Origin of the sequence: Rossellomorea oryzaecorticis (assembly GCF_045897515.1) — a bacterium.
GTDB classification, from domain to species: Bacteria; Bacillota; Bacilli; order Bacillales; family Bacillaceae_B; genus Rossellomorea; species Rossellomorea enclensis.
Genome location: NZ_JBJOSA010000004.1, coordinates 230687 through 273103 on the forward strand (window position 1 = coordinate 230687; position 42417 = coordinate 273103).

At 45.1% G+C, this 42417-nt stretch carries 40 protein-coding genes and 13 tRNA genes (1 of these 53 running past the window's edge); 8 read left to right on the top strand and 45 right to left on the bottom strand.

Going from position 1 to position 42417, the window contains the following annotated elements; genetic code table 11:
• Positions 1-867, top strand: partial view of an RluA family pseudouridine synthase gene (locus ACKA06_RS07190; protein ID WP_411159349.1) — the 3' portion only. 24 nt of this gene lie to the left of the window's left edge; the window shows 867 of its 891 coding nt (coding positions 25-891); its start codon lies beyond the left edge, outside the window; its stop codon occupies positions 865-867.
• 66 nt (positions 868-933) lie between these two features.
• Here ACKA06_RS07190 and wrbA read toward each other — a convergent pair whose 3' ends face one another.
• The 6 genes from wrbA to ACKA06_RS07220 form a co-directional block, all read right to left on the bottom strand.
• The gene (gene wrbA / locus ACKA06_RS07195) at positions 934-1548 is read right to left on the bottom strand and encodes an NAD(P)H:quinone oxidoreductase (RefSeq protein WP_058298127.1); all 615 of its coding nucleotides are present in this window, start codon (positions 1546-1548) and stop codon (positions 934-936) included.
• 285 nt (positions 1549-1833) lie between these two features.
• A complete protein-coding gene (locus ACKA06_RS07200) occupies positions 1834-2664 on the bottom strand; it encodes an aldo/keto reductase (RefSeq protein ID WP_411159350.1) in 831 nt (276 codons plus the stop codon).
• Between the two features lie 144 nt (positions 2665-2808).
• Positions 2809-5079, bottom strand: coding sequence for an RNA polymerase recycling motor HelD (gene helD / locus ACKA06_RS07205; RefSeq protein WP_411159351.1), 2271 nt, complete (start codon positions 5077-5079; stop codon positions 2809-2811).
• A gap of 548 nt (positions 5080-5627) precedes the next feature.
• Positions 5628-6560 carry an ATP-grasp domain-containing protein gene (locus ACKA06_RS07210; protein WP_058298124.1) on the bottom strand — a complete coding sequence of 311 codons (933 nt, stop codon included), beginning with the start codon at positions 6558-6560 and terminating at the stop codon, positions 5628-5630.
• An 81-nt stretch (positions 6561-6641) separates the two neighbouring features.
• Positions 6642-7103, bottom strand: coding sequence for a large conductance mechanosensitive channel protein MscL (mscL, locus tag ACKA06_RS07215; protein ID WP_052011668.1), 462 nt, complete (start codon positions 7101-7103; stop codon positions 6642-6644).
• Between the two features lie 304 nt (positions 7104-7407).
• Positions 7408-8367 (bottom strand): LacI family DNA-binding transcriptional regulator, encoded by a 960-nt coding sequence (locus tag ACKA06_RS07220; RefSeq protein WP_064564894.1) that lies wholly within the window; start codon positions 8365-8367, stop codon positions 7408-7410.
• Positions 8368-8493: 126 nt separating this feature from the next.
• Between ACKA06_RS07220 and ACKA06_RS07225 the strand changes: the two genes are divergently transcribed.
• Both ACKA06_RS07225 and ACKA06_RS07230 read left to right on the top strand, forming a co-directional pair.
• The gene (locus ACKA06_RS07225) at positions 8494-8622 is read left to right on the top strand and encodes a hypothetical protein (RefSeq protein ID WP_269751521.1); all 129 of its coding nucleotides are present in this window, start codon (positions 8494-8496) and stop codon (positions 8620-8622) included.
• A gap of 192 nt (positions 8623-8814) precedes the next feature.
• Entirely contained in the window at positions 8815-9432 is a 618-nt protein-coding gene (locus tag ACKA06_RS07230) for a nitroreductase family protein (RefSeq protein ID WP_032089347.1), read from the top strand.
• Between the two features lie 41 nt (positions 9433-9473).
• On the opposite strand, the gene ACKA06_RS07235 is transcribed toward ACKA06_RS07230, so the two are convergent.
• Positions 9474-11114 carry a M20/M25/M40 family metallo-hydrolase gene (locus ACKA06_RS07235; protein WP_214874185.1) on the bottom strand — a complete coding sequence of 547 codons (1641 nt, stop codon included), beginning with the start codon at positions 11112-11114 and terminating at the stop codon, positions 9474-9476.
• Positions 11115-11311: 197 nt separating this feature from the next.
• Between ACKA06_RS07235 and ACKA06_RS07240 the strand changes: the two genes are divergently transcribed.
• Entirely contained in the window at positions 11312-12613 is a 1302-nt protein-coding gene (locus ACKA06_RS07240) for an NCS2 family permease (protein WP_197670582.1), read from the top strand.
• A gap of 183 nt (positions 12614-12796) precedes the next feature.
• Here ACKA06_RS07240 and ACKA06_RS07245 read toward each other — a convergent pair whose 3' ends face one another.
• The 3 genes from ACKA06_RS07245 to ACKA06_RS07255 all read right to left on the bottom strand — a co-directional run bounded on the left by ACKA06_RS07245 (position 12797) and on the right by ACKA06_RS07255 (position 14683).
• A complete protein-coding gene (locus tag ACKA06_RS07245; protein ID WP_032089349.1) occupies positions 12797-13351 on the bottom strand; it encodes a histidine phosphatase family protein in 555 nt (184 codons plus the stop codon).
• 16 nt (positions 13352-13367) lie between these two features.
• Positions 13368-13571 (bottom strand): DUF2614 family zinc ribbon-containing protein, encoded by a 204-nt coding sequence (locus tag ACKA06_RS07250; RefSeq protein ID WP_411159352.1) that lies wholly within the window; start codon positions 13569-13571, stop codon positions 13368-13370.
• A 62-nt stretch (positions 13572-13633) separates the two neighbouring features.
• Positions 13634-14683, bottom strand: a complete 1050-nt coding sequence (locus tag ACKA06_RS07255) for a tetratricopeptide repeat protein (RefSeq protein ID WP_411159353.1) — start codon at positions 14681-14683, stop codon at positions 13634-13636.
• 241 nt (positions 14684-14924) lie between these two features.
• Here ACKA06_RS07255 and ACKA06_RS07260 point away from each other — a divergent pair, with 241 nt between their 5' ends.
• From ACKA06_RS07260 to ACKA06_RS07270, 3 genes are all read left to right on the top strand, one after another.
• A complete protein-coding gene (locus tag ACKA06_RS07260; protein WP_411159354.1) occupies positions 14925-15872 on the top strand; it encodes an L-lactate dehydrogenase in 948 nt (315 codons plus the stop codon).
• Positions 15873-15963: 91 nt separating this feature from the next.
• Positions 15964-16359, top strand: a complete 396-nt coding sequence (locus ACKA06_RS07265; protein WP_411159355.1) for a collagen-like protein — start codon at positions 15964-15966, stop codon at positions 16357-16359.
• Positions 16360-16362: 3 nt separating this feature from the next.
• Positions 16363-17031, top strand: coding sequence for an SIMPL domain-containing protein (locus tag ACKA06_RS07270; RefSeq protein ID WP_198258373.1), 669 nt, complete (start codon positions 16363-16365; stop codon positions 17029-17031).
• 51 nt (positions 17032-17082) lie between these two features.
• Here ACKA06_RS07270 and proC read toward each other — a convergent pair whose 3' ends face one another.
• From proC to queG, 13 genes are all read right to left on the bottom strand, one after another.
• The gene (gene proC, locus ACKA06_RS07275; RefSeq protein ID WP_214873782.1) at positions 17083-17889 is read right to left on the bottom strand and encodes a pyrroline-5-carboxylate reductase; all 807 of its coding nucleotides are present in this window, start codon (positions 17887-17889) and stop codon (positions 17083-17085) included.
• 111 nt (positions 17890-18000) lie between these two features.
• The gene (locus tag ACKA06_RS07280; RefSeq protein WP_032089353.1) at positions 18001-18204 is read right to left on the bottom strand and encodes a hypothetical protein; all 204 of its coding nucleotides are present in this window, start codon (positions 18202-18204) and stop codon (positions 18001-18003) included.
• A 4-nt stretch (positions 18205-18208) separates the two neighbouring features.
• Complete coding sequence (locus ACKA06_RS07285; protein WP_411159356.1) at positions 18209-19225, bottom strand: phosphotransferase enzyme family protein; 1017 nt, start codon at positions 19223-19225, stop codon at positions 18209-18211.
• Positions 19226-19246: 21 nt separating this feature from the next.
• A complete protein-coding gene (locus tag ACKA06_RS07290) occupies positions 19247-19546 on the bottom strand; it encodes a YciI family protein (RefSeq protein WP_032089355.1) in 300 nt (99 codons plus the stop codon).
• A 134-nt stretch (positions 19547-19680) separates the two neighbouring features.
• On the bottom strand, positions 19681-20172 hold the full coding sequence (locus ACKA06_RS07295) for an STAS domain-containing protein (protein WP_032089356.1): 492 nt from the start codon (positions 20170-20172) through the stop codon (positions 19681-19683).
• Between the two features lie 191 nt (positions 20173-20363).
• The gene (gene yhbH / locus ACKA06_RS07300) at positions 20364-21524 is read right to left on the bottom strand and encodes a sporulation protein YhbH (RefSeq protein WP_411159365.1); all 1161 of its coding nucleotides are present in this window, start codon (positions 21522-21524) and stop codon (positions 20364-20366) included.
• Positions 21525-21899: 375 nt separating this feature from the next.
• Complete coding sequence (locus ACKA06_RS07305) at positions 21900-22070, bottom strand: multidrug ABC transporter ATPase (protein WP_411159357.1); 171 nt, start codon at positions 22068-22070, stop codon at positions 21900-21902.
• Positions 22071-22157: 87 nt separating this feature from the next.
• On the bottom strand, positions 22158-22352 hold the full coding sequence (locus ACKA06_RS07310) for a hypothetical protein (protein ID WP_032089358.1): 195 nt from the start codon (positions 22350-22352) through the stop codon (positions 22158-22160).
• A gap of 331 nt (positions 22353-22683) precedes the next feature.
• Positions 22684-24579, bottom strand: coding sequence for a PrkA family serine protein kinase (locus ACKA06_RS07315; RefSeq protein ID WP_032089359.1), 1896 nt, complete (start codon positions 24577-24579; stop codon positions 22684-22686).
• Positions 24580-25105: 526 nt separating this feature from the next.
• Complete coding sequence (gene nfsA, locus ACKA06_RS07320; protein WP_214873776.1) at positions 25106-25855, bottom strand: oxygen-insensitive NADPH nitroreductase; 750 nt, start codon at positions 25853-25855, stop codon at positions 25106-25108.
• An 85-nt stretch (positions 25856-25940) separates the two neighbouring features.
• Positions 25941-26429 (bottom strand): tRNA (uridine(34)/cytosine(34)/5-carboxymethylaminomethyluridine(34)-2'-O)-methyltransferase TrmL, encoded by a 489-nt coding sequence (trmL, locus tag ACKA06_RS07325; RefSeq protein WP_032089361.1) that lies wholly within the window; start codon positions 26427-26429, stop codon positions 25941-25943.
• Positions 26430-26493: 64 nt separating this feature from the next.
• Positions 26494-27369: an amidase domain-containing protein gene (locus tag ACKA06_RS07330; RefSeq protein WP_318293702.1), complete on the bottom strand. Its 876-nt coding sequence runs from the start codon at positions 27367-27369 to the stop codon at positions 26494-26496.
• Between the two features lie 84 nt (positions 27370-27453).
• Positions 27454-28602, bottom strand: a complete 1149-nt coding sequence (gene queG / locus ACKA06_RS07335) for a tRNA epoxyqueuosine(34) reductase QueG (RefSeq protein ID WP_411159358.1) — start codon at positions 28600-28602, stop codon at positions 27454-27456.
• Between the two features lie 104 nt (positions 28603-28706).
• On the opposite strand from queG, the gene ACKA06_RS07340 reads away from it, so the two are divergent.
• Positions 28707-29378, top strand: a complete 672-nt coding sequence (locus ACKA06_RS07340) for a B3/B4 domain-containing protein (protein WP_198258377.1) — start codon at positions 28707-28709, stop codon at positions 29376-29378.
• A 580-nt stretch (positions 29379-29958) separates the two neighbouring features.
• On the opposite strand, the gene ACKA06_RS07345 is transcribed toward ACKA06_RS07340, so the two are convergent.
• The 22 genes from ACKA06_RS07345 to ACKA06_RS07450 all read right to left on the bottom strand — a co-directional run bounded on the left by ACKA06_RS07345 (position 29959) and on the right by ACKA06_RS07450 (position 42417).
• Complete coding sequence (locus tag ACKA06_RS07345) at positions 29959-30927, bottom strand: sugar phosphate isomerase/epimerase family protein (protein ID WP_197670573.1); 969 nt, start codon at positions 30925-30927, stop codon at positions 29959-29961.
• Positions 30928-30939: 12 nt separating this feature from the next.
• Positions 30940-31980, bottom strand: a complete 1041-nt coding sequence (locus ACKA06_RS07350) for a Gfo/Idh/MocA family protein (protein WP_197670572.1) — start codon at positions 31978-31980, stop codon at positions 30940-30942.
• Between the two features lie 20 nt (positions 31981-32000).
• Positions 32001-33026 carry a Gfo/Idh/MocA family protein gene (locus ACKA06_RS07355; protein ID WP_411159359.1) on the bottom strand — a complete coding sequence of 342 codons (1026 nt, stop codon included), beginning with the start codon at positions 33024-33026 and terminating at the stop codon, positions 32001-32003.
• 15 nt (positions 33027-33041) lie between these two features.
• A complete protein-coding gene (locus tag ACKA06_RS07360; protein WP_411159360.1) occupies positions 33042-33767 on the bottom strand; it encodes a ThuA domain-containing protein in 726 nt (241 codons plus the stop codon).
• Positions 33768-33780: 13 nt separating this feature from the next.
• Positions 33781-35355: a response regulator transcription factor gene (locus tag ACKA06_RS07365; protein ID WP_197670570.1), complete on the bottom strand. Its 1575-nt coding sequence runs from the start codon at positions 35353-35355 to the stop codon at positions 33781-33783.
• Positions 35356-35357: 2 nt separating this feature from the next.
• The gene (locus ACKA06_RS07370; protein WP_411159361.1) at positions 35358-37148 is read right to left on the bottom strand and encodes a cache domain-containing sensor histidine kinase; all 1791 of its coding nucleotides are present in this window, start codon (positions 37146-37148) and stop codon (positions 35358-35360) included.
• A gap of 183 nt (positions 37149-37331) precedes the next feature.
• Positions 37332-38609 (bottom strand): ABC transporter substrate-binding protein, encoded by a 1278-nt coding sequence (locus ACKA06_RS07375; protein ID WP_411159362.1) that lies wholly within the window; start codon positions 38607-38609, stop codon positions 37332-37334.
• Positions 38610-38678: 69 nt separating this feature from the next.
• Entirely contained in the window at positions 38679-39506 is an 828-nt protein-coding gene (locus ACKA06_RS07380; protein WP_032089388.1) for a carbohydrate ABC transporter permease, read from the bottom strand.
• Positions 39506-40402 (bottom strand): carbohydrate ABC transporter permease, encoded by an 897-nt coding sequence (locus ACKA06_RS07385; RefSeq protein ID WP_411159366.1) that lies wholly within the window; start codon positions 40400-40402, stop codon positions 39506-39508. Before ACKA06_RS07385 ends, ACKA06_RS07380 begins: the two co-directional genes overlap by 1 nt.
• A gap of 705 nt (positions 40403-41107) precedes the next feature.
• Positions 41108-41181: transfer RNA gene (locus tag ACKA06_RS07390), tRNA-Gly, on the bottom strand.
• A 3-nt stretch (positions 41182-41184) separates the two neighbouring features.
• Positions 41185-41269, bottom strand: a tRNA-Leu gene (locus ACKA06_RS07395).
• A 9-nt stretch (positions 41270-41278) separates the two neighbouring features.
• Positions 41279-41352 (bottom strand) — tRNA-Cys (locus ACKA06_RS07400).
• Between the two features lie 7 nt (positions 41353-41359).
• Positions 41360-41434 (bottom strand) — tRNA-Gly (locus ACKA06_RS07405).
• Positions 41435-41439: 5 nt separating this feature from the next.
• A tRNA-Gln gene (locus tag ACKA06_RS07410) sits at positions 41440-41511 on the bottom strand.
• 38 nt (positions 41512-41549) lie between these two features.
• Positions 41550-41625 (bottom strand) — tRNA-His (locus tag ACKA06_RS07415).
• Positions 41626-41634: 9 nt separating this feature from the next.
• A tRNA-Trp gene (locus tag ACKA06_RS07420) sits at positions 41635-41708 on the bottom strand.
• Positions 41709-41712: 4 nt separating this feature from the next.
• Positions 41713-41796: transfer RNA gene (locus ACKA06_RS07425), tRNA-Tyr, on the bottom strand.
• Between the two features lie 14 nt (positions 41797-41810).
• A tRNA-Thr gene (locus tag ACKA06_RS07430) sits at positions 41811-41886 on the bottom strand.
• Between the two features lie 34 nt (positions 41887-41920).
• Positions 41921-41996: transfer RNA gene (locus tag ACKA06_RS07435), tRNA-Phe, on the bottom strand.
• 35 nt (positions 41997-42031) lie between these two features.
• A tRNA-Asp gene (locus ACKA06_RS07440) sits at positions 42032-42108 on the bottom strand.
• 130 nt (positions 42109-42238) lie between these two features.
• Positions 42239-42312 (bottom strand) — tRNA-Met (locus tag ACKA06_RS07445).
• A 29-nt stretch (positions 42313-42341) separates the two neighbouring features.
• Positions 42342-42417 (bottom strand) — tRNA-Val (locus tag ACKA06_RS07450).

Sequence of the window (42417 nt, forward strand, 5' to 3'; positions counted from 1 at the left end):
CTCTTCCAACTGGTGATACCCTCCAATTGGAAAAATGTAACGATAGAGCACATCCTAAAGGAGGAGTGGCAGGCACCCAAAAAGCTAATACATTCCATGAGGATGAATAAGGATATCAAGGTAAATGGCGACTATTTTCCATGGGATAAACCATTAACCCCTGGCGACACTTTAGAGATGGAGCTGTTTAAAAAGACGGATTATGATGTCCCTCCCGCTTATGGTGATTTGCAAGTCTTATATGAAGACGACCACCTCATTGCCGTCAATAAACCCGCGGGAATGGATACACATCCAAACGGTCCCCAGGACACAGAAACACTTGCGAATCTCATCGCTTTCCATTTCCAGGCAAAGGGGGAAAGCTGCCGGGTCATGCATATACACCGGCTCGACCGTGATACGTCAGGAGCCGTCATCTTTGCCAAACATCCCCTTGCCAAAGCGATACTAGACAGGCTTTTGATTGAGCGCCAAGTGAAAAGAACCTACCTTGCACTGGTACACGGCAGGCTTAAACAAAAGAAAGGCACCATATCTGAACCAATTGGGCGCGACCGTCATCATAATACGAGAAAGAGGGTCTCCCCTTCCGGCCAAAAAGCCATCACTCATTATAAAGTATTAGAATTCCGCGAAAATATGACTCTTGTTGAGGTTGTGCTCGATACAGGAAGGACCCACCAGATACGGGTTCATATGAGTCACGTCGGTCACCCTTTGGCCGGGGATACTCTATACGGGGGCAAGCCTGTCTTTAAGCGCCAGGCACTGCATGCTGCACGGATCACATTCCCCCACCCTTTGACAGGTGAATGGATAGAGTGTGAGGCAGAGTGTTTAGATGATATCGGAATGAATAGTTGAATGGTATCAGTTCCACAAAAAAAGCACCCTGACTGTTTTTTAGCAGCCGGGTGCTCTTTTTATTCCTTACTTCAATCCGTTCTTGATCGCTTCCGCTACTTGAATTGTGCGGCGCGTCTGGTGTTTCACGGCAGGTTCGACGCTTTCCACCATGTTGCCTTCCTGATCAACCGTTACACTTGTTCCGTAAGGATTGCCTCCTGTAGCAAATGATGACTCATCTGTATAACCCGGTGCTGCGATGATTGCACCCCAGTGCATCATTGTCGTATAAAGGGCTAGAACCGTCTGCTCCTGGCCGCCGTGCGAGTTGCTTGCGGAAGATGTCGCACTGACGACTTTGTTTGCGAGCTTCCCTTGGAACCAAAGTCCGCCTGTTGTATCTAGGAAAGATTTCACCTGGGACGGAACATTACCAAATCGGGTCGGTACATTGAACAAAAAGGCATCTGCCCATTCCAGATCGTCAAGGGTTACTGTCGGTACGCTGTCTTTCGTTTCATTATAATGCTTTTCCCATGCTGGATTCGAAGCGATCGCCGCCTCAGGTGCTGTCTCTTCAAAGCGAAGCAATTTTACTTCTGCTCCCGCTTCCTTCGCAGCTTCTTCAGCCCATTTGGCCATTTGATAGTTCGTCCCTGTGGAACTGTAGTACATGACTGCTAATTTTACATTTGACATACTCGAAATCTCTCCTTTTTAAAAAAATATTTGTTCAGTTCATACTAAAAATTTCCTATTTACTGTCTTCCCAATGAAATCATAAATAAAACGTTTTAAATTACTTCAAAATAATAAATCTTTAATTTGAGATATCATACAAAAAATATATGACGAAATATCTCAGTGGTATTTATTTGGATTTCGAGATAATTGTATATCACTTTGATCTCACCTGTCAACATAAAAAAGGAAATAGTCAGAAAAAACGGCCCGTCCCCTCATAATGGGAGACGGGCCAACTTATTAGAAATCGAAATTGTCCGGGTCCGGACCGAATCGTTCATTTTGATTCAAGTCATTGATTTTGTTCATTTCATCTGATGAAAGTTCAAAATTGAATAAATCAGCGTTTTCCTTAATGCGGTTTGCATGTACCGATTTAGGGATGATCACAACATCGTTTTGCAGATGCCAGCGCAGGATGACCTGTGCGGAAGACTTTCCGTGCTTTTCAGCGATTTGTTTCAAAGCCGGCTCATCAAGTACTCTGCCTTGAGCAATCGGAGACCATGCTTCTACCGCGATATTCTCTTCCTGACAGAAGGCTTTGAGTTTTTCCTGACTCAAACGAGGATGGCATTCAATCTGATTGATCACAGGTTTCTCATTGCTGCTGCTCATCAGATCTTCAAGATGATGCTGATGGAAGTTACTCACTCCGATTGATTTTACAAGTCCTTCGCTGTATAACCTTTCAAGTGCTTTCCACGTATCCTTGTACTTCCCTTCAACCGGCCAGTGGATCAAATACAAATCCATATAGTCCATATCAAGTTTCTTCAGGCTCGTTTCGAATGCTTTCAATGTTGTATCGTACCCTTGATCACTGTTCCAAACCTTTGAAGTGATGAATAGATCTTTACGGTTGGCGCCGCTTTCTTTTACACCTTGACCGACACTCTCTTCATTCCCGTAAACAGCCGCCGTATCGACAGAAAGATACCCTGTTTCAATGGCGGACTTGACCGCCTGGACAGTTTCAATGGGATCTTTCATTTGATAAACGCCAAGTCCAACGTATGGAATTTCGATTCCATTATGTAACGTTTTTTTACTTTGCAGATTTTTCAACATAGTGCATCCCTCCTTTCTATATTTTACAAAATCCGCCGGGGAGAACGCGAATATTATGATTGTCGTTTTCGTTTTCGGTTAATCCTCCTATATAAAAAAGCCTTTCCCCAGTGCAGAATACCCCGGAGAAAAGCCTGACAACCCTTATCGATTGATAAATTGACCCATGGATTTTCCTATGAAAGAAAGTCTGTGCAGCGGACGCGTCATAGCGACGTATTGAAGCTTGATATCCAGTTCGTTCCCGCTGCTGAATACTTCATCGATGACCGTGATCATCACGACATCGAATTCCAGACCCTTTGATAAATAAGAAGGAACCACGACGATCCTGTCTTTTGGAATCGACTCCTGCTCTTCCAACAGCTTTATTTTCCCCGGCATTTTCTCATTGAGGATTTTGTAGATCTGCCTGCAGTCCTTCATGCTCTTCCCGATGACTGCAAACGTTTGGAATCCTTCTTCCTTCCCCTTTGAAACAATGCCGCCAATGATTTCAGCCAGCTCACCTGCTTCTTCATACATGATTGAACAGGGGGCATCCCCGTGCCTGACAACCGGATTCACCTTTGGAAACTCATTCGGAAGCAGGCTCAACAGCTTATTCGCTTCTTCCATTATTTCGATTGTGGTCCGGTAGCTTTTTTGAAGTTCCGTATAAGTGGCTCTCGGAAACACTTCCTTGTAGACCGGCTCCCATGCCTGCAGTCCCCTGTAGGAATGGATTCCCTGTGCAAGATCCCCCACAAGGGTGAACATATCGGTCTCAAGCGCCCTTTTAAGCGTGTACAGCTGCATATAACTATAATCCTGTGCTTCGTCGATCACAATGTTCTTCGCCTTATAGAACTTATCGATCCCGAACAAGTGGGTCTGCAAGTATAGAAGGGGTGCCAGATCTTCCACTTCGTATTTTTTCTTCATTAAAAGACTCATCGTATAGAAGCACAAATCCTCCGCCTGGTGCAGGTCCAGCTCTCCCCGGGAGTATTCAACCAGCCGGTCAGGGTCTGAAAACAGCTCGGAATAGTACTGCTCCAGATTCTTTTTTTCAAATTGTTTCATGTATTGTGTAACACTTGTTCTTACAGCCTTCTTCACTTCTTCAAGCCGCTCAGCCTTTTTATCCAGTGCCTTTGATATATATTCCTTGCGGTTTCCGGCACCGGCCCGCTGATAAAGTGCTTTCTCGATCTTCTCGTCGAAAAAAGTCTCGACCTTCTCGATCATTTGTTTTTTATTTGATCGCACATACCCCTGCAGCAGGGATTTGAGCTTTTCAATCCGCCGGTAAACCGGCATATAGGTGTACTCTTCTTTAAAAAGATGGGTGAACTTCTTAGCGGAGTATAGTTTATATTTATCTACATAGAAATCCTGGGACGGATAAAATCTTTTCTCGATTTCTTCAATATAGTGATCCAGGATCCTCCTGAACGTCTTTGATCCCTTGAATCCTGAGATCCACGAAGCCTTTTTGACCTCAATTTCATGATTCCTCTCAATCAGCCTGATCAACTTGTCATCTTCGACGAGCTTCAACTTCTTTTCAAGGCAGGTCATCACATAATCGGAAAAGGTCGTCTGCCTCACCTTTTCCACCCCTAGCTCCGGCAGGGCTTCCGATATGTAATCGATGAACAAATTACTCGGTGCAAGGATCATCAGCTGCCTCGGGTCGAAATGCTGCTTGTAGTTATAGATAAAGTATGAGATCCGGTGAAGGGCAATCGTCGTTTTCCCGCTGCCTGCCGCGCCCTGAACAATGATCGGCCTGTTCAGATCGGCCCGGATGATCCGATTCTGTTCTTCCTGGATGGTGGAAATGATTTCGGTCAGACGGTTGCTTGAGCTCTTAGCCAATGAATCTTGCAGAAGTTCGTCGGTTGTAGTCAGGTCGATGTCCCTGATTTCTTCAAGCCGGCCTTCTTCAATCATATATTGGCGTTTTAAGGAGAGGTCACCCTCGTACGTTTCACCCTCGGCCTCATATGAGACATCGCCGATTCTTCCCTCGTAGTAGAGATTCGCAATCGGGGAACGCCAATCAACAATGATTTGTTCCTGGTTTTCACGCTGATACAGGGAAGTCTTTCCGATATAATGCTTTTCCGTCCTGTCCGATCCCTGGGTTTTAAAATCGATCCGGGCAAAGTACGGCTTGTTCTTCGCCTTAAGGAGGGATTCCAATTCTTCTTTGGACATTTCAAAAAAGCTCGAGTTGGTGAGAATGTCGATATAGGCCGCACTGGATTCCCCCCAGTCGACATCCCCGAAGGCTTTCTCCATATTCTCTTTGTACTTCTCTTTGCTTGACTGTGATGTTTCAATCACCACGTCAATATACCTTTTTGTAAATTCAAGTCGTTCTGATTCATTGGGAAAATCGGGGTGCAGTGCTGATTCCTTCGTCATAACTTTCTCCTTTCAAAAGTGGTTTTGCGCAATGGAGAAAAAAACGTCTTAATCAAACCGCCGGGGTAACGACTCCCGTGCGTGCGGTCTAACACGTTCAATGAGACACATCGAAATCTGTAAAAATTATGTAGGCGTTTGGGAGCAGAAATATATATTATCAGATAATTGGTAAAGTTTCAATACGAAATGCGGAAGGGCTTTGGTCAGAGGCGTGTGGCATAAGACGAACCGGGCATGAAGGCGTTCTTTGCCTTCCTGACGGGTTTAGTGGGGTGGAAAACCAGAATCTTCGAATTATAGGGCTGAATTCTTTTAAGTTTGAAAAGTAATCTTTTAATATCAACCATATTAATCTTCGAATTCCATCCTATAATCTTTTAATTTTCAAGATAATTCCGTCACTTGGAAAATAAGACTAAATACGCACACCACCTCTCCCGCATCCGCACTCCCCTTAAAAGGAAATCAACACCTCCAGCATGCCCCCTCATCACCACATAAAAAAAACCCCTCCACCAAGAGGGGCCACATCACATCACATCAAATCAAATCCTATCCAATTCGCGGCCAAGGTACTTCGCCAGCTCCAGCATCCCGTACTGACCAGCCGCCGCTTCTGCATCTTTGTTATAATTCGTGTTGGTATTGACATCATATGTGTAAATCACACCTTCAGAATCCTTTATGAATTCAATTCCGGCAACGTCAATCTTGTTATCACGGAGGAATGCTTGATACTCTGCAATAATTCCATCATCGAACCCGTCGATCACCTGAAACTTCGGACTCTCCTCTTGCTCTCCAACAGGGCAGAAAAGGTCGTCGATCTGGCAGGTATCCGCCGGGCACAGTTCGAAGCCTTCGGAGGTGTCCACCCGGACAGCGTATAGATACTCCCCTCCAATGAATTCGCAACGTGTGATGGAGTGATCGGGTGATTGGATATATTCCTGAATCAAGGTTGTTCCGTCCAATGGTTCTTCAAATGAGTCACTGTAGACGTATTCCTTCAACGCATCAATGGAATGAAACAACTGTACTCCCAAACCTTTTCCTGCCCGGTTATGTTTTGTGATGAAAGATGGTTTGTCCAATTTTTTTGCTGCCTGGATGATCTGGTCCTTCCCTACTGCCGCAATTGTTTTCGGCGTCCTGATTCCTGACGCATTCAAAGCCATATATTGATTCACTTTACTGACTTCGAGACGGAGTGCCCGCGTACCATTCAGAACTTTGCGGTCATGAAACTCAAGCCAGGACAGGACACTTTCCGTCAGCTCCGGTGCATAGCGGTGATTACGGGTATGGGATGAAGCACTGATCCTGTTGTAGAAGATTCCCTCCGGTGGAGCTTCCGTTAAGTCGACGGTGCCCTGGTCAAGGAACCACTCTTCATATGGTAGATTCAATTCATCTAAACGATCGGTCAGATGCCTGGTCCACTCACTATTTTCATGGATGACATGAATTTTTCTCAAGATGATTCCCTCTCTTTTTGATTCCGACTTAAATACAAAGTAATCCTACTATAAAAGTAGGATTAGAGTCAAAATCTTTGTTCATTTTTCATTTCTCTTATTTTTGAAATGGATTTTCATCCCGCTTTTCGTGACGGGAGGCTGCAGGGGGTCCTTCAGATGCAGGGGTTCATGCGTCCGCTCAATTTTCAGCAGGTCCCTTATTTCCTGAAGCACTTCCAGATTGGTTGTCTGCTTCACTTTGTATTGCTCCTCGCCTCCCTTTAGGCGGTTAAAGACTTTGATCATGAAGAAAATACTGGCAGCAACGAGGAGAAAATCGACTGTGGTTTGAATGAACTTTCCTATTTCAATCACCTCGGCTCTAACTCTCAAGTTTAGTCCTTCAAAATTCACGCCGCCAAATAAGATACCGACAATCGGCATCATGATATCTTCCACCAAAGATTCCACAATCTTACCAAATGCCGCACCGATAATAACCGCTATCGCAAGGTCGAACACATTCCCCCTGGAAATGAACTGCTTGAATTCTCTCCACATCATCCCTTCACCTGCCGTTTCATTACTAAATCATATGGCAGAAATCAGGAAGGTATGAGGACATTCCAATTTTTCATCATTGCCCCATTTAAAAAGCCGATCCCAAAAGAACCGGCCCGGTTCAACAATAAGTTACATGATATATTTTCTTACAATTGCAAAAAGAAGGAACAAGGCAACGACGAACATGACGATGACCAGGATTTTTTCTTCTTTATTACCAAGCATTGCGAATCGCCTCCCAGCAGTATACCTTTGACCCAGTTTAATATAGTTTTCCCTCTTATTCAGCCAACAACACTTCTTACATTGTTTTTCGTTCAAACAAGGTGGTTTCAAGGATGACAGGGGAAGATGGTTCTTCTTTTAAAAATAGTTTGAATGCTTCCTCCCCCAGCTGTCTGATCGGTACGTCAAAAGACGTGATGTCAAATACTTCTGATATAGGATGATTATCAAAACTTAAGATTGCCAGTTCATCGGGTATGGAGATCCCTTTCCTGCCTGCCTGAGATACAATCCCTGCCGATACTTGATCACTCGTGACGATAAGGGCAGAGGGCCTCTCACCAAGGGACTCCCACTGTCCTACGACTTCCCTTCCGTCCTGGAGGCTGATGCAGTCGTTGAAAATCCATCCGTCTTGTATCTTGTACCCTGCAGCTTCGGCTCCATCGAAAAATCCCCGTACCCTTTCTTCGCTATTTGTCCCGAACGTACGGTGAATACACAGTCCGATATCTTTATGGCCTTTTGAATGAAGGTGATCCATTGCAGTTCGGACCGCTTCATAATGGTTGATGAAGACTTTTTTCTCCACACCGGAAAGATTCTCACAGAAGACGACATTGGTCCCCTCCATGAACGGCTGCAGTGCTTCAAGGGAGTTCGCCCTTGATGCAAGAATAAGGCCATCCACCTCTTTCATCCGCAGGCGGTGAAATGCATCTAGTTCGGCCTCTTTTTCATAATTGGTCTGAAAAATCTTGAGGTGATACCCGTGTTTCAATGCTTCCCCCGCGATCCCCTGCAGTACTTCACCAAAGTACGGCAGGTTCAAGAAGGGAATCACCACCCCTATGCAATAAGTTTTCCCTTTTGATAAGTGGACGGCATTCGCGTTCTTTATGTAATTCAATTCTTCTACAGCGGCCAGGACCCTGCGTCTTTTTTCTTCGCGGACGTAAGGATGTTCATTCAAGACCCTCGAGACGGTTGAAACCGAGACACCGGCGAGACGGGCAATTTCACGGATATTAGTCATGACCCATTCTCCTTTAGTAAGGATAAAATATTTCTTTTATAAGCGCTTGCTCTGAAACGCGTTTCACAGATTATAGTCAAGATAAGGTTAACCCATTCACAAAATGAACTGCAAGGAGGATGCGCTATGCTGGGTATTTTTTATCTTCCCATTCTTTGTCTCATCATTATCGGAGGGAGCTGGATGGCTCTTAAACCCATTGATTTCTTCACACCCAAAGAGGCAGATGATCCTTTTGATTCATTATTTCATTAAAATTGCTGCTTCTATCTAATATTACTCTTATGAAGCAACTTATTTTAGCAACGTGAAATGTGTAAGGAAATTCTCATCACTTGACGCAAAAAAGTGCGTCCGTTATAGTGGTCATGTTATCAGACACTTACAAAAAGTAAGCTGCAGCCAGATTCATCCTGAATTATAGCACTTTTTTCACATCAAGGAGGCATGATCATGACAGATTTCTTTCAGGTGGCAGAAGAACGCCGCTCTACGAAAGTGTATAACCCTGAAGTTGAGATTCCCCGTGAAGAATTGGTAGAGATTCTTCAGGTTGCGGGAAAAGCACCGTCAGCATGGAATCTTCAACATTGGCAGTTTCTTGTGTTCGATCGCAAAGAGGTTCAGGAGCGCCTGCTTCCGATTGCGTACAATCAGCAGCAGGTCGTTGATGCTTCGGCAGTTGTCGCAGTACTAGGCGATCTTGAGGCAGATAAAAAGATTGATCCGGTCCTTGATCCTTCGGTTGAAAAAGGAGAAATGAAACCAGAATTGAAGGAGATCCTCTCCAAGCAGATCAAAGGAGCATACAGCCGTGACCTTTATCCAAGGGACGCTGCGTTCAGCAATGCTTCACTTGCAGCCATGCAGTTGATGCTTGCAGCAAAGGCAAAAGGCTGGGACACTTGCCCGATCGGGGGCTTCAACCCATCTGCTCTCGTATCTGAATTCAACGTTTCCGATCGCTACTTGCCCATCATGCTGATCACGATCGGCAAACCTCTGAAGGAAGCAAGAAAAACAGACCGGCTGGATATCCGCAACCTGATCGATTGGGCGGAATAAAAGACAAAGCCGCATTGCTATGGCAGCGATGCGGCTCTTTTTTATATATTCAATAAATCCTTTGTTACTCTCTGGATGATCTCCGGCAGCACGGAGAAAGTGTATGGTTTATAGACACGTTCCGTCCACTGATGACCGTCTTTACCATAGACGCCGATATTGATGGAAGGAATGTTCAGCTTCCTGATTGTTTCGATCGGGACAGGATAGAGATCGTCAATCATCGGCAGATTCTTCGTGATGACCTCTATATCTTCATCCTCCTCGTGCAGGGAGAGAAAACTGCCGTCTGCAAGATAAGGGAAAAAGCGTTTTACTACGAATTCTTCCCCTGTCTCATGTGAAATTTGATTCAGACAGCCCTCCAGGATATCCTTCACTTTCTTACCGTACTCATTTTCTTCATTTAAATAGTTATGCGGCAGAAATGGCGGAGCGAAGAAAATGATGACTCTCGGTGTCCGGTCCGGGTCGAGAAGCTGAAGCGCTTCAACCATTTTGTAAGCAATCGTCCGTCGATCCACCCCTTCATGCCTGCGAAAAACTTCCTCCATGACGGGATCCGGATCAAGCCCCCGCTCCTTCAACCAGAAAATATATTCCCTCAGCGTCAGAACATCCACATGCCAGGACAGCTCTCTTTCAGGAAAACCGTGATAGGTACGGTAGTGCTCGTACTGTTCCCTGCTCTTCATTTCAAGCTGTTCCACCGCTTTTATGGCTGCTTTTTTCATAACGTATAAAACGTCCCTGGCCGTTTTTTCATAAACAAAGTAATTGAAATAAATCGATGTACTCAGCGGTGTCTGCACATTATATGCCGTCTTATCGTCTTTAAAATACAGACAGGACGGCGGGAGGGTGAATTCACCCGGAATTTTCTCTACGAAATCAAGATTCTGATTAATTTCCAAATTGATTTTAGAAGCGATTGCCGTCGGGTCGATCGACGTCAATACGTCACCGACATGCGCTTCCCTTCCATAGATGTAGAAGCCCGGCAGAAATTTACCCGCCGCCCCGGTGTATATATATCTCTTGCAATCCCCATCATAAATAGGTGAAATGAAATCGGTATTGACGGCCGCCAGATAGTCGAAGCCTTCTCCTTTCAGCCTGTCGAGTTCGGACAAGGCTGCAATCAGTCCTGCATGCTCACTTTCCTCATCCCCATTGAACAGGAACAGAAGATTTCCCTTAGGGAGCTCCTTTTGTTCGGAAAAATAAAGCAGATTGGCCAGGTGGACGGCAATCCCGCTTTGCATATCAAGCGATCCCCTTCCGAACAGCCAATTGCCCGAACGGGCATCTTCCCTCACTATGTCTTCCCCTTCATAGTCCATAAAGAATTTCTGGAGGAAATCGGGATCATGGGCCATGTCCTGCAGGGCACCGTAATCATCCGTGCCGACTGTGTCATAATGTGCATGGAATAATAAAGTTTTTGCCGATTCCCCTTCTAGGAGCGCAAAGACATTCTGCCTGCCGATTCCGTCATTGGGGACCTTTTGCATCCAGACTTTATCAGGATGCTTCTGGAAATAAGGAAATGACCGGATAATTTCATATATATAATGAGCTTTCCTGCTTTCGCCGGCTGTACCATTATAACTTTCAAGAGCGACTAGTGATCGTGTGATGTGGTCGATCTGTTCGGAGATCGGTTTGTTTTGCAGTTTCATATACACGTTAACACCGCTCCTTTCCCTTCAAATTAATCTCTGTAATTGAGACCATCTTATCGAAAAAGCCATCTATTTGGAAGGGGTTTCAAAATAATTTTTTTATTCTTTTTTAGTTAAACTATTGAATTTCACCCTAATACCGAATATTATATTATTTGTGTGTTTTTAATGTTCGTTTTTATGGAGGTTTTTACATGTTTAAATTACAAGAGAACGGCACTACCCCTAAAACAGAAATATTGGCGGGTTTGACAACGTTCTTGACCATGGTATATATCGTGATCGTCAATCCGATCATCCTGGCAGATGCCGGTGTACCGTTTGATCAGGTATTCCTGGCTACGATTATTTCAGCTGTCGCAGGTACGCTGTGGATGGCGTTATTTGCAAACTATCCGATTGCGATTGCTCCGGGTATGGGATTGAATGCTTACTTCACTTATTCGGTTGTCGGAGCCAATGCCGATATTTCTTATGTGGTAGCATTTTCTGCCGTATTTGTAGCAGGTATCGTATTTGTCATTCTTTCATTGACGCCATTCCGTGCTAAATTAATCGAGGCGATCCCCCAGAATCTGAAACACGGGATCACCGCTGGTATCGGCCTGTTCATCGCCTTCATCGGCTTAAGACTGACTGGACTGATCGAAGCTCATCCTACCAATTTAGTAAAGCTCGGGGATCTGCATTCACATTCTGCGCTCCTTGCCCTTGCAGGATTGGCTGTGACGCTTGTGCTTATGGTGCTGAACGTACATGGAGCACTATTCATCGGAATGATTGTGACAGCTTTCATTGCCTATTTCACAGGTGACCTTTCTTTTGACAAAGGGATCTTCGCCATCCCTCATCTTCCGGAAGGACTGATCATCAGCAATCCGGTCACCGCTTTTGCAGATGTGGTTCAATACGGTTTGTATGCAGTCGTATTCTCCTTCCTGCTTGTGACCATATTTGATACGACCGGCACGATGATCGGGGTTGCCCAGCAGGCTGGTCTGATGAAGGGCAATCAATTGCCAAGGGCGCGTGAAGCACTGCTTGCAGACTCTGTGGCAACGACGATCGGGGCCATGTTCGGTACAAGTCCGACTTCAGCTTATATCGAGTCTTCCGCCGGTGTTTCCGCAGGAGGACGGACAGGGTTGACGACGCTGACGGTATCGATTCTATTCATTGTTTCCGCCTTCTTCGGCCCGCTCGTAAGCGCGGTTTCCGGGATATCGGCCATTACGGCCCCTGCTCTCATCATTGTCGGAAGTTTGATGATGGGAAGCATCTCCCATATTAAATGGGATGAGCTGGACGAAGCGTTCCCTGCTTTCCTGATCATCCTGAGCATGCCTCTGACATCAAGCATCGCGACTGGGATTGCGCTTGGATTCATCTCCTATCCACTGTTGAAAGTGGTTAAAGGACAATGGAGGCAGGTACATCCGCTTGTATATATCTTTGCGGTATTATTTTTCTATCAATTGGCGTTCCTGCCGCATTAAATAGAATCGCGATTAATACTTTTTAAAGCTCTGCAAGGAGTCTACGTCTTGCACTCCAATCAAACGCTGTAAAAATCTAAAAAACCCGAACTAAATTACCTGCTAATAGGTATATTAGTTCGGGTTTTACTTTGATAAGAAACGCTTTTGTATCGGCTTCTTTATTTGTCTTCAGCTTGCCTTTTAATCCAGCACTCTTTCCACTCCGAGCAGAGATTTTCCTTCAAAGGTAAGTTTATAGATATCAGGCATTTCAAGCTTCTGCCAGAATTCAATGTCATATTGAGGATCGAAGTGGTTCATGATGAGGACCATGATGTTGCCGTGTGTGCCGATTGCTACGTTTTTGCCTTCATATCTTTCCAAGATTTCAAGGAAATCTTGTATACCCCTTTTCTGGGCTTCTCTGTTGGATTCACCCCCGGGGAAAGAAAATTCAGGTTCCTTCCACACTTTCAGGATGGCCTGCGAAAAGTCTTCCACTGGTTCACCGGAAAGCTGTCTTTCTTTCAAATCTTCATAGATATCGATTTTTTTATTGAAAAAGGAGGCTGTGCCCTCTACTGTTTCAATGGCCCTTTTATATGGGCTTGAACAGACCGCATGGAGATTCTTGTCTTTCAGGATGCCCGTAACCCGGGCTGCATCGCGTTTTCCTCTTTCGGAGAGCGGCCTCTCCAGCTCCTCCGGGGTATAGACAGAATGGGCGTGTCGGACAAAATAGATGGTGGTTGGCATGTTTTCACTTCTTTTCTTAGAAACTTGTATAACAATGTGAGCACTCCTGAGCTCTCTTCTGCCGTTTCGTCAGTCTGCGGCAATTGGGGCATTCTACTTCTTTACTATGAAGATCCAGCCCCTTATTGCCGTGAAGCCATCTTAGATAAGATTTATTAATCAGGTAAACCGTAAAGCCGAGCATGGTACCGGTGATAACTAGTATTAAAGTCAGCCCCAAGAAGACCCCTCCTATCATTGTTAGTAAATAATACGAAATCAAAGAAGAAAGGTTTCATCTTTTTACTGTTCCCATACCCTATCGAGCTGCCCGGCATAAAATTCAATCGCTTTCCGGTAAGACTGAATGGTTTTGTCTGCAGAGGTTTCTGCCAATAAGTTCAGTAGAATTCCCATAGCCTCACTATGCTCGTTAGTATTGTGTAATGTCATACTGTAAAAGAGTTTGAGGGCATTGTGATCCGGGAACCTTTCCATCCCATTCAATAGAACCTGTTTTGCATGTTCATATTCGCCCAATGTACGGTAGGTGCTGCCGAGCCCCAGGTATGCCCCCTGGAGTTCGCTTTCATTTAAACCGAGCGTTATAGCTTTTTCATAATATGGGATTGCCTCTCTTTCCTTTCCGAGGGCATCATGGCTCCAGGCACATTGATAATGAATGCCGGCATTACGAGGTTCTTTCTCTATCAACATTTTAAAAAGCTCTATCGAAGCCTGGATATTCCCCCCATCCCTAAGTTTGATACCTTGTTTTATCCTCTCTTCAACCGATTCAGCCCATATCTTTTTCTTCTCCGGCCTATACTCGACGAGCCAGGCATCATGCCAGTCTCCTTCATGAAGTTCATTTTGCGGCAGGATCTTAACTTTTCTGTAGCCGCATTTTTCGTAGCATTTTATGGCACGTTCATTCCAAACCATTGGGTCCATGACGAGGCGGTCGGCACCTTTTGTTTCAATCAGGTATTTTTTCACCTCATTGATCATCAACGTTCCGATACCCTGATTCCATAGGGCGAATTCACCGATGAACTGATCGGTCCCGTAAATGACCTCCTGTGATTGGCTGTATCCATATTTATCTTGCTCTTCCTCATCTATGGGATAATATTGAAGATACCCTATCTCCCGGTCTTCAAAAGTCACGATGCATCTGGATACGGGTGGGCTCCCTTTCATAAATTTCTCTTCAACCATTTCCAGGGTAAAAGGACGGTCCCTTCCCTCATAAAATTGAAGCACCTCAGGATCGGACAGCCATTTCTTTATGATATATTTATCTTCTTCTTTAATGGGGCGGATTTTAATGCGGCCATTGGTTCGTTCCATTACTGACACCTCTTTCTTCATGTATATATTCACTGAACAGAGGCAGAAATCCTTCAGACTGCATTTTTTGACAATCGTGTGAAAGGTTCATTGTTTTCTTCTGTTTAAGTATTTTCTTCATTGGTTAGAAGTAGAATATGGTAGACTTTCATGTTATCATTAGTTTGTGAAATGATTCACAAATATTTAATTCCCAATCAAATTATTTAAAACTTCCTAAACGTTAGGTGTGTGATGAAGAATGACAATCAAATGTACAAACAAGGTGGCCCTTATCGGCACTGGATTTGTCGGCTCAAGCTATGCTTTTGCCCTATTGAATCAGGGGATTGCCCATGAACTCGTGTTAATCGATATGAATAAGGATAAAGCGGACGGGGACGCCCGCGATCTTAATCACGGTCTTGCATTCGAGTCCCCTATGAAGATCCACGCCGGTGATTACAGTGATTGTCAGGACGCGGACCTTGTGGTGATCACGGCGGGAGCGAATCAAAAGCCTGGTGAAACCCGCCTTGATTTAGTAGAGAAAAACATAAAGATTTTTAAAGGGATCGTGGATCAGGTAATGGCGAGCGGATTTAACGGGATTTTCCTTGTTGCCACAAACCCTGTCGATATCCTTACTTATGCAACCTGGAAATTCTCCGGACTTCCGAAAGAAAGGGTCATCGGTTCCGGGACAATTCTGGATACGGCCAGGCTCCGCTACCTGGTCGGGGAACACTTTGACATCGACACCCGGAATATTCATGCATATATTATGGGTGAACACGGCGATACAGAATTTCCGGTATGGAGCCATACTACAATCGGTGCAAGCCATTTAAGCGAATTGATTGATATGGAGAATGAGGATATCCAAAATAAGTTAGATGAAATTTTCCTCAATGTAAGGGATGCAGCTTATCACATCATTGAACGGAAAGGTGCAACTTATTACGGAATCGCGATGGGACTTGCCCGCATCACCCGGGCAATTTTCAATAATGAGAACAGCATCCTCACCGTTTCATCCCTTCTCCAGGGAGAATACGGCCAGGATGACGTTTATATCGGTGTCCCGGCGATCATCAACCGTGAAGGGGTCCGTAAAGTGGTAGAGCTTCCGCTGAATGAAAAAGAACGGCAGCAATTCGAACACTCATCAGGGACATTAAAAAAGGTTATGGAGACAGCTTTTAGCTGAAAAGAGATCCCTTCCCGGTAACTGATAGACACGCACGCCCAGATATCCTCCTCATAGACTATGGTGAATCCGTTTATGAGGAGGTTTTTCCATGTACGACGATAGACAACTATTCCCTGGATTCCCCGGTTTTCCAGGAGGAAGCCCCGGCAGCGGTTTCCCTGGCGGTCCGCCAAGCGCACCGCCGCCAGGAGGAGCGCCGGGCGGGGGGAATCAGGGGAGTCAGCAGCCTCCGCCGGGACCTCCGCCGAACTTCACACCGCAGATGACTGCAGCGCAGGGCGGGCCGAGCGTGTGGGCTGTAGATCCCGGTGCAATCCGGCGCTGCCTGTTCCGCTACACGTATATTTGGCTGCGAAGAGATCAATTCTGGTTTTATCCTGTATTTATCGGCCGGCGATCCATTGCAGGATGGAGATGGATCGGATGGAGATGGGTGTACTTCGGAATTGACTTGGATAACATCCAGTCCTTCACATGTGTGTAGGCGATGACGATGTACTCGTACCCTTCTTATTTTCGAACAGGTGCAGAAAACAGATCAGGAACAATCAGGGTCACCGGGGAGCATACAATCTATGTAGACCCTGATCAGGCAATTATTTCGATCGGTATCGTTACAAAGAGCGAGGACCTTGAAGAGGCACAGGACCAAAACCGGCAAATTTCCAGCCGGGTTGTGCAATCACTGAGAGGGAATGGGATTCCTGAAAAGGACATCCAGACGTCGGGCTATCAGATTTTCCCACAATATAATTACGAAGACGGAAAGCAGGTCTTTACAGGTTATGAGGTACGGCATGTTTTCAGGATCACCGTGAACAATGTAGACACTCTCGGGAAAATCATCGATGATGCCATAAAGAGCGGCGCGAATCGTGTTGAAAATATTCAGTTTGTAAATTCTGCCCCTGCCGCTGCCTACAGGCAGGCGCTCGCTTCTGCTTATCAAAAAGCATATGAGAAAGCGCGCACACTGGCGGGTCAATCTCATCAGCAATTGAACCCTTATCCTAAATCCATTACGGAGCATGGGGTTTTTGCCGAAACGGTATTTGCCCCCGCTGCCTTCGTTAAAGCTGCTGAAGAAAGCACCAGCCTGCAGCCCGGCCAGATCGGGGTGACCGCTTCCCTTACAGCAGAATTCCGTACGAATTAAACAAAGCCCGTCCATCCCTGCTTAAGCAATGGAGAAACGGGCTTTGTTTTTTTATCCGCCTAACGATGTCGATTTTCTTCCGCATGCTTCCATGGCGGCCAAAATGGAGCCTTTGAATCCATTTTTCTCAAGGGCAGCAACTGCTTCAATCGTAGCGCCGCCGGGAGAGCAGACAGCATCTTTCAATTCACCTGGATGTGTGCCTGTCTCCAGCACCATTTTGGCAGCACCGAGAACAGCCTGCGCTGCCATTTTGTACGCTTGTTTTCTTGGAATCCCTTGAAGGACCGCGCCATCTGCGAGTGCTTCAATGAACATGAATACATAGGCAGGGGAAGATCCGCTGACCGCAGGGATCGCATCCATCAAACTCTCTTCAACCGACTCAGCTTTCCCGAAGCTTCCTAATATGGTGTAAACCTCATTCAATTCCTTGTGGGTCAGCCGGTCATTCACACAATAAGCCGTCATTCCTTCCCCTACCAAAGAAGGGGTATTTGGCATCGTACGCACAACCTTGACCGCTTTGCCAAACCGGGCTTCCATCCAGTCCAGGGTGATCCCGGCAGCAATCGTCACGATGATGACATCTTCTTTTATTTCATCTTTTATTTCTGCAATAACCTTCTCATACTGGTCCGGTTTGATGGAAAGGAATAAAACATCCGAGAAACCTGCTACAGCCAGGTTATCCTCTGTACATTCAACCTGAAATTTTTTCTCGACTTCCTTACGTGTTGCAGCCGTCCTCGCACTTGTCATGACGGCACTTCTATCAACTATGTCAGCCTTCAGGATTCCGCCTAATATGGCCTGGGCCATATTGCCGCAGCCGATGAATCCAATCGTTTTCTCCAATGAGCTTCACCTCTGTCTTTCACTTTTGTCTTTTAGAATCATACCAGACTTTCTTCTCTCCGTAAAAAAAGACCCTGAAGCGCTCATTGCCGCAGGGTCTAAGCGATTTTCCTATTCTGTCAGCTTTCCACAATGGGGACACAGCGTTTTCTTATACTCTTTCGGCAGTTTTTTATGACAGTGTGCACAGGTCTTGATGTATTGCGGCTGATCAAACAGATCCTGGGATAAGCCGTACCCGCTTTTAAAGGTTTTCCTTGTCAGCCGGACGAGAAGACCGATCACGCCACCCGTCACCAGCAGTGCCCAAATCATCCCTTTATCCTTTCGCCTGTGTGAGAATTGCCTGGTAATCAAGACTCACAATCGGTTCATCGTTCAACAGCCTTTCTTTCAATCCTGACAGCAATGACTCCTCGGCTTCTGATAAATTGGTCAGATCCCATTTTTTATGGAAAACCGAGTAAAGGGTAAAATCCCTCAATGATAAAAATGAAGGAAGACGGGCAATCATTTTTTCATCAACTGAATTCTCTTCGAGGTATCCATTTAGAAAAGCTTTTAAAAACGTCTCTCCAAATTCGGATCTCTCCCGAAGATTCCCTTTTCCATGTTTCCACCATACAGAATAATAGAGGGGTATTGCTAAATCACTCATGAAGAAGAACTGCATGCTGTCATCAAAGTCAAACACGTGCATCTCTCCATCATGATAAAAAAAGTTGCCTGAGTGGATATCAGAATGGATGATACCGAAGATTTCCGGGGTCTCATCCAGCTTTTGCAGCTCCTTTTTGTTCTTTTCTGCTTTCTCAATAATCACAGCGTCTTCTTGAGTAAGGTACTTTGAATAGCTGAGTATATCATCTTCGTCCCAGCGTTCCCTCTGGTATTCCCCAGCTTTATATTCTTTCGTGAGCCTGTGCATTTTCCCGGTTACCCTACCCCATTCTTTAAACAGGGCTTCATCAAACAGGGGATCATTGACCCTCACCGGTTTTCCGGGTGCTTTATCAAATAAACATACATAAAAGCAGGTATCGCCTGCTTCCAGCTTTTCTACTAATCTTCCTTCACGTGAACGATTGGCAAGTGAGACATTCACACCGTTTTCATGCAGATAATTCACCCATCTCAGTTCAGCTTCAACATCGATGCCTGACCGGTGTGAACTGTGAGTCAATCTTAATATGTAAGGCGTATCTCCTTTATGCACCTCATATACATAGTTTTCAAAGTCTCCAAGCTTCTTTGCCCTGGAAGCTTCGCATCCGAATTTCCCGGCCGCTTTTTCCAGGAGTTCCACACTGAATAATTCTTCTATCCATTTTTCCATCTTTATTCTCCTTACACGTGATTATTCCTTCAGCAATGCAACCCGGTACGGGTATAACTCGCCTGTCATGATTCCATTTTTCACAGCCGGATCTTCCTTCATAAATTCTTCGGCCTCTTCTTCATTTTCCGCTTCAAACACAACAATACCAAAGGCATGTTCTTCCTCATTCAATGTTCTGCCGGCTAAGATGACTGTACCTTGGTCTCTGAACTTCTTTAGTCTTTCGAAATGTGCCGTTACGAAATTTTCATCTTCAGCAGTCCAATTTTCTTGTTTAAATAAGCGCGGAATCAGCTTTAATACATAGATATATTCCATGAAACCCCTCTTTATTTTTATTTTTTTACATTGCTATAATTCGACTTCCATGTTCCAATCTCCTTTTATTCTTACTTTTGGAAAACCCGGCTGGTGGAGTACAAATAAAAAAACCAACCCCTTGGGCTGGCCGATTAATCATTGATACTTTGAAATGTAATTCCTTTTTGTTTCATTAAATATTGAAGAGCCGTCCTGAATGAAAGGAAGCTTTTCACTTCCAGGATCTGCTGCACACCGGAATTCACTATGATCTGCGTAAGGGACGGGTTGAACCCGACAAAAATGACTTCTATACCCATCAGGGAAATGGCTCTTGCCATATTTTCGATATATGTGCCGAACACTTCCAATTCACAGATCTCTTTTTCTGTAATGGCAGAGAAGTCTATGATGATCGTATTGATCTCCTCCTGGTAAGAGACGTTCAGGATCCTTGTGATGATCATCTCGAAACGCTCTGGTAAAAGGCGGCCGGTAATCGGGACAAGAATGGTTTCAGGGACGATGGATGGTATGATGGGAGCTGAGATATCCTTGATTAATTCCTCAGATTCTTCCAGTCGTTTTTTCAGTCTGGCGATTTCATCTTTTAGCTCATGGATTTGCGTTGATTCGTTTATCATTCTAAACCTCACCATATCTATATATTTTAGGCCCGTTTAAAACATCACCCTTAAAAGAGCCATATTAAACTAGAAATAATACTCCTATCCCCATTTTAGCATCAAACCTTTGCAAAAGAGTACTGTTTTTTTACAGGTAACGGAACATCATCCTCAAAAAGCTAAAAACCAGCCTTTCCGGCTGGTTTTTATCACGCGTATGCTTTTTCTTCTTCTTTCTTGAAGAAGCTTCTCATGGCATGGAATACATCGGCTTTTTGCTTGAGGATATAATAACGGAAGTCTTCATTCTTGATGTTTTTGTAAGCGGACATGAGGGTTGAGTGACGGTTATACTGATTAACTTCACCATATCCAAACATGCTGGATACCTTCATTAACTCTTCAACAAGCTTGACGCAGCGTACATTGTCAGAAGTTAAATTGTCTCCATCCGAGAAATGGAAAGGATAAATGTTGTAACGTGATGGGTTGTATTTCTCATCAACAAGTTCCAGCGCTTTTCTGTAGGCTGATGAACAAATCGTCCCGCCGCTTTCTCCTTTTGAGAAGAAATGTTCTTCCGAGACGACCTTCGCTTCAGTATGGTGAGCAATGAACTCAATTTCTACGGTCTCATATTTCGTCCTTAAGAACCGCGTCATCCAGAAAAAGAAACTTCTGGCCATATACTTTTCCCAAACGCCCATACTTCCGCTTGTATCCATCATCGCTAAAACGACTGCTTTGGATTCAGGCTTCAATACTTCATTCCACGTTCTGAATTTCAAATCTTCGGTTATAATCGGATGAAAACTCGGGGCACCTTTCATGGCATTCCTCTTAAATGCAGACATCATCGTTTTCTTCTTATCAATATTCCCCATAAGTCCCGTTTTACGAATATCATTGAATTCAATATGTTCCACGGTCTGGACATCCTGCTCTTTCCTTTTCAGGTTCGGAAGTTCCAACTGACTGAATAGCGCATCCTCAATTTCCATAAGGGACACTTCTGCTTCATAATAGTCTTCTCCTGCTTTATCTCCTGCTCCCTGCCCTTTCCCGGGACCTTTTTGCTGTTGGGAACCATCTCTGGCAATTACATCTCCAACTTGACTGTCGCCGTCTCCCTGTCCTGCATGTTTGTTTTTATCGTAGTTGTAACGTATTTTATACTCATCTAACGAACGGATCGGAATTTTGACGACATCACGGCCATTGGACATAATGATGTTTTCTTCAGTGATCAGATCAGGTAAATTATTTCTTATTGCATCCTGTACTTTCTCTTGATGTCTTTGCTGATCATCGTGACCTTTGCGGTGGAGGGCCCAATCTTCCTTGGAAATGACAAACTGATGATTATCCATTTGGCTCAAACTTTTTCCCTCCTTAAAAAATTTTTTCACACTTTTTCTTTACGGTGCATACACTATGTTGACTGCCTAATCTACTGACAATTTCCCCTTTAAAAAGGATGAATCGGGGATTACTCTATCCTATGCAGAAGTATCGATAAATTTACAAATAATTTCGACAATTAAAGGTTCTTTTTGAAATTGGACGAGCCTGTTTTTTATGGAAATGAATAGCTTGATATATTTATAAATCTTCCCTCCATATGTAAGTTGAGAAAATAGATTCAATGACTACTTTATTCGTAAGTCTCCTATTATATTCGGCTGAGCACGCCTCTATGCGGATACATAAAAAATAACCAGGTGTTTTCCCCTGGTCAGTTCATCTTAATCCTCTTCGTATTGAGCCGGATCTTGTATTCGGTTATTGCTCTTCAATTCTCCGCTGGAACGCAATTTCTCCATTTGCTTTCCCAACTTGATCAGTTCCTCCATATTGGAGGCCATGGTTCCGTTAAAAGGTACCGGTTCTTCATGAGGCTGAGGTTTTGAAGGCATGCCCTTCACCTGCTTTCCTATGAGAGATGGTCCCGGCTCTATCTATCTACATTGTATTTTATTCTGATTTTTCTGTCAATATTTCCGCTATTTATCTTTTTCTTTATATTGAACAGGATCTGGTTGTTTGTCGTCTTCTTTCAATTCCTCGTTCGTACGGAGCCTGTCCATCTGCTTTCCGAGCTGCTCCATCTCTTCCATGTCATGGGCCATGGATCCGTTGTCCGGTTCATAGTTTTTATCGAGTTCCTGTTTTTTGTCCACTTCTTGTTTTTTGGTCATTGTGTATCACCTCTTATCTTACATTTCCCTTCTCCTTTAGATAATAAACAATCCCCTTCTTAAACTCCGCTAATGATTTCCGTGCAAGACTACGCTTTCCGCGGGTAGCCCGTGAGCCTCCTCGGCAAGCCTGCGGGGTCTCACATAAGCTACTCTTCCCGCAGGAGTCTTCGTCTTGCACTCCAATCAACCGCTGGAAAGAGCTGAAACTTAATTGTACATACTAACAAAACTAAAAACCCGAACTAATTTGCATTTTAAGAGGCAAATTAGTTCGGGTTTACTTAGACTAAAACCTTTATGTCCTAGTCTTGTTCTTTGCATCGAGTTGTTATCTGTTCAGCAGGCTTCCGACGTAGCGGAGCAGTTCGTTGGCTGATGTTGAGTTGTAGCCGTGCTCGTCGATGAGGCGGGCGACGACTTCGTTGACTTTTTTGAGCTGCTGTTCATCCGGCGTCTTGGTGGATGTGGTGATCTTGACGACATCCTTCAGGTCGGCAAACAGCTTTTTCTGGATTGCTTCACGGAGGCGGTCGTGTGAATTATAGTCGAACCGCTTTCCTTTGCGCGCATAGGCCGAGATGCGGATCAAGATCTCTTCACGGAACGCTTTTTTCGCATTTTCAGAAATGCCGATTTGCTCCTCGATCGACCTCATAAGCTTTTCATCCGGATTGATTTCTTCACCGGTCAGTGGATCATGAAGCTTCGCTTTGTTGCAGTAAGCCTCGACATTATCCAGGTAATTGTCCATAAGCGTTTTAGCTGATTCTTCATATGAATACACAAATGCTTTCTGAACTTCTTTCTTCGCAATGTCATCGTATTCTTTTCTGGCAAGCGAAATGAAATTCAGATATCTTTCCCTAAGCTCATTTGTTATGGATGGATGCTGATCCAAACCTTCCTTAAGGGCCCTCAGGACATCAAGCGCGTTAATGGTCGGTATCTCTTTACGAATGATCGTAGATGAAATCCGATTGATCACATAACGCGGATCGATTCCGCTCATTCCCTCATCCTGGTATTCTTTCTTCATTTCATCGACATCTGCGGAGTTGAAGCCCTCCACACTTTCCCCGTCGTACAGCCGCATTTTCTTGATCAGGTCAATGTCGCCGCGCTTCGGTTCTTTCAACCGGGTCAAGATGGTGAACATCGCTGCGACGCGCATCGTATGCGGCGCAACGTGGACGTTCGAGACGTCACTTTCCCCGATCATCTTTTCATAAATCTTCTCTTCCTGGGTCACTTTCAGATTATATGGAACCGGCATTACGATGATACGCGAGTGCAATGCCTCGTTTTTCTTATTAGAAATGAATGACCGGTACTCTGTTTCATTGGTATGCGCCACGATCAGCTCATCCGCAGAAATCAGTGCAAATCGTCCCGCTTTAAAATTCCCTTCCTGAGTGAGGGATAATAAGTGCCATAAGAATTTCTCGTCACACTTCAGCATTTCCTGGAACTCCATCAGCCCGCGGTTTGCTTTATTCAGCTCACCATCAAAACGGTAGGCACGCGGATCTGATTCGGAACCGTATTCAGCGATCGTCGAGAAGTCGATGCTTCCCGTCAAATCGGCAATATCCTGGGACTTCGGATCGGATGGGCTGAACGTACCGATTCCGACACGTTTGTCTTCCGAGAAGAAGACCCTCTCTACCTGGACATCCTCGATCCTTCCCTGATACTCCTGTTCAAGCCTCATTGTATTCAGCGGTGAAAGATTCCCTTCGATACGGATGCCGTATTCCTTATGGAAATCCTCACGTAAATGCTGAGGGATCAAATGAAGCGGATCTTCATGCATCGGACATCCCTTTATGGCAAAAATAGCTCCCCTGTCTGTCCGGGAATACTGTTCCAAACCGCGTTTCAGCATGGATACAAGCGTCGATTTACCTCCACTGACCGGCCCCATCAACAACAGAATCCTCTTTCTGACATCCAGCCGTTTCGCAGCAGGATGAAAATATTCTTCTACAAGTCTTTCCAGCGCCTCTTCTAAGCCAAATAACTGATTGCTGAAGAATTTATATCGTCGTTTCCCATCTACTTCTTCGACTCCAGCATCCTTGATCATATTGTAGACTCTAGAGTGAGCTGATTGACCAATCCAAGGCTTTTCCTTCAACAATTCCAGGTACTGAGCAAACGTCCCTTCCCATTTCAGTTTCACTTCTTCTTCGCGGTAATGTTCAACTTTTTTTAAAATATCCATATGGACCTCCCCCTGTCGCTTAATGAGAGACGATTAATATACTGTATGCGCTTGTTCACTCTAAAATGTTAAGAAGTTCTGATTAATCTCCCTTTTGAAGTTAATGAATTTGTAACAAAAATATTCCACTTTCATTCACAACTTTGAAAAAATAGGCTATACTAAAGACAGACTGTGGAATATGAAACTGGAGGTTTACCAATTATGGGTACAATCATTATTTTAGGTGTGACTGCGGCATTCCTTACAGCAATCTTCACTGCTGGATATAACGACAAGCCAGGTTCAAACTAAGTTACAAAAAACCCCGGGAAAGCTCACGCTTTCCCGGGGTTTTTTGATCGAAACACTCAATTATGGGCAAACAGTCGCTTAAACAAGTAGAGAACCAGTAGATAAAGACGTTTACTTTTAAAAGTTGTTTATTTTCAGCCTCGACGTATTTGTTTTCAACTTCATGGAACTTATTTTCAACTTTCCCTGTTTTGTTTCCAACTTCACAAACGGTCTGCAATTAGATCACAGATTATCGCTTATCAAACCCGCGCCTCTGGACGAATTCCTTCATATACATTCTCTTCTTCCCTGACAGCATCTTCGCCATCTGACCGGTCCATCGGTCGGATCGTTTGCCGCCGGTGCGCTCATGATAATAGGAAGAAATCGTTTCATCATAACGGTCGAGTTCAGCTCTCATTCCTGCTTCATCAGCATTATACCCATCTTCATGATAGACGGCCCCCATCGGGAGGCGCGGCTTGACGCTTGAATCCCCCGCCGGATATCCTACTGCCAGTCCGAATAGCGGAATCACACGATCTGGAAGCTCCAGCACTTCACTCACTGCTTCCAAATCGTTGCGGATGCCCCCAATATAGCAGATGCCCATCCCCATTGATTCGGCTGCAATCGAAGCGTTCTGGGCGGCAAGTGAGGCATCGATCAGTGCCACCATGAATTTCTCTGTACTTTCCAATGAGTGGATCACATCAGAATTTTCCCATCTTCCGATATTCTCATGCCTGTACAAGTCCGCACAGAACACGAAGAAGTGGCCATTCTCCTCTACATAGCTCTGATTGCCTGCAATCTCGGCCAGTTTTTTCTTTTTAACGGGATCCTTCACACCGATGATGGTGTATGCCTGAATATAGCTCGACGTACTTGCTGCCTGTGCGCTTTGGACGATGGTCCGTATCTGCTCGTCGGACAGCGCCTCATTTTTAAACTGACGGACCGAACGATGATTTAAGATGGTCTCAATTGTCTGGTTCATTATGTACTCCTCCTAACTTCATTACCTATAGTATAAGCCAATTAAAAAAAGGAATGAAAATCATTTGATTCTCATTCCTCCCTTATCATTTCGGCAATTCCCTATGAAGACCCGGATAATCACGCTGCCTTAAGGCTTCATAAATCAGGATGGCAGCCGTATTTGAGAGGTTCAGTGAACGGACATTTTCATTCATTGGAATCCTCAGGGCACGATCCAGGTTATTTTGGATCACGTCATCCGGCAGTCCCGTCGTTTCCCTTCCGAAGATGAAGTAATAGTCCTTATCTTCGACACTGTAATCAAAATTCGAGTGCGGGATCTTTCCATATTTGGTCAGGTAGAAGAACTCGCCGCCTTCATTCTTCTCAAAAAATTCATCAAGCGAATCATAGTAAACGATATTTACATATTGCCAATAATCGAGCCCTGCCCGCTTCAACATTTTATCATCTGTTGAAAACCCAAGTGGACGGATCAAATGCAGCGTCGTATCGGTGGCTGCACACGTCCTTGCGATATTTCCCGTATTTGCCGGGATCTCTGGTTGATATAGTACGACATGTACTCCCATGTATGTCACCTCATTCATAAAACTCTATGTGACATTATACCATTTATCAGCGGGAGGACAACACTTAACGATCATCCACTATCGTGTAAAACTTATATTTGATGTTTGGTGTGTACGCTGTGGAATCTTCATACTTCCAATACCTCATCCTGCTGTTGAAGGTATGAGCATTGACAAGAGGCATGCCGTCAGCATCACGGCCTGTGACGATCGTCGTATGATCGAAGCGCCCGTCTCCTTCGAAATCATAGCAGATGACGTCACCCAGCTTCAGTTTATGCGGACCCTCTGCCTCCCTGGCCCTCAGTCCGATTGTGGACTGGGGCAGATGCAGCCGCATCGAATTTGCCACCGTCCAGCTATAGCTCCACCTGTTGTTCCTCATCCACCACCCTTTTCCCTGCGAAGGGTATCCCCTCATCGGTGCATCACCGGCATGCAGGCACTGAGAAATATAATTCGTACAGTCATTCTCGAACTTCCGGTAAGCGGGATTGTACGTATTCCACCATTTCTCTGCATATTGAACAGCCTTTAGCCGATTGTACTGATATGTGACCCTTTCACCGTCCTCGTCCGTGAGGGAATTTTCTTCAGTGGTAACTGCCTGATCAACCGCTGCTGTCTCTTCTTCATCACTGTAAATCCGTCCGTCATAATACACCGCCCGCCGATTTTCCACTTCTTCTTCCAAATAAATGAACGATCCTTGTTTCACTAAATATTTATAATGAACATCATACAGGACTGTCTGGGTTTCATCGGGTTGTGTGGATACCTCTTTTACTTTACCTTCCGCTTCCACTTTGACGATTTCCGCATGCCTGTTTTCGCACGATTCTTTCTTCCGCTTTACTTTATCATGCTGAAAATGGGACAGTCCCCTCGTTGTATATTCACTGATAACATCGTTGATCGTATCCATCAGCAATTTTCTGATCATCGTCTTCCCTCCTCTTTTCATTTCTATGAGGGAAACGCCTTTTTCACAACAAAAAAGGATAAATCCAACCTTCCATTGGATTTATCCTTTTCCCGCATCAGGTGCAAGCATCCGCATGCCCTTTTCAATTTCAGCCAAGACCTCGTCATCTGTTTCAACCGACTGATTTGCCAGTAATGCTTTTTCCGCTTCGGCTCCACCGATTTTCCCGAGAGCCCACGCAGCGGTGCCGCGCATGACCGGTCGAACATCGTTTTTCATCACATTTATCAAATCTTCAACAGCAGTCTCGTCTTTGTAATGAGCAAGCGCAAGGATGGCATTCCGCTGAATCGGCTTCTTTCCTCTCCATGAACCGGAAACGTGACCGTACTTTTCCTTGAATTCACGGTTGCTGATCGTGAGCAGCGGTTTTAACAAAGGCTTCGCAATTTCCGGATCCGGCTCCATTTCTTGATGGAAATGAAAGTCCTTCCCTTTATTTTCGGGACAGACGGTCTGGCAGGTATCACAGCCGTACAGCCGGTTTCCAAGCTTCACCCGGTATTCATCGGCAAGGAAACCTTTTGTCTGCGTTAAAAAAGCGATGCATTTCTGTGCATCCAGCTGTCCGCCTTCGATCAAAGCCCCTGTCGGACAGACATCCACACATTTATTGCATGTCCCGCACTGATCCTCCATCGGTTCATCCGGTTCAAAAGGAAGATTCGTCACCATTTCCCCAAGATACACATAGGAACCGAATTCAGGGGTGATGATAGAACAATTCTTTCCGCTCCATCCGATCCCCGCACGTTCGGCAACAGCACGGTCCACAAGTTCTCCTGTATCGACCATCGACTTAAAGCGGGCCTCCGGAATGCGTGAAACGATATAATCTTCCAATTTAGCAAGACGGTCCCGCAGCACATGATGGTAATCAGCACCCCATGAAGCCCTGCAGAAAATGCCTCGCCGTTCTCCGCGCTTGCTTTGAGGGGCATCCTTCATCCTGGAAGGATAGGCAAGGGCAATGGCGATGATCGATTTGGGTCCGTCGAATATAAGGGATGGATCGACCCGTTTCTCGATATCCTTTTCTTCAAAGCCTGATTGATAACCAAGCATCTCCTGCCGGATCAGCCTGTTTTTCATTTCAGAAAAGGTATTGGCAGTAGTGAATCCAATTTTATCTATACCGATTTCCTTGCTGTATTCTATGATATCCTGCTTCAGTTGATCAAAATCCATTGCAATTGCCTCCTTTCCTTATATATAAATGTATTGAATTCTTATAAATGATTACAGCCGATTATTATGATAAACTATTTCAAACGAAATGTGGAGGAAAAATAATGGAAATCACCATACATTCATCAATTACTTCAGCTGTACCCGGTTTCAAAGCCGGGGTCATTCATTACCATGATATCGAAGTCGGCGATTCTCCTCAAATGCTGAAGGGAAGGCTTCAGTTATTTCAAGAATCCATTTTCTTCGAACTTCAGGATAAGAACGTTACTGACATTGAGGGTGTAGCTGAATGGCGGGACGCATTCAAAATGACGGGAAAAGATCCGAACCGCTACCGCCACTCTGCTGAAGCCCTTTACCGGCGGGTAAAAAAGCAAAACTATCTTTCGACAATCAACTCGGCCATCGATCTGAATAACTTTTTCTCTTTACAGTATGAAGTACCGATCGGGATCTATGATCTGGATAAGCTCAAGGGAGGTTCGATTGTGTTAAGAGTCGGGCAGTCCGGAGAAACCTATACTGGACTGAACGGGCGGGAAAATTCATTGGAGAACCTGATCATTGCTGAAGATGAGTCCGGACCATTCGGCAGTCCGTTCGTTGACTCGAATCGTGCACCCGTTGGGGATGAGACTAGAAATGCAGTACAAATCATTTTCTTGAAGCCTTCCCTCCCTGTAGAAGAAGGCGGGAAACTGACGAAATCGCTGATGGATATGTTCGTCGGCATTCATGGCGGCGAAGGTACTTATGAAGTGGTTGGGGGATAGCCCTGTTTTTTGCAAAAAGATGAAGATGATTAACCCGGATCCCATTCGAATGATGGGTTTCGGGTTATTTTTTATGGGATTGGTTGTTTTTACGCTGCTGGAGTCACCATCTAGATATGTGCCGTAGAGGTAGGGGCTTTTATACTGACCAATACCACATAGAAGTGGGGATTGGAGGCTGATTAGACCGTGATTCTTTTAATTTGCAGAGTTAGAGGCGTTTATGTAGGTCAAATTCACGTATATTAGAGTGTACGGCGCTGATCAAAACGTGAATTCTTTTAATTTGACTATTTCGGGGCTTTTATAATGGACAAATTCACATATATTCGAGCGTACGTCGCTGATTAAATCATGAATCTTTTAGTTTGACCCATTAATCTTCGAAAAAAGCCATTTATTCTTTCGGTTTTGGGCAATAATCTTCGAAAAAGCACCAATAATCTTTGAAAAATTGAATTAATTCCGTCACTTACCAAATGATGGTAAAACCAACAAAGAACTGTCCGTCCCTTCATTCCAGTCTCCCGATCACAGCACAAAAAAAGGCCCCCAACCTAAAGCCGGGGACCCCATCCTCCTACACCCACCACATATCCGCGGGCTGCTCTTCAATCAAGATCGATTTCAGATTTTTGACCGCACGTCCGAAACCTTCTTCGATCGACATGATCGGATCTTCATGCTCGATGCTCACTACGTAATCATATCCGAATGTACGCAGGGCACTCATCATACCGGACCATTCCTGAAGGCTGTGGCCGCAGCCAACCGAACGGAACGACCACGCACGGGTCTGGACGCTTCCGTACGGCTGCATATCCGTGAGGCCGTACATGTTGACGTTGTCCTGATCGATATACGTGTCTTTTGCATGGAAATGGTGGATTGCATTCTCTTTTCCAAGAATCTTGATTGCGGCAACCGGATCGATCCCCTGCCACCAGAGGTGACTTGGATCCAGGTTTGCACCGATCGCGTCGCATGTTTCTTCACGGAGCCTCAGCAATGTGTAAGGAGTGTGGACCAGAAATCCGCCGTGAAGCTCCAGGCCGATCTTCACACCATTCTTCTCAGCAAGCTGCCCCATCTTCTTCCAATAAGGAATCAACTTTTCTTCCCATTGCCATTTCAGGATGTCTCCGTATTCATTCGGCCATGGGGACACCGGCCAGTTCGGATGTTTTGCGCCCTCATGATCACCGGCTGTTCCCGAAAAGCAGTTTACGACAGGGACATTCATCAACCCGGCAAGTTTGATGGTTTTCTCAAGAGCCGCATGTGATTCTTCTGCAAAGTCAGAATCCGGTGAGATTGGGTTGCCATGACAGCTGAACGCACTGATTTCAAGACCGCGGGAAGTGATTTTCTCCAAATATCCACTGCGCTTTTCTTCACTTTCCAAAAGTTCATCAAGGTCACAATGGGCATTTCCCGGGTAGCCGCCCGTTCCGATTTCGACCGCATGCAAGCCTGCATCTTTTACATAATCGAGCATTTCATCGAGATTCTTCTGCGAGAATAATACCGTAAATACACCTAGTTTCATCTGTGTTTCCTCCTATTTCAAAGTGATGCTTTTTCGAGTCTCACTGCTTTTATAAATCGCATCGACGATTTCAGAAACGGCCATCGCCTCTTCCGGTTTTACGATCAGCTCTTCGAGTCCGAGACAGCTGTTGATGAAGTTCTCTGCTTGAGGGAGACTCGGGTCGTCTTCACCGGGAATCCAATCTGCTCCGCTGTTCAAGAGCATTCCGTGTTTCATTTGATTGATGTGCAGCGGAAACAGATCGACACCGCCCGTTTCCCCCGAGATGCTCAAGCTTTCTTCATCGCTTTTCACATTGGCTGACCAGGAAGTCTCAAAGAGCATCGATGCACCGTTATCGAACTTGATATAAGCCGTCACATGATCATCCACTTCAAAGTTCTCACGGTCGAAGTCCCCCCATTGATTGACCTCTCCCGGAATCCTGCTGAGTTTGTTATAGGCTGTCCCGGTCACCTCGACGGGTCTTGGATTTCCGAGAAGCCATAGTGAAAGGTCGAGGAAGTGGCAGCCGTAATCGATCAGGCTCCCGCCTCCCTGCAGCTCCTTGTTCGTAAAGACGCCCCAGCCCGGCACTTTACGGCGGCGGATCGCCCTCGCCCTTGCAACGATCGGTTCACCGATTTCATTGGCAGTGATAAAACGCTTTGCGGCACGCGAATCCTTCATGAATCGGTAGTGATAGGCAATCGCCAGCACTTTCCCCGATTCCTCCGCTGCATCGATCATAGCCCGACATTCATCCGGCGTCATTGCCATCGGTTTTTCACAAAAGACATGCAGACCCGCTTTGAGTGCGGCTATTGTAATTTCCGCATGGAACTTATTCGGGGTGCAGATCGTGACGGCATCCACGTGCGAGAACATATCCCGGTAATCATTGTACACCCCGTCAATATTGAACTTTTCAGCAGCTGCTTCTGCAGTCGATCTGTTAATATCACTGACCGCTTCGACCGAAACGGAGTCTGCCAGTTTTTTATATGCAGGGATATGGCGGCTCTGCGCAATCCCGCCAACCCCGATGATTCCCATTCGAAGTTTTGACATGCTGTCATTCACCCCAAGTTCTATAATTTTACGATTGTTTTTGATTCGTTCGATTTCAGTGCACCAAGTACTACCTGCAGGGACTTCATTCCTTCGCTGCCGCTGACAGGCGGTTCCTTATCCTCCAATACAGATGCGGTGAATTGATCGATGACATGCGAGTTCGACTGGCCGCCGTCTTCATTCGTCTGGATTCCGCCAAGTTCAAATCTGACCACTTCGCCGGTAGCGTATTGAGCAACCAATGAGTGCACCGGGTCATCCTCTAAACGCAGGATTGCCTTCTCTCCATAGATGATCGTGGAGTTGTCTTCTTTGGACACGTAGGACCAGCTGGCAGCAAGTGTGCCGATCGTTCCGCTTTCCGTCTTCAGTACGCAGACGGCCGTATCATCGACATCGGCATTTTCCTTTGCACTTGTCTCGACGAACGCTCCGACTTCCACGAACTCTTCACCGAGTATGTAACGAAGCAGGTCGGTCTTATGGACACCGAGATCCCCCATCGCCCCGATGAATGCCTCATCTTTCTTAAAGAACCAGCTGTCTTTGCCATCGGCACTCCAGCCTTCGGGACCTCCGTGGCCAAATGCAGACCGGAAGCTGTAAATCTTGCCGGCTTCGCCTTTTTCGATCAGCTCTTTCGCTTTTTGATGCGAAGGTACAAACCTCTGATTATGTGCGATCATCAGCTTCTTGCCATTTTTTTCGGCAGCCGCTATCATACTCTCGGCCTCTTCAGATGAAGTCGCCATCGGTTTTTCACATAGTACATGCTTGCCTGCGTTCAGTGCGGCAATCGAAATTGGTGCGTGTAAATAATTCGGCGTGCATACACTGACCGCTTCGACTTCATGATTGGAGAGCAGTTCTTTATAACTTGTGTAAGCTTCTGCCCCGTATTTCTCCGCAGCCTTCTTAGCCCGTTCCTCTACAATGTCACATACCGCCACGATTTCCACGTCCCTGTTCCCCGCATATTCAGGCAGATGACGATGCTGCGCGATACTTCCGCATCCGATGACACCAACTTTTAATGTACTCATGTTTTTATCCTCCTTTTAGTTAGATCCTTTGATTTCTTCCAGCGGCTTTGCATTCCCGTAGAGGGGTCTGCTGCGTTCCACCGGCTTTGCCCAACGTACGGCATTGATGATCACGTGTTGTACTTCTTTATTGTAGTAAGTCGGGTATGTTTCATGTCCTGGCCGGAAGTAAAAGATCTTCCCGTTCCCGCGCTGATACGTGCATCCGCTGCGGAACACTTCCCCGCCTTCGAACCAGCTCACCATCACCAGTTGATCGGGTGCCGGGATGTCAAAATGCTCCCCGTACATTTCTTCTTTTTCCAGCTCGATGTATTCCCCAAGTCCTGCCGTGATCGGATGACTCGGGTCGACGATCCAGATCCGTTCTTTTTCATCGGCTTCTCTCCATTTCAGATCGCATGATGTCCCCATCAGCTCCTTGAAAATCTTTGAGAAATGGCCGGAGTGGAGTACAATCAGCCCCATCCCGTCAAGGACGCGCTGCTTCACCTTTCCCACCACGTCATCCGACACTTCATCATGGGCGATATGCCCCCACCATAGAAGCACATCGGTTGAATCGAGAACCTCATCTGTCAGCCCGTGCTGTTCATCATCAAGCACAGCTGTCCTGACGTTGAAGGATTCTTCACCCAGGAATGAAGCAATGGCTCCGTGGATTCCTTCCGGGTACACACTGCGTACCTTTTCGCTTTTCTGTTCGTGGCGGTTCTCATTCCATACTGTCACGTTTATCATGTTTAGACCTCCATCAGTTATAGTTTAATAAGGAACGCCTGAATTCATTGGGCGTAGCCCCGACCTGCTTTTTAAATACCTTGCTGAAGTACTTCTCATTTCCGTATCCAACCCCATAGGCAACTTCATAGATTTTGAGATAGGGATTTTCAAGAAGCTTCTTCGCTTTTTCCAAACGGATATTCATTAAATAATCCGTTATGGTCAGATTGTATTCCTGTTTGAATTTCCTTGAGATGTATTCTCTGCTCAAGAAGAATGTATCGGCTATTTCCTGAAGGGTTACATCTTCCTGGTAGTGCTGCTGCAGATACTCTTCTATTCTCTGCATACTGTTTTTCTCTTTCTGATATTTCTTCGACTTCAGAGTTTCGATCAACTCCATGAATTCTTTTGTTTTTTCGTTTTTGAACTTATGAAAGGAAAATGCTCCATCTTCACTCCAGTAATCCACTCCCCTGTAAAAAGAAGACCGGCTCTCAATCTCATATTCTTTCAGCCAATTGGTACGGAGCAGTTCAAATTGATTTTCCCAAAGCTGAATCTGTTCCATAGATACAGTGTGCAGGCTTTCCAGGGTTTGAAAGATTTGCTGCAGCAAATCTTTAATTCCGTCAGGGCTTCCTGTTCGGATTGCCCACTTCAAATCACCTGAATAATCCAGCAGGTGCAAAAGGGGCTTTGGTTTATTGCACGATGTGATGATTTTATCCCGCTTCCTTAAATCATCCTGCATACACACTTTCAGAGCAGACTCATAGGCTTCCTGCATGCTCAGTGATTTTTCACCCAGCGAAATCGTTATGCAGATTTTACTGAACTGATAAATCAGTGTATAAAGTTCTTCTAGTAAAAAAGTCAGATTTTGATCATTCCAAACCAGCACGGCCAGCTCTTCGTCTTTATGGATGTTTCTGAAACATACCCCGTCATTCTGTTTGCTGAGAAGTTCATTGCATATATTCGTCAGCGTGAAAAAAGCAAGATCTCTGTCTCCTTGGAAGGATTTCAAGACAACCGGCCTGATCGGGATAAGGGAAATCCTTTTTTCCATTTTGCCGAATCGAATACCGAACTCCGCTTCTATCTTTTCACCGGCTGCTCCGGCATCCCCTTCCGCCCGGCACAGATTTGAAAACAGGCGGTCCCAATAAAGAGGCTTCACTTCATTCATTACTTTGTTTTCTTCCACCAGATATTTTCTGGTACGCGCCTGCTCTTTCCATTCATGAACCGCTTTTTCCAATGTGTCATTCAACACATCAGGCTCAATGGGTTTGAGTAAATAATCAAAGCTTTTATAGTAGATTGCATTTCTCATATACTCAAAGTCATCGTACCCGCTGACCACAATCGTCTTGCAATGGATATTGGAGGAATGAAGCCATTTCAAAAGACTGATCCCATCAAGCTTCGGCATCCTCATATCGGTGAAAATGATTTCAGGTTTGTGCTCCATGATCAATTTCTTCGCCTCTTCGCCATCCTCCGCTTCAAGGATGGTATGAATACCATGATGCTTCCACTGTGCCAATAGGAGTAATCCTTCACGGACATGCTTTTCGTCGTCAATGATGATTGCTTTCACCCTCATTCATCCTCCCTCTCAATGGGCAGCTCCATGGTCACCTTAAAGCCTCCCTCATCAGAGTTTTCAAGGTGTAATGCCGCCTGATCATCGTAATAAAGTTTCAAGCGCACATATACGTTCTTTAAGCCGATGTTTGTGGACTCCCCTATTTTATTCAATGCCGCCGCTTTAAAATGAGCATACACTTCCTCAAGCCGTTGGGTTGTCACGCCTATGCCGTTGTCCCTTACCGTGATGAGGAGGTGATCATCCACACTTCTGCAGTCGAGCTCGATCCGGCCTACACCATCCCGGATATCAAAGCCATGCTTGAAGTAATTCTCAATGATGGGCTGAAGGATCATCTTTGGTACTTGAGCCTCCCTCACCCCTTCTTCCACAGTTATCCTGTAGTCAAGATGATCCCCGAACCGCTCTTTTTGCAGGAGAAGGAATGCCTTTGTGTAATTGATTTCCTTATCAAGCGGGACCATATCCTCCTCCATGTTCATCCCATATCTCATGATTTTTGAGAGATAAGTGATGAGCGTGTATACCTGCGGGACTTTATTCTTTAATGCCACCGTGCCGATTGATTGCAGGGCATTGTATAAGAAGTGGGGGTTGATCTGGGACTGCAGCACTTTTAATTGATTATTCTTATTCTCGAGTTCCAGTTTATACTCCCTGTTGATCAAGGTATTGATCCGCTCGATCATCTGTTGAAACCTGAACCCCAGCAAACCGATTTCATCAGATCCGAATGCCGGCAGCCGGACATCCATATTCCCTTTTTCCACTTCCTGAATATTACGGAGCAGGACACGGATCGGCGAGGTTATCTTAAACGACACGAATAAAGTGGCAAGTACAACAAGCGTCAATCCCAGGATTCCAAATAAGATATTGATCTTGGCGACACTGAAGGCGCTTTCGTAAAGGTTCGCATAACTGACCCGCTTCGCAAGGATCCAGCCCCCTGCCGATAAGGGCAGCTGATCATACATGATGACCCCGTTGAAACCGTCTTCCTTCCATTCCATCGTTCCTTCACTTTTTTCTTCACCGACGATACGTTTAATCCATTTCTGATTATTCTGGTCATCGGTTACATCAAGATCGGAGCTGTAAATCATTTCTCCCCCGGGTGTGAGAAGATAGAATTCCTCCTTTTCGCCTGTATATAGATTCCTGCTCAAATTAATGATTTTGTCGGGAGAAATCTCAAGTGATATATAGGCAAGCACCTCGTCATCAGGAATATTCCTGAAGGCCCTGTGGATCGTCACGATATTTCTGGATCGCTTGATTTCATTCTCCTTTTGGGGAAAGTCCGGTTCGATGTACATATTATACGGACTCCGTTCAGCCCTTAAGAATGCTTCTTTATCTTCTTCATTTTTCTTACTGGAAAAAATGACGTTGGAACGTTTCGTAGCCTTGATGACCCGGTCTTCATCCCTAAAGGAGATTCTTACCCCATTGATGGTATCCCCCGTGTATAAAATCGTCTGTACAACATTCTTCACAATTCCGATTGTCAGATAGTCATCCCCTTGATCAGGGTTTCTCATGAAATTAATGAAATCGGGATTATTATAGAGGGATAGAGTCAGATCATCCAATTCATTGATATAACTCTCAAGGTTAACCTTCCCCTGATACAGCAGGTTTTTACTCTCCGCCACCACCTGCTCTTCAATTGAATTTTTCGTGTAGAGATATGTAATCACAATCGAGCTCCCAAAAGGGACAATGGTGATGATCAGAAGGAGAACAATCAGTTTATTCCTGATACTGGTCTTTATCATGGGGAAGAACCTCCACATTTCGCTTACCCCTAGTATAATACCTGCTTGTACATACATGAAGAGTTTTTTCAAAATAATGAAACTTTTCTAAATAGAACCTGGCTGTCATGAAAATTTTTGTTCTTAAACGAAAGAATAAACAGAAAGCATGCCTCTTAAAGACATGCTTCCGTTTATTCTGTTTTACTTCAAGTTATCCCAGGATTTCTGGAATCTCTCAAGTAAAGTATCGTAGTCGATCTTTCCTGCGGCATATTCCTGGATGGCAGCAGCAAATTCTTTGTTCGCCCCATCCGGCCATTTGAACCAAGTCCAAGGAATCGTCTTCTCATCTTTCGAGTACTCAAGGATCGACGTTCCAAGATCGCCCAGTCCTGCAGGCTCGATATTATCGAATGCCGGGATGAATGCGAACTCTTCCGTGATATAACGTTTTCCTGTTTCAGAAGAAACCATCCAGTTCAAGAATGTTTTTGCTTCTTCAAGGTGCTCTGAGTTTTTATTCAACACCCAGTTATTCGGTACACCTACAGGCAGGCTGTTTGCACTTTCATCATTGCTTATCGGAATTGGAAGGAAGCCCATGTTGATGTCTGGGTTGATCTCAGTGATCATATTTTCCGTCCAGTTACCCTGCTGAAGTATCGCTGTTTCACCAGAAGCGAAAAGAGTCACTTGCGTGTTGTAGTCAGTAGTCAATGGATTATCATTTGCATATTTAAGTTCAGTATCGAGCACTTCTTTAAATTGCTTGAACTTTTCATTGCCGACGATTTTTTCAGAACCATCGTATAATCCTGCAATGAATGCTTCAGGATCATCCTGCTGCGCGAAAGGAATGTTCAGTAAATGCTGCCCGATGACCCACCACTCGCCGTATCCTGCTGAGAATGGAGTGATTCCTGCTTTTTCAAGCTTCTTTGATGCGTCTTTCAATTCATCGATTGTCTTTGGAGCCTCTTTGATTCCTGCTTTCTCAAACAGATCCTTATTGTATACAAATCCGTATCCCTCAAGATTGACAGGCATACCATACAGTTTACCGTCTTCAGCCGTCATAGGAACCTTCCCGATAGGAAGGACATGTTCTACCCATGGCTCACCTGAAAGATCCGCCAACTTCTCCTGCCATAGCTCTAACTCTTTAAAACCGCCGTTGTTGAAAATATCCGGCTCTTCCCCTGAAGCAAACTTCGCTTTAAGCGCAGCACCGTAATCGGCACCGCCCCCGACTGTTTCAAGCTTCACTTTAATATTTGGATGTTCTGCTTCGAATTCCTTGATCATCTCTTGAAGCTGATCAGCAATTTCCACTTTGAATTGGAACAAATTAAGAGTGACTACATCATCACCTGACTTAGAGTCACTTCCGCCGCCCGATGAAGATTCTTTAGATGAACAACCCGCGATGATGCCGAAAACTAAAATCAATGAAGTCAATAATAAAAGAATGCGTTTCATACTGGCTTTACCCCCTTGATATAATGTTATTTTATATAAAGTCCTGAATGAATGACAGGACCTTTATATCTACTTAATCGATCCGGATGCAATCCCCTTGATGATATGTTTCTGTAGGAACAGGAAGAATACAATGATCGGCGCAATCCCCAGCACCAATGCCGCCAGTCCCATATCCCACTGTTTCGTATACTGCGCAAAGAAAGAACTCGCGGCGAGCGGGATCGTACGCAGCTCTGCATCCTGTAAAACCAGGAGCGGCAGCAGATAGTCATTCCAAATCCAAAGTGTGTTCAGAATGATGACTGTAACGGTGATCGGCTTAAGGAGTGGAAAGACAATTCTCCAAAAAACGCCAAACTGGCTGCATCCGTCAATCATTGCTGATTCTTCGATTTCAACAGGCACTGTTTTCACAAAACCATGGAATAGGAATAAAGATAATGGCACTCCAAAGCCAAAGTACATAATGATCAATCCCGGAATGCTGTTCGTCAGATTCAATGCCCCTCCAAGCTTCATAAGCGGAATCATCACCGTCTGGAAAGGGATGACCATCGCTGATACAAAAATCACAAATAAAATCTTACTGAACTTCCCCGGTGTACGAACCATCTTCCAGGCAGCCATCGAACTGATCACCACTAAGCCGATGTTGCTCGCAACGGTAATGATAAGTGAATTCCAGAACGCCCTTGGAAAGTTTATTATTTCCCACACCTTCGCATAATTCGAGAACATGAACTCTTCCGGCCAAGCGGCTGCATCAATGAGGATGGCAGCGAATGGCTTAACAGAATTGATGAAAACAAAGTAAAAAGGAATCAAGAAGATGAGACCGAGGACAATCCCGATTATCTCAAGTACAAACGTCTTCTTTGTATAACGATTGCCCATTAAGCCTCAACCTCCTTCTTCTTCGTCAGCATTACTTGGAATGTCGTAAAGATCGCTACAACAACAAAGAATAAAATGGACTTTGCCGTTCCAAGACCATACCGGTTATTCTGAAATGCTTCCTGATAGATATTGATCGCTACAGACTGAGTCGAATTAAATGGACCTCCGCCGGTTAACGAGATATTCAGATCAAAGATCTTGAATGCCATAGAAATGGTCAGGAAGAAGCAGATTGTGAATGCCGGAAGGATCAATGGGATAATAATCTTCGTCAGCAGTGTCCAGTTCGATGCCCCGTCCATCCTGGCAGCTTCCAGCAGGGAACTGTCCACCCCTTGCAAGGCGGCAACATAGATGACCATCATATACCCGCTGATCTGCCAGGCAAATACGATGACAATCCCCCAGAAAGCCGTTTTCTCGTCACCAAGCCACGGCATCTTGAAAAAGGCGAAATCCGTCATGTTCCCGACAGAAGCAAATCCTTTCACGAAGATGAACTGCCAAATGAATCCCAATAACAAGCCGCCGATGACATTCGGAATAAAAAATACTGTCCGCAGAATATTACGCGTCTTCAACGCCGCATTCAAAAGCAAAGCAAAACCAAATCCGATTAAGTTACTGATGATAACGGCGGCGAACATAAATTTCGTCGTGAACATAAATGAGTTGAAAAAGGTTTCATCATTCGTGAAAATCTGCTTATAGTTGTCGAGCCCCACCCACTCTACAACAGAGCTCACCCCATTCCAGGAAGTGAAAGAATAATAGACTCCCATTAGGAAAGGGAGAATCTGAATCACCAGGAAAAAGAGAAGTGCAGGTCCTACAAAGGCAGCGTATGTCAGCAGGCTTTTGTATTTGAACCTTTTCTTAGACACCGCCTTGATCTGGGCCTGGGTTTTTACAGGTCCAGTTTTAATTGTTGGTTCCACTCGCAACGCCACCCCTTCGTTATGTAATCGCTTTCTTAAAGTATAAAGGGGAGACCAGGCGAAGCAGGTCAACAAAATTGACAAAGAAGGTGCAATATTTTGACCACTTGGATTTTGGTTGGATAAAAAAATTAGAAGGATTGTGTAGATGGGGACTGATCAATTGATTGGCTATGCATGAGTTGAGGCGGTGTCATTTTTGAAGGTGGTTGTTTTTGCCGTAGACTGGGTATGGTTTATGTTTACCGGGACAAAAACTAACGATGTTTTATTAAAAGGTTTTAAAAAGGTCTGAATCAGTAACAATTGAGGGATAATATTCGATAGTTTGGATGTATCAGAGTGAACTTACACCCTGCAGTCAGACTGGATTTTCTTGGCACATAGAAAATTGGACCAGGTTCCTAATAATTGCGCAGGAATCTCATTTATTGCGCCTCTTTTTCAGTAATTGCGCAGAAATATCATTTTTTGCGCCACTTTCGGGATTATTGCGCTGTTTAGAATTATTATTAAAAGAAATAATGGCCAGCAAGTTGCTTGCTCCCTGAAATCACATCTCTTTCTTATAATCCCTTTAAGATTCACGGGAGTAACTTCTTTTCCAAATAATAATAAAAAAGACTTCCTCAGTAAGAGAAAGTCTTGTATATGTATGCTTGGAGCGGGTGATGGGAATCGAACCCACGACATCAGCTTGGAAGGCTGAGGTTTTACCATTAAACTACACCCGCTTATGGTACCGGTGGCCGGGGTCGAACCGGCACTCCGTGAGGAACACGATTTTGAGTCGTGCGCGTCTGCCTATTCCGCCACACCGGCATACATATATGGAGGCGCCAACCGGATTTGAACCGGTGATAAAGGTTTTGCAGACCTCTGCCTTACCACTTGGCTATGGCGCCTTATCTTTGGAGCGGAAGACGGGATTCGAACCCGCGACCCCCACCTTGGCAAGGTGGTGTTCTACCACTGAACTACTTCCGCAAAAACTGGGCTAGCTGGATTCGAACCAACGCATGTCGCAGTCAAAGTGCGATGCCTTACCGCTTGGCTATAGCCCAATAATAGTATATGTCACATTCATAAAAATGTGAAAAGTTGGGGCGACTGATGGGAATCGAACCCACGAATGCCGGAACCACAATCCGGTGCGTTAACCACTTCGCCACAATCGCCGTGTTGTTTGGCAGGGGCAGTAGGAATCGAACCCACACCAAAGGTTTTGGAGACCTTCGTTCTACCGTTAAACTATGCCCCTGTAATGGTGGAGGGGGGCAGATTCGAACTGCCGAACCCGAAGGAGCGGATTTACAGTCCGCCGCGTTTAGCCACTTCGCTACCCCTCCACAATGAGAGAAAATGGTGCCGGCAAGAGGACTTGAACCCCCAACCTACTGATTACAAGTCAGTTGCTCTACCAGTTGAGCTACACCGGCACATTTTTTACACCAATATGCTTCGTAAAAAACATGGTGGCTCAGGACGGAATCGAACCGCCGACACATGGATTTTCAGTCCATTGCTCTACCAACTGAGCTACTGAGCCATTTTGTATTTTTATATTTGCCATTTAATGAAAAATGGCGGTCTGGACGGGACTCGAACCCGCGACCTCCTGCGTGACAGGCAGGCATTCTAACCAACTGAACTACCAGACCAGAGATTTTCGCGAAAGCAAAATATCTTTCATTAATCTGCGTTAGCAAAAGAACTTACCTTACTTTGCGTCAGCAGAATATTCATCCATCAGTTACTCATTAGATGTTTATTCACTTTTGCAAAATGGTATTGCGGGGACAGGATTTGAACCTGCGACCTTCGGGTTATGAGCCCGACGAGCTACCGAACTGCTCCACCCCGCGACGATAATAGTAATTTAAAATTGAATCAATGGTGGAGGATGACGGGATCGAACCGCCGACCCTCTGCTTGTAAGGCAGATGCTCTCCCAGCTGAGCTAATCCTCC

What these genes read in the sequence shown, in the direction of transcription:
- wrbA (WP_058298127.1), bottom strand. Translation starts at nt 1,548, where the DNA reads ATGTCAAATGTAAAATTAGCAGTCATGTACTACAGTTCCACAGGGACG.
- ACKA06_RS07200 (WP_411159350.1), bottom strand. Translation starts at nt 2,664, where the DNA reads ATGTTGAAAAATCTGCAAAGTAAAAAAACGTTACATAATGGAATCGAA.
- helD (WP_411159351.1), bottom strand. Translation starts at nt 5,079, where the DNA reads ATGACGAAGGAATCAGCACTGCACCCCGATTTTCCCAATGAATCAGAA.
- mscL (WP_052011668.1), bottom strand. Translation starts at nt 7,103, where the DNA reads ATGTGGAGAGAATTCAAGCAGTTCATTTCCAGGGGGAATGTGTTCGAC.
- ACKA06_RS07220 (WP_064564894.1), bottom strand. Translation starts at nt 8,367, where the DNA reads ATGACTAATATCCGTGAAATTGCCCGTCTCGCCGGTGTCTCGGTTTCA.
- ACKA06_RS07225 (WP_269751521.1), top strand. Translation starts at nt 8,494, where the DNA reads ATGCTGGGTATTTTTTATCTTCCCATTCTTTGTCTCATCATTATCGGA.
- ACKA06_RS07230 (WP_032089347.1), top strand. Translation starts at nt 8,815, where the DNA reads ATGATCATGACAGATTTCTTTCAGGTGGCAGAAGAACGCCGCTCTACG.
- ACKA06_RS07235 (WP_214874185.1), bottom strand. Translation starts at nt 11,114, where the DNA reads ATGAAACTGCAAAACAAACCGATCTCCGAACAGATCGACCACATCACA.
- ACKA06_RS07240 (WP_197670582.1), top strand. Translation starts at nt 11,312, where the DNA reads ATGTTTAAATTACAAGAGAACGGCACTACCCCTAAAACAGAAATATTG.
- ACKA06_RS07245 (WP_032089349.1), bottom strand. Translation starts at nt 13,351, where the DNA reads ATGCCAACCACCATCTATTTTGTCCGACACGCCCATTCTGTCTATACC.
- ACKA06_RS07255 (WP_411159353.1), bottom strand. Translation starts at nt 14,683, where the DNA reads ATGGAACGAACCAATGGCCGCATTAAAATCCGCCCCATTAAAGAAGAA.
- ACKA06_RS07260 (WP_411159354.1), top strand. Translation starts at nt 14,925, where the DNA reads ATGACAATCAAATGTACAAACAAGGTGGCCCTTATCGGCACTGGATTT.
- ACKA06_RS07265 (WP_411159355.1), top strand. Translation starts at nt 15,964, where the DNA reads ATGTACGACGATAGACAACTATTCCCTGGATTCCCCGGTTTTCCAGGA.
- ACKA06_RS07270 (WP_198258373.1), top strand. Translation starts at nt 16,363, where the DNA reads ATGACGATGTACTCGTACCCTTCTTATTTTCGAACAGGTGCAGAAAAC.
- ACKA06_RS07280 (WP_032089353.1), bottom strand. Translation starts at nt 18,204, where the DNA reads ATGATTTGGGCACTGCTGGTGACGGGTGGCGTGATCGGTCTTCTCGTC.
- ACKA06_RS07285 (WP_411159356.1), bottom strand. Translation starts at nt 19,225, where the DNA reads ATGGAAAAATGGATAGAAGAATTATTCAGTGTGGAACTCCTGGAAAAA.
- ACKA06_RS07290 (WP_032089355.1), bottom strand. Translation starts at nt 19,546, where the DNA reads ATGGAATATATCTATGTATTAAAGCTGATTCCGCGCTTATTTAAACAA.
- ACKA06_RS07295 (WP_032089356.1), bottom strand. Translation starts at nt 20,172, where the DNA reads ATGATAAACGAATCAACGCAAATCCATGAGCTAAAAGATGAAATCGCC.
- yhbH (WP_411159365.1), bottom strand. Translation starts at nt 21,524, where the DNA reads ATGGATAATCATCAGTTTGTCATTTCCAAGGAAGATTGGGCCCTCCAC.
- ACKA06_RS07305 (WP_411159357.1), bottom strand. Translation starts at nt 22,070, where the DNA reads ATGCCTTCAAAACCTCAGCCTCATGAAGAACCGGTACCTTTTAACGGA.
- ACKA06_RS07310 (WP_032089358.1), bottom strand. Translation starts at nt 22,352, where the DNA reads ATGACCAAAAAACAAGAAGTGGACAAAAAACAGGAACTCGATAAAAAC.
- ACKA06_RS07315 (WP_032089359.1), bottom strand. Translation starts at nt 24,579, where the DNA reads ATGGATATTTTAAAAAAAGTTGAACATTACCGCGAAGAAGAAGTGAAA.
- nfsA (WP_214873776.1), bottom strand. Translation starts at nt 25,855, where the DNA reads ATGAACCAGACAATTGAGACCATCTTAAATCATCGTTCGGTCCGTCAG.
- trmL (WP_032089361.1), bottom strand. Translation starts at nt 26,429, where the DNA reads ATGGGAGTACATGTCGTACTATATCAACCAGAGATCCCGGCAAATACG.
- queG (WP_411159358.1), bottom strand. Translation starts at nt 28,602, where the DNA reads ATGGATTTTGATCAACTGAAGCAGGATATCATAGAATACAGCAAGGAA.
- ACKA06_RS07340 (WP_198258377.1), top strand. Translation starts at nt 28,707, where the DNA reads ATGGAAATCACCATACATTCATCAATTACTTCAGCTGTACCCGGTTTC.
- ACKA06_RS07345 (WP_197670573.1), bottom strand. Translation starts at nt 30,927, where the DNA reads ATGAAACTAGGTGTATTTACGGTATTATTCTCGCAGAAGAATCTCGAT.
- ACKA06_RS07350 (WP_197670572.1), bottom strand. Translation starts at nt 31,980, where the DNA reads ATGTCAAAACTTCGAATGGGAATCATCGGGGTTGGCGGGATTGCGCAG.
- ACKA06_RS07355 (WP_411159359.1), bottom strand. Translation starts at nt 33,026, where the DNA reads ATGAGTACATTAAAAGTTGGTGTCATCGGATGCGGAAGTATCGCGCAG.
- ACKA06_RS07360 (WP_411159360.1), bottom strand. Translation starts at nt 33,767, where the DNA reads ATGATAAACGTGACAGTATGGAATGAGAACCGCCACGAACAGAAAAGC.
- ACKA06_RS07370 (WP_411159361.1), bottom strand. Translation starts at nt 37,148, where the DNA reads ATGATAAAGACCAGTATCAGGAATAAACTGATTGTTCTCCTTCTGATC.
- ACKA06_RS07375 (WP_411159362.1), bottom strand. Translation starts at nt 38,609, where the DNA reads ATGAAACGCATTCTTTTATTATTGACTTCATTGATTTTAGTTTTCGGC.
- ACKA06_RS07380 (WP_032089388.1), bottom strand. Translation starts at nt 39,506, where the DNA reads ATGGGCAATCGTTATACAAAGAAGACGTTTGTACTTGAGATAATCGGG.